Origin of the sequence: Cupriavidus sp. SW-Y-13 (assembly GCF_009793345.1) — a bacterium.
GTDB lineage: Bacteria > Pseudomonadota > Gammaproteobacteria > Burkholderiales > Burkholderiaceae > Cupriavidus.
On sequence record NZ_WHLX01000002.1, the window covers coordinates 2,242,669 to 2,300,339 of the forward strand.

At 64.0% G+C, this 57,671-nt stretch carries 47 protein-coding genes and 1 tRNA gene (1 of these 48 running past the window's edge); 19 read left to right on the plus strand and 29 right to left on the minus strand.

Annotated elements, in window-relative coordinates; genetic code table 11:
• The 5 genes in view from GA566_RS25555 to GA566_RS25575 are tightly spaced (at most 46 nt apart) and all read right to left on the minus strand, a layout consistent with a single transcriptional unit that may run on beyond the window.
• On the minus strand, positions 1-96 hold the 5' portion of the coding sequence (locus GA566_RS25555; RefSeq protein ID WP_237380654.1) for a tripartite tricarboxylate transporter substrate binding protein. It extends 888 nt beyond the left edge of the window; only the first 96 of its 984 coding nucleotides appear in the window; the start codon lies at positions 94-96; its stop codon lies beyond the left edge, outside the window.
• 46 nt (positions 97-142) lie between these two features.
• Positions 143-946: an enoyl-CoA hydratase/isomerase family protein gene (locus tag GA566_RS25560; RefSeq protein ID WP_160474384.1), complete on the minus strand. Its 804-nt coding sequence runs from the start codon at positions 944-946 to the stop codon at positions 143-145.
• 9 nt (positions 947-955) lie between these two features.
• On the minus strand, positions 956-1,720 hold the full coding sequence (locus GA566_RS25565) for an SDR family NAD(P)-dependent oxidoreductase (RefSeq protein WP_160474385.1): 765 nt from the start codon (positions 1,718-1,720) through the stop codon (positions 956-958).
• Between the two features lies 1 nt (position 1,721).
• Positions 1,722-2,867, minus strand: a complete 1,146-nt coding sequence (locus GA566_RS25570; protein ID WP_160474386.1) for a thiolase family protein — start codon at positions 2,865-2,867, stop codon at positions 1,722-1,724.
• Positions 2,868-2,881: 14 nt separating this feature from the next.
• Entirely contained in the window at positions 2,882-3,235 is a 354-nt protein-coding gene (locus tag GA566_RS25575) for a Zn-ribbon domain-containing OB-fold protein (protein ID WP_137925900.1), read from the minus strand.
• Between the two features lie 264 nt (positions 3,236-3,499).
• Between GA566_RS25575 and GA566_RS25580 the strand changes: the two genes are divergently transcribed.
• A complete protein-coding gene (locus GA566_RS25580) occupies positions 3,500-5,062 on the plus strand; it encodes a phage integrase family protein (RefSeq protein ID WP_160474387.1) in 1,563 nt (520 codons plus the stop codon).
• A gap of 1 nt (position 5,063) precedes the next feature.
• Here the strand turns inward: GA566_RS25580 and GA566_RS25585 are convergent, their stop codons facing one another.
• Together GA566_RS25585 and GA566_RS25590 are read right to left on the minus strand one after the other, a co-directional pair.
• Positions 5,064-6,080, minus strand: coding sequence for a ParB/RepB/Spo0J family partition protein (locus GA566_RS25585; RefSeq protein ID WP_160474388.1), 1,017 nt, complete (start codon positions 6,078-6,080; stop codon positions 5,064-5,066).
• Between the two features lie 4 nt (positions 6,081-6,084).
• Positions 6,085-6,741, minus strand: coding sequence for an AAA family ATPase (locus tag GA566_RS25590; RefSeq protein ID WP_137925897.1), 657 nt, complete (start codon positions 6,739-6,741; stop codon positions 6,085-6,087).
• Positions 6,742-7,155: 414 nt separating this feature from the next.
• Here GA566_RS25590 and GA566_RS25595 point away from each other — a divergent pair, with 414 nt between their 5' ends.
• Positions 7,156-7,359: a cold-shock protein gene (locus GA566_RS25595; RefSeq protein ID WP_006159056.1), complete on the plus strand. Its 204-nt coding sequence runs from the start codon at positions 7,156-7,158 to the stop codon at positions 7,357-7,359.
• A 108-nt stretch (positions 7,360-7,467) separates the two neighbouring features.
• On the opposite strand, the gene GA566_RS25600 is transcribed toward GA566_RS25595, so the two are convergent.
• Together GA566_RS25600 and GA566_RS25605 are read right to left on the minus strand one after the other, a co-directional pair.
• Positions 7,468-8,562 (minus strand): replication protein RepA, encoded by a 1,095-nt coding sequence (locus GA566_RS25600; protein ID WP_137925896.1) that lies wholly within the window; start codon positions 8,560-8,562, stop codon positions 7,468-7,470.
• Positions 8,563-10,197: 1,635 nt separating this feature from the next.
• Positions 10,198-10,401 (minus strand): cold-shock protein, encoded by a 204-nt coding sequence (locus GA566_RS25605; protein WP_092139416.1) that lies wholly within the window; start codon positions 10,399-10,401, stop codon positions 10,198-10,200.
• A gap of 303 nt (positions 10,402-10,704) precedes the next feature.
• On the opposite strand from GA566_RS25605, the gene GA566_RS25610 reads away from it, so the two are divergent.
• Together GA566_RS25610 and GA566_RS25615 are read left to right on the plus strand one after the other, a co-directional pair.
• Positions 10,705-12,033 carry an NCS2 family permease gene (locus GA566_RS25610; protein WP_160474389.1) on the plus strand — a complete coding sequence of 443 codons (1,329 nt, stop codon included), beginning with the start codon at positions 10,705-10,707 and terminating at the stop codon, positions 12,031-12,033.
• 958 nt (positions 12,034-12,991) lie between these two features.
• Positions 12,992-14,368: a sigma-54 dependent transcriptional regulator gene (locus GA566_RS25615; protein WP_137925893.1), complete on the plus strand. Its 1,377-nt coding sequence runs from the start codon at positions 12,992-12,994 to the stop codon at positions 14,366-14,368.
• A gap of 161 nt (positions 14,369-14,529) precedes the next feature.
• Here GA566_RS25615 and GA566_RS25620 read toward each other — a convergent pair whose 3' ends face one another.
• Positions 14,530-14,862 (minus strand): hypothetical protein, encoded by a 333-nt coding sequence (locus GA566_RS25620; protein ID WP_137925892.1) that lies wholly within the window; start codon positions 14,860-14,862, stop codon positions 14,530-14,532.
• An 851-nt stretch (positions 14,863-15,713) separates the two neighbouring features.
• A complete protein-coding gene (locus GA566_RS33005; protein WP_202126868.1) occupies positions 15,714-15,917 on the minus strand; it encodes a hypothetical protein in 204 nt (67 codons plus the stop codon).
• A 228-nt stretch (positions 15,918-16,145) separates the two neighbouring features.
• Between GA566_RS33005 and GA566_RS25625 the strand changes: the two genes are divergently transcribed.
• The 5 genes from GA566_RS25625 to GA566_RS25645 all read left to right on the plus strand — a co-directional run bounded on the left by GA566_RS25625 (position 16,146) and on the right by GA566_RS25645 (position 22,477).
• Positions 16,146-17,141, plus strand: a complete 996-nt coding sequence (locus GA566_RS25625; RefSeq protein ID WP_137925890.1) for a YihY/virulence factor BrkB family protein — start codon at positions 16,146-16,148, stop codon at positions 17,139-17,141.
• 128 nt (positions 17,142-17,269) lie between these two features.
• Positions 17,270-18,862 (plus strand): peptide chain release factor 3, encoded by a 1,593-nt coding sequence (locus GA566_RS25630; protein ID WP_160474390.1) that lies wholly within the window; start codon positions 17,270-17,272, stop codon positions 18,860-18,862.
• A 153-nt stretch (positions 18,863-19,015) separates the two neighbouring features.
• The gene (locus GA566_RS25635) at positions 19,016-20,299 is read left to right on the plus strand and encodes an MFS transporter (protein ID WP_160474391.1); all 1,284 of its coding nucleotides are present in this window, start codon (positions 19,016-19,018) and stop codon (positions 20,297-20,299) included.
• Between the two features lie 235 nt (positions 20,300-20,534).
• Positions 20,535-21,341 (plus strand): DUF3800 domain-containing protein, encoded by an 807-nt coding sequence (locus GA566_RS25640; protein WP_237380656.1) that lies wholly within the window; start codon positions 20,535-20,537, stop codon positions 21,339-21,341.
• A gap of 227 nt (positions 21,342-21,568) precedes the next feature.
• Positions 21,569-22,477: a mechanosensitive ion channel family protein gene (locus tag GA566_RS25645; RefSeq protein WP_160474393.1), complete on the plus strand. Its 909-nt coding sequence runs from the start codon at positions 21,569-21,571 to the stop codon at positions 22,475-22,477.
• 135 nt (positions 22,478-22,612) lie between these two features.
• Here GA566_RS25645 and GA566_RS25650 read toward each other — a convergent pair whose 3' ends face one another.
• Positions 22,613-23,743, minus strand: a complete 1,131-nt coding sequence (locus tag GA566_RS25650) for an IS481 family transposase (RefSeq protein ID WP_160473112.1) — start codon at positions 23,741-23,743, stop codon at positions 22,613-22,615.
• A 125-nt stretch (positions 23,744-23,868) separates the two neighbouring features.
• Positions 23,869-25,695, minus strand: coding sequence for a phosphogluconate dehydratase (gene edd / locus GA566_RS25655; protein ID WP_160474394.1), 1,827 nt, complete (start codon positions 25,693-25,695; stop codon positions 23,869-23,871).
• Between the two features lie 265 nt (positions 25,696-25,960).
• Here edd and zwf point away from each other — a divergent pair, with 265 nt between their 5' ends.
• From zwf to GA566_RS25680, 5 genes are read left to right on the plus strand one after another with little or no spacing between them, the layout of a single operon-like run.
• Positions 25,961-27,409: a glucose-6-phosphate dehydrogenase gene (zwf, locus tag GA566_RS25660; protein WP_160474395.1), complete on the plus strand. Its 1,449-nt coding sequence runs from the start codon at positions 25,961-25,963 to the stop codon at positions 27,407-27,409.
• Positions 27,410-27,448: 39 nt separating this feature from the next.
• The gene (pgl, locus tag GA566_RS25665) at positions 27,449-28,138 is read left to right on the plus strand and encodes a 6-phosphogluconolactonase (protein WP_160474396.1); all 690 of its coding nucleotides are present in this window, start codon (positions 27,449-27,451) and stop codon (positions 28,136-28,138) included.
• Positions 28,135-29,133, plus strand: coding sequence for a glucokinase (locus tag GA566_RS25670; RefSeq protein ID WP_160474397.1), 999 nt, complete (start codon positions 28,135-28,137; stop codon positions 29,131-29,133). The genes pgl and GA566_RS25670 overlap by 4 nt, the downstream gene beginning before the upstream one ends.
• 16 nt (positions 29,134-29,149) lie before the next feature.
• On the plus strand, positions 29,150-29,860 hold the full coding sequence (locus GA566_RS25675; protein WP_160474398.1) for a response regulator transcription factor: 711 nt from the start codon (positions 29,150-29,152) through the stop codon (positions 29,858-29,860).
• Positions 29,860-31,194 carry an ATP-binding protein gene (locus GA566_RS25680; protein ID WP_160474399.1) on the plus strand — a complete coding sequence of 445 codons (1,335 nt, stop codon included), beginning with the start codon at positions 29,860-29,862 and terminating at the stop codon, positions 31,192-31,194. Before GA566_RS25675 ends, GA566_RS25680 begins: the two co-directional genes overlap by 1 nt.
• Before the next feature lie 183 nt (positions 31,195-31,377).
• Here the strand turns inward: GA566_RS25680 and GA566_RS25685 are convergent, their stop codons facing one another.
• Complete coding sequence (locus GA566_RS25685; protein WP_160474400.1) at positions 31,378-32,313, minus strand: 2-hydroxyacid dehydrogenase; 936 nt, start codon at positions 32,311-32,313, stop codon at positions 31,378-31,380.
• Positions 32,314-32,725: 412 nt separating this feature from the next.
• Between GA566_RS25685 and GA566_RS25690 the strand changes: the two genes are divergently transcribed.
• A complete protein-coding gene (locus GA566_RS25690) occupies positions 32,726-34,459 on the plus strand; it encodes an OPT/YSL family transporter (protein WP_160474401.1) in 1,734 nt (577 codons plus the stop codon).
• 52 nt (positions 34,460-34,511) lie between these two features.
• On the opposite strand, the gene GA566_RS25695 is transcribed toward GA566_RS25690, so the two are convergent.
• On the minus strand, positions 34,512-34,706 hold the full coding sequence (locus GA566_RS25695; protein WP_137925878.1) for a DUF1059 domain-containing protein: 195 nt from the start codon (positions 34,704-34,706) through the stop codon (positions 34,512-34,514).
• A 118-nt stretch (positions 34,707-34,824) separates the two neighbouring features.
• Here GA566_RS25695 and GA566_RS25700 point away from each other — a divergent pair, with 118 nt between their 5' ends.
• A complete protein-coding gene (locus tag GA566_RS25700) occupies positions 34,825-35,481 on the plus strand; it encodes a DsbA family oxidoreductase (RefSeq protein WP_137925877.1) in 657 nt (218 codons plus the stop codon).
• Positions 35,482-35,508: 27 nt separating this feature from the next.
• Here the strand turns inward: GA566_RS25700 and GA566_RS25705 are convergent, their stop codons facing one another.
• Both GA566_RS25705 and fumC read right to left on the minus strand, forming a co-directional pair.
• Complete coding sequence (locus GA566_RS25705; protein ID WP_160474402.1) at positions 35,509-36,585, minus strand: porin; 1,077 nt, start codon at positions 36,583-36,585, stop codon at positions 35,509-35,511.
• A gap of 478 nt (positions 36,586-37,063) precedes the next feature.
• Positions 37,064-38,467, minus strand: a complete 1,404-nt coding sequence (fumC, locus tag GA566_RS25710) for a class II fumarate hydratase (protein ID WP_160474403.1) — start codon at positions 38,465-38,467, stop codon at positions 37,064-37,066.
• A 252-nt stretch (positions 38,468-38,719) separates the two neighbouring features.
• On the opposite strand from fumC, the gene GA566_RS25715 reads away from it, so the two are divergent.
• Positions 38,720-39,091 carry a hypothetical protein gene (locus GA566_RS25715; RefSeq protein WP_130393972.1) on the plus strand — a complete coding sequence of 124 codons (372 nt, stop codon included), beginning with the start codon at positions 38,720-38,722 and terminating at the stop codon, positions 39,089-39,091.
• 150 nt (positions 39,092-39,241) lie between these two features.
• On the opposite strand, the gene GA566_RS25720 is transcribed toward GA566_RS25715, so the two are convergent.
• On the minus strand, positions 39,242-41,242 hold the full coding sequence (locus GA566_RS25720; RefSeq protein ID WP_160474404.1) for a diguanylate cyclase domain-containing protein: 2,001 nt from the start codon (positions 41,240-41,242) through the stop codon (positions 39,242-39,244).
• Positions 41,243-41,622: 380 nt separating this feature from the next.
• Here GA566_RS25720 and GA566_RS25725 point away from each other — a divergent pair, with 380 nt between their 5' ends.
• Positions 41,623-43,572 (plus strand): putative bifunctional diguanylate cyclase/phosphodiesterase, encoded by a 1,950-nt coding sequence (locus tag GA566_RS25725; RefSeq protein ID WP_370459353.1) that lies wholly within the window; start codon positions 41,623-41,625, stop codon positions 43,570-43,572.
• Positions 43,573-43,694: 122 nt separating this feature from the next.
• Here GA566_RS25725 and GA566_RS25730 read toward each other — a convergent pair whose 3' ends face one another.
• Entirely contained in the window at positions 43,695-44,060 is a 366-nt protein-coding gene (locus GA566_RS25730; protein ID WP_137927024.1) for a PadR family transcriptional regulator, read from the minus strand.
• A gap of 544 nt (positions 44,061-44,604) precedes the next feature.
• On the opposite strand from GA566_RS25730, the gene GA566_RS25735 reads away from it, so the two are divergent.
• Complete coding sequence (locus tag GA566_RS25735) at positions 44,605-45,516, plus strand: DMT family transporter (RefSeq protein ID WP_160474405.1); 912 nt, start codon at positions 44,605-44,607, stop codon at positions 45,514-45,516.
• Between the two features lie 6 nt (positions 45,517-45,522).
• On the opposite strand, the gene GA566_RS25740 is transcribed toward GA566_RS25735, so the two are convergent.
• The 10 genes from GA566_RS25740 to fdnG form a co-directional block, all read right to left on the minus strand.
• Positions 45,523-45,900 carry a hypothetical protein gene (locus GA566_RS25740; protein WP_160474406.1) on the minus strand — a complete coding sequence of 126 codons (378 nt, stop codon included), beginning with the start codon at positions 45,898-45,900 and terminating at the stop codon, positions 45,523-45,525.
• A gap of 119 nt (positions 45,901-46,019) precedes the next feature.
• Positions 46,020-46,463: a ferric iron uptake transcriptional regulator gene (gene fur, locus GA566_RS25745; RefSeq protein WP_137927021.1), complete on the minus strand. Its 444-nt coding sequence runs from the start codon at positions 46,461-46,463 to the stop codon at positions 46,020-46,022.
• 549 nt (positions 46,464-47,012) lie between these two features.
• Positions 47,013-48,128 (minus strand): transglutaminase family protein, encoded by a 1,116-nt coding sequence (locus GA566_RS25750; RefSeq protein WP_160474407.1) that lies wholly within the window; start codon positions 48,126-48,128, stop codon positions 47,013-47,015.
• Positions 48,129-48,342: 214 nt separating this feature from the next.
• Positions 48,343-48,438: transfer RNA gene (locus tag GA566_RS25755), tRNA-Sec, on the minus strand.
• A 9-nt stretch (positions 48,439-48,447) separates the two neighbouring features.
• A complete protein-coding gene (selB, locus tag GA566_RS25760; RefSeq protein WP_160474408.1) occupies positions 48,448-50,355 on the minus strand; it encodes a selenocysteine-specific translation elongation factor in 1,908 nt (635 codons plus the stop codon).
• A complete protein-coding gene (gene selA / locus GA566_RS25765) occupies positions 50,352-51,791 on the minus strand; it encodes an L-seryl-tRNA(Sec) selenium transferase (protein WP_237380659.1) in 1,440 nt (479 codons plus the stop codon). Before selA ends, selB begins: the two co-directional genes overlap by 4 nt.
• Positions 51,781-52,722, minus strand: coding sequence for a formate dehydrogenase accessory protein FdhE (gene fdhE / locus GA566_RS25770; protein ID WP_160474409.1), 942 nt, complete (start codon positions 52,720-52,722; stop codon positions 51,781-51,783). Before fdhE ends, selA begins: the two co-directional genes overlap by 11 nt.
• A 44-nt stretch (positions 52,723-52,766) precedes the next feature.
• Positions 52,767-53,411, minus strand: a complete 645-nt coding sequence (locus GA566_RS25775) for a formate dehydrogenase subunit gamma (protein ID WP_137927017.1) — start codon at positions 53,409-53,411, stop codon at positions 52,767-52,769.
• Complete coding sequence (fdxH, locus tag GA566_RS25780; RefSeq protein WP_137927016.1) at positions 53,398-54,375, minus strand: formate dehydrogenase subunit beta; 978 nt, start codon at positions 54,373-54,375, stop codon at positions 53,398-53,400. The genes GA566_RS25775 and fdxH overlap by 14 nt, the downstream gene beginning before the upstream one ends.
• Positions 54,376-54,385: 10 nt before the next feature.
• Positions 54,386-57,451: a formate dehydrogenase-N subunit alpha gene (fdnG, locus tag GA566_RS25785; RefSeq protein ID WP_160474410.1), complete on the minus strand. Its 3,066-nt coding sequence runs from the start codon at positions 57,449-57,451 to the stop codon at positions 54,386-54,388.
• Positions 57,452-57,671: the final 220 nt, after the last annotated feature.

Genomic DNA, 57,671 nt, shown 5'->3' on the forward strand with positions numbered 1-57,671 from the left:
CGAGGGAAACGGCGCCTGCGCGGAAGCCGTGGCCGTGGCGCCGACGGCGATCATCGTCAGAACGGTGCGCGTCAGCTTTCGCATGAATGGGTGCATGGTTGTCTCCTTGATATTGGTATCGGTATGGGTGTGTTCTTGTGGCCTAGCGGCCAACGAAGCGGGGTGTTCGTTTTTCTGCAAACGCCTTGCGTCCTTCGATCCGGTCATCGGTGTCGCGCAGCGCGCCCCAATAAAGTTCGGTCAGTTCCTGCGCGTCGGCGTCGGACAGGTGCGCGGTCTGGCGCGAGAGCTTCTTTACCGCTTGCACTGCTAGTGGCGCGTTGTCGGCAATCCTGTGTGCAAGGGCGAGCGTGCGATCGAGCAAGGCATCGGGCGCCACGGTTTCCGATACCAGTCCGATCCGTGCAGCGGCTTCCGCATCGATACGATCCCCTGTCAGCACCATCTGCATCGCGTACGCGGATGGCACCGCTTTCAACAGTCGATGCAGACCGGATACGGCGGGGATCGACCCCACGCGCACCTCGGGCAGTCCGAAGCTGGCTTGCGTCGATGCGATGCGCAACTCGCATTGCAGCGCGATCTCCAGACCCGCACCGAGGCAGTGTCCGTTGATCGCTGCGATCAACGGCTTTGCACACTGCAAGCCGCTCAGATCCATCAACCGGATATACAAGCCACGTTCGGCGGCGACGTCCGGTGCGTGGAACATCGCCTCCGCATAGCTGGCTGGCGATACCTGCGTGCCCTTCAGATCGGCGCCCGCGCAGAACGCACGCGTACCGCTGCCGGTGAGCACGGCGACGTGGATGTCGGCGCGGTCCCTGATTTCGCACAGGTGCTGGCGTAGCTGATGCAACGTGGGGATGTCGAGCGCGTTGAGCGCGTCGGGCCGGTCTATCGTCATTAGCGCGACGTGACCTTCGATGTGCAGATGTACGGTCATCGCATCCCCCTACACGCTAGGCGACGACAGGCTGCGGCCACCGCAGACATACAGCGTCTGGCCCGTGACGTACGACGCGCCGGGACTCGCGAAGAAACGCACCGCGTTGGCGATATCGTCCGCCGTGCCGATCCGCTGCGCCGGCACCGACTTCTGCAAACGCGTCTGCACCTCGGGCGCGAAGTTGCGGAACAACGGCGTGTCGACGATGCCCGGCGCCACGGCGTTCACGGTGATGCCCAGCGATGCGAACTCGATGGCCAGCGAGCGCGTCAGACTGACCACGCCGCCTTTTGCTGCCGAGTAGTTGGCCTGCCCGAATCCGCCGAGCCATGCGCGCGACGAGATGTTCACGATGCGCCCATAGCCGCGCTCCACCATGCCCGGCAACGCCGCGCGGCAGCACAGGAACTGCGAGCGCAGGTTGGTATCGACCACAAGATCCCAGTCCTCGTCGCGCATTTTCAGGAAACGCATGTCACGCACGACGCCCGCGTTGTTCACGAGGCAGTCGATGCGCCCCATCGTGCTGGTTACGTGCTCGAACGCGGCGTTGACCGCTGCGGACTCGGTCAGGTCCACCGTCACACCCATGGCGCGATGGCCCGCGTGAATCAATCCGGCGACGGCATCGGACAATGCCGCCGCGTCTCGGTCGAACAAGGCCACGGCCATGCCCTGGTCTGCCAGCGCGGTAGCGATGCCAAGCCCGACGCCGCGTGCGGCGCCCGTGACTACCGCTACCTGGCGCGTATCTGTGGAAGGTGTGTTCATCTCAGACTCCCAGCACATGCACCGACGATGCGGCATGGTCCACGCCGGCGATGCCGCCACCGGTGCATTGCGTCAGGCCGATCCGTGCATCGGCCACCTGCCGGCCATCGGCGCGTTCCTGCAACTGCCACATGATTTCCACCATCTGCGCGATGCCTGTGGCGCCGAGTGGGTGGCCCTTGGCGAGCAGGCCGCCGCTTGGATTGACAGGCACACGTCCACCGAGTCGCGTTGCACCCGAGCGCAGCAACGGCACCGCTTCGCCCGGAGCCGCCAGTCCCAATGCCTCGTAGTACAGCAGTTCGGCAATCGTGAAGGCGTCGTGCAGCTCCACGACATTTATATCCCTGGGACCGAGACCCGCCTGTTCATAGGCCTGCCGCGCAGCGCGTGCCGTGATCTCGGCATCGAGGATGTCGTCATCGGCACCTTCGCGAATGCCCGATACCACCACCGATGACAGCACGCGCACCGGGCGATATCCCTCGGGCCGTCGCGTGGTCATGATCGCCGCCGCCGCGCCATCCACCTGTGATGGGCAGCACTGCAGCAGCGTCAGCGGATCGGCAATCATGCGCGACGCAAGCACCTCCTCGACCGTGGTCTCGGTGCGTTGCTGCGCGTAGGGGTTCAGCGCGCCATGGCGGCGATTCTTCACCGCCACCGTGGCAAGGTCCACGGCGGTGGCATCCCGCTCGTGCAGGAACCGCGTGCCACGCATGGCGTAGACCGCCGGCAGCACCATGCCCGCCGAGGCGTAGAGATCGGTCATATCGTCGTTGCGCTGCATCGGGATCGTGCCGCCACCCAAGGCGGTCAGTTGTTCGATACCGAAGACGAGTACGGTCTTGTACTGCTGCGCCAGCAATGCATGGCGCGCAAGATGGACGCCCGTGGCGCCGCTCGCGCAGGCGTTCTCCACGTTGTAGACCGGAATGCCCTGCAGGCCGAGATCGCGCACGATCAATTGCCCCAGGATCATGCCGCCGAGCACGTTGGCGCAGTAGACCGCCTCGATATCGGCCAGTTCGATACCCGCATCCTTCACCGCGTCCAGAATGGCGCGCTGCGCCAGCTCCGGCGCCATGACGCCGGTATGTCGTCCGAACGTCGTCATCGCGCCGCCGGAAATGTAGATGTCCTGCATGATCTTGATCCTGTTCAGTCCTGCACTGCCTGGAACACGTAGCCGAAGGTGTCGCTGGACACGGGCACGTAGCGGGCGCCAATCGTCGGGCGGTCTTTGCCTTCGAGTCGGCCGAATACACGCAACGGACCATCGAAATCGACATAGCCCAACGCGTAGGGCGGGAGCCCGGTCTTCGGCGCGGGATGGATGACGGTGAAGCTGTAGACCGCGCCGCTGCCGTGCACGGGCACCGTGGCGTATTGCGACGCGAGCGGCGAGTGTTCCGCCACGGCGGGGAATCTCCACGCGCCGGTGGTGTGATGACGCGACGCTTGCAGCGCGGGCGGGGAGTCGGAACTCCAGAGGTTGGGGGTCGTGCTGGACACGAGAGTCTCCTTTGTCGAGGGGGTGCATGGCCGTGCGGTGACTGGATAGTGGTCGGTGGCCAGTGCGTCGACAAACGAGTTTTCGGGACGGATCGCTTGCGTTTCTCTCAACTGAAACTTTCGGCGAGGCCACGTCACCCTCGCCTTTCGTCCGAAAATAATTTACATTGCACTTTGGTTGGCAGATTGGCCCGGATCATTTCGGCACCTGCCGATTGTTGTTGCAATTCAATCACTTACCGACGAAAGGGGACGTGGCCAAACATGGCGGATGATCGCGATACGCTGGCGGCAACCAAGCTCACGCGCACCGAATTTGCGGTGGTGCGGGCCTATGCGCAGGGCATGCGGCCGGTGGATATCGCCAATCGGTATCTGGTGGATCCGGACGATGACGAGGATCTGACCGAACATCAGGCGATTCAGCGCATCCTGGCGCTGCGCGACCGGTTGGTGCAGTTTGCGCTGCAGCATGACCGTCCCGATATCGCAGAAATGTTCGAAGCGCTGCGCGGGCGCTCCGATACCGGGATGTCGCGCCGGGTAGAGGCGCTCTCGTCGATCGAGCAGCTTGGGCAAGGCCGACCGTTACCGACGCATCCGGTGACGCTCTGGTTCGGCCCCAGCCTGGCTCGCCGCATGGTGGCAGCGGAATTGCGTACCGTGGCGGATCTGGTTGCGCTGGCCAATCGCCGGGGCAGCAGTTGGTGGCGTCACGTGCCAAGGATTGGGCGCCATTCCGCGGAAACCATCGTCAGATGGCTGCGCGCCAACGACGACGGCGCTGGGATGCGGCTGCGGACTTTTGTGCGCTCGCCTGGGGATAATGCGCCTTTAAAGGCACTTATTGCTTGTCCATTGGGGCCTTCGATGGCGTATCCCGTACCCTTTGAATCGATGTTGCCAGCGCCGCCGTTCAGTCTGGAACTGGCATGGGTCGGCGACTGGCTGAACACGCATCAGTCACGCAACACGTGGCTGAGCTATCGACGCGAAGCGGAGCGGCTGCTGCTCTGGGCAGGGCGGAACGGACTGTCATTGCGAGACCTGAATGGTGAATCGCTTGCCTCGTATCACGCCTTTCTTGCAGACCCCCAGCCTTCGGCGTTCTGGTGCGGCCCCGCCAGTCCTCGCGACAAGATGCATTGGCGTCCATTCGAAGGACCGTTGCGGGCGAGTTCTTGTGCGGCATCGCTGCGGGTGGCGCGGGTGCTGCTCAAGGAAATTCGTCGCCGGGCTGGCGAACCTGCACGGTCCGGCATCGGGTCACTGGGAGAGGCAAGACACGCGCTGAACGTTTCAAATGCAACGCCGGGCGTGTCGGTTGCGAATACGTTGACCGTGTCGCTTCCCATCCCCGCATTCCTCGACTGGCTCGCTCGGGACAACCCAAATCCACAACAGCGCGCCGCGCTTGCCGCCGCATTGCTGATTGCACACCATGGAGTCCGGGTCGTGGAGTTGGCGGCGCTACGGTTGGGAGATGTGGAGGCGATTGGCGACAGCGGCCGGCTCTCGCTCTCGGCCAAAAGCGCCGCACGGCGGAAGCCTATGCTGCTGGAACCTGAGGCGTGGGAGGCACTGCGCAAACACTGGGCTGACCGAGGGCTGCCCGACTTTGGCGAGCGCGACTGGAATGCGGAAGTCGCACTGCTCGCGCCGACAGCGTTTCCAGACACCGTGCGCGGGAACGCCAAGCGTGGGCAGCACTTGGCGGGCTACTCGGCAAGCGGCCTCGATCGGCTCTTGCGTGCGAGTTGGAAACGCTTCGCCGCAGCGCACGGCGGTGTGCCGGCGGACTTCTCGCCCGGCCGGCTCAGGTTTTGAATTAAAGCAACGTCTTGTCCAGGCCGAAGCGGGCCTTCAGGACTTCCAGCAAGTCTTCCCGCGCGTTTCGGTCGGTGAGCTGCACATCCAGCATCACGCGGCCCGAATCCCATTCCTTGATCGTGCCAAGCAGTTGGCCAGACTCAGTACGGATCTTGTATTGGCGGCTGATTTCCTTGACCTTGCGCGACTTGCCTTCCTGCATCTGCTTCCGGATCGATTCCACCTCGCGGCTGGACAATCCGTCGTTCATGATCCGGCCCGCCAGTTCGCGCGTACGGTCCTCACCTGCGAGCTTGAAGTACAGCGTGAGTTCGTACCCGGCCGCGATGCCGATGGCGCTCGGCCGTTCACGCATCACGGCAATCACGGAGTCCGGCAGCTTCAACAGCGCCAGCGTCTTGTTCACCGTGCCGGCCGACATCCCTGTCAGCTCACAGATTTCGTCTTCCTTTTGAACCTTGCCCTCATCCAGCAGCTGACGCCATGCGATGGCATTATCCAGCGCCGATTGGTCGGAGCGCTGTTCGTTCAGCAGGAACGACAGACGGTAGAAGTCGAGATCGCTGAGATCATTCTCGACAAAGCATTCCATCTCGAGCTTGCCTGCTGACGCCAGGGCACGCTTGCGATAGTGACCGTCGATGAGGATGAAGTGTCCGGGTCGCGTCGGATCCGGCGCAGCAAGACCAGGCGTTTTTTGTCCGTGCGTGGCAATCGACGCCGCACGTTCCTGCACGACGGCAGGATCATAAATGCGACGGGCGTTGAAGGGATTGTCGTGCAACTGGGCGATGGGAATGCGCGCCAGCACGCGCCCTTCCATCGCTTGCACCTCACTTTCAGCGCTGAAAGTTTGCGCCGCCTGGCCCACGCGTTGTCCCTGCAACAGGCCGTTCGGATGGTCAGAGAGTGCGGCCTCGGCCCGTGCAAACCGATCGACGGCGTCGTTCCGCGTCTTTTCTGCCGCCATCCCGGCGAGCATGCCTGCCTTCAGGCTCTTCAATTTCGTAGTCATTCCATTACTCAATCAGGGACAGTATCTCGTCCACCATCATGTCCACTTCCTGGATGGCTTCGCGCGCGCCCGGTACGCCGTGTACGGTGCAGCCCATGGCCAGGCACTCGCGGAATGCCGAGCGCGAACCGACCATGGAGTTCAGAAGCGGCACCTCTGGATCGTCGCCAAGAATCTCGATGGCCTGACGCGCGATCGAGACGCGGCGCTGAACCATGTTGGCCGCCACCCGAATTTGCAGCGTTTCATTCTGTACCTGGGCATGCTGCGCCAGTGTCTTGGCAGCCACGGCTGCCCAAAGATCCGGCGGAGACGGTACGACCGGAATGATCGCCAAATCCGAAATCAGCAAGGCACTCGACGGCGCCGCCGAATGTACCGCAGGCGGGCAATCCACCACGATGTAGTCGTAGTCGTTCATGAACTTCCGAACCTCCCGGTGCATGGCACCGCCGGACGGAGCCAAACCAATCACCGAGGCGGGAAACGGCCGTTCATCGCTGGCTTGCGCTGCCCAGCGCGTGGCAGTGCCTTGCTCGTCCATATCGACAAGCAGGGACCGCGCGCCACGCAGCCCCAGCGTTCCAGCAAGGTGCATGCTGACGGTTGTCTTGCCGCAGCCGCCCTTCTGGTTGAAAACGGTGATAATTTTTGCCGGCACTTCGGTCTCACTTTCAGCGCTGAAAGCGCCGGATGATGATGTTCAGTTAGCCGAACTTTAGCGAAATCGACTTTGCGCCACAACCCATTTTTCTGAGCATTTGAATAAAACACTGTAAAACGGCGCCGGGCAATGGATACCCCTTAAGCAGGGCACGTGTCAGGCGCAGATTTCGCTACATCAACTGTGCGGGATTCTTCTTCTTGAAAAGCGGTAGAGAATCCGCCTAAAGTAAAGGTGGTGCGCATTACGCCGCACATGACACCGCAACACATTGTGGTTATGATGCCCGCTACAGTCGAGTCAAGTCGTGTTACCTCGTTGGCTTCCGTTCGGTATCTACGAGAACTCAGCGTGCTTGAACGGTTGTTTGCGTTGTGTGTAAAACGAACTTGCTTCGAAAGGAAATCTGTTATGGCAACCGGTACGGTCAAGTGGTTCAACGAGACCAAGGGTTTCGGCTTCATTACCCCCGATGATGGTGGCGCCGATCTGTTCGCTCACTTCTCCGAAATCCAGGGTTCCGGCTTCAAGACCCTGAAAGACGGCCAGCGAGTGACGTTCGAAGTGAAGCAGGGACCGAAGGGTCTGCAAGCCTCGGCGATCAAGCCGGCGTAAGCGGAACCACAGTGGCTGGTCAGGCGGGAGGTCTCCGGTCCGATCAGTGACGCAAAAAAGGCAAGCTCTCGCTTGCCTTTTTTGTTTGTGCAGCGCGGTTGGAAGCTGTCAGCCCAGCTTGCGCACGCTCGTGCGCGACGGCTGCAGAATGAGCGCCTTCGAGGAGTCAGCATCGACCTTGGCGCCCGGATAGACCACCAGCACATCCTTGAGCGCCTTGCGGAACAACGCACGGAACTTGCGCTCGCTCTCCGTCTCGGTCCCGAACTGCATTTGCAGCGCTTCCCACGGGATCTCCGTGCGGCGCTGGATGGTAAAGAACCGGTAGGTCAGCCACGAATAAACGTCCAGAGCAAATGGCGACTGCTTGAGTGCCTTCAGCGCGCGCATGTCGACCGGTACCGGACGATTCACCAGTTCGTTGAAAAACGGCTCAGACAGCACCACAAAGCTCTCGAACATCGAACCTTGGCCCGGCTGCATCGGGTCCCACCACGTCGACAACTGGTCGGCCAGCAGATAGCCCACGCGGTCGATCGACATCGGCTCGTGGTTGGGCGGCTGATTCGGCAATTGGATCGACTTGTTCTGCACGATGGCGATCGTCGCCGAGAACAAGCGGATCATCTGCTGGCGCACCAGCGTCATCGTGCCGCGCTTGCCACCCGTCGCCATCGGAATGCCGAGGTTGTACATGAACTCGGACAAGGAATTGCCAAGCGAAATGCGACGATCCTCCACCGTGCCGGTGAACTCGCCGCGCTTCTTCTTGGCCATGATTTCCTTGCCGATCCACGCCAGCATCAGCCGTGGATAGGATCCGTACGGATAGCCTAGCGAAACGGTTTCGGAAACCAGTTTCTGCTTGCCATTTGCCGCCTTTTCCGCGCGTTGCTGCGTGAAGTAGCCAGGCTGGATCATCAGCGAGATATTCCCGCTGGTGCGTGTCCACACAGGTGGCGCGCCCTTGGGCGCGCGATAGGGCAGCGTGACCTGCACACTGGCACGGCTAAGGAAGCCGACTTCGCCACTTTGCCACGCGTCCTCGCGTTCCATGGCCTGGGCTTCATCGAACAGGCGCTGGAATTTTTCGGACGGAACGATGGCGCTCTCGTTTCCAGGAACGATGATGCGCGACGGTTCGACGTCGGCGTCCAGCGTGGCACGTTCCGCTTCGGAGGCCATAGAGCGTTTGATCGGCATGTTGGTGATTTCGGATTACCCGCCTTTTTACGCGATCACGTATACGTTGTCACGCAGAAACGGGTACGTATACGCGATCAATGCCGATTCGCTGCGGTTGAGTGCGGTTGAGCCACGACTTCAGCGCCTGCTCTTGCGCAGGAGATCGCTTGGTGCATTCCTGCCGTCCGGGCTTTCAGCGTCTCGCTTGCCACAGGGGCTTCCTGGAAGCGGTCTGTTTCCTGGCCGGGTATCCGGCGACTGGCGAGATGACAGACACACGGTGGGCAGCCCGTCAGGGTTGTCCACGGTTGGCTGCTCATCCACTACAAGTAAACGATACCGATACGGGTTAACTACTCGTAAACCGTATACGGAGACAAAACAGCGTTGATTACAAACAGGTTTACATGCCTCTCCGTACCCGATTCTGCGCACTTTTGTACCTGTTTCTGCGAAGGGCCGAACCCGAATCTGCGACCGGGCGAACCCGTTTCAGCGTAAACAGCGAACCGGATTCTGCGGGGATAACCTGCTGATCCCACAGGGTTTTCCACAGCGGGATCGATAAAAAGCGTACCCGTTTCTGCGCCCCCGCGCTTGCCGCCCCTCCCGATCGTGTCTTGTGCCCGCTGTAGGGACGCTTATCCACGCAGAATCGGGTACGTTTTTGGCGCGCACGCTCTTGCCCACTGCGTTGGGATTGCGAAATCCGCACGCCTGGCGGCCCGATTCCGTACCCAATTCTGCGACAAAGGGCTTGGACGCTATTTTTCGACGGTGCGTACCCAATTCTGCGGCGTACCCGTTTCTGCGGATACCCGCATGGCGGGATCGGGAAAGCAAAAGCGTACCTGTTTCTGCGAGGCTGGTGCGCCTTCGCATTTGTCCGGGCGTACCCAATTCTGCGTGAAGCTGGATCGGGCGCCATGATGTATGGGCAACGTTGCCCGCGTATACATCGTCTGCGGCGAAAGCTACCGCCAACTAGCGGTGTGAAACCGAGCGGTCGCCATTTCCGCACCGTACCCGTTTCTGCGGACGGTATACGTATACCTGCTGCCCGGCAGGTGCCACGACATGTCTCCTGAAACACCCACCGTACCCGTTTCTGCGGACCAACGGCTGCCAAATGCGTACCTGTTTCTGCGCCGCACTTTCTGACATGTGGTCTTGAGGGTGGAAAGGCACCTGGCGTACCCGATTCTGCGTGGATAACCAGACTGCCTAAAAGTGAGGCGGGATAAGCGCAGCCTGCCACGGCGTATACGCGACAAAAAGCGGGCCGAGCGTACCCGTTTCTGCGCAGATGCGACACGACTCTGAAGCCGGGCTGGCGTACCCATTTCTGCGGCGATCAAAACGCGGAGGAGGGAGTGCGTACCCGTTTCTGCGAACTCGACGGACGCGAGGCGCGTGCGCCCGTGACACAGTCGCGAGCCGCGTCGAATCAGCCCCGTGCGTGGCGTGGATCAGACGAATAAAGGATGGAGCCCGTCACGCGGATCGGCGAGAGGCGATAGAGGTTGAGCCCGATCGGGCTCGTGCCCGAGGTGGAGGGATGCTGCGGAGAGGTGGGAAGGACGAAAAAAAACCCGCCATCTCCGGCGGGTTCTTCACAACCATCGGCACGCCATCAAGGCATGCCGGCGGTCATTACATCGGGGTGATGTTAGCGGCTTGCAGACCCTTCGGGCCGTTCTTGACTTCGAACGACACGCGTTGGTTTTCCTGCAGCGACTTGAAACCATCAGCGCGGACTTCCGAGAAGTGCGCGAACAGGTCATCACCACCTGCGTCCGGCTTGATGAAGCCGAAGCCCTTGGCGTCATTGAACCACTTGACGATACCGGTTTGCATGATATTGCTTTCCAAAAAATGTGAAAAAAGAAACCGATGGCACACACCACCGTACTGCCAACTCAAGGAAAGGACACCATGGACAACCGAAGTACCAGACGGTGGCTAACGAATGAACTGTTGCCTCGTCGCTTGAATCTGCGCCAGATTTATACGGGGGATTGACGCGCCCGTCAAGGCAGGGGTTTTCCCCAGCGGGGACTGCCCCGTCCCGGTGCGCTTGTGGGATCATCCCGCCTTTCCCAAATTTGCCAGGAGCGAGTTGCCTTGCCGCTCCGCCCTGGAAGCACCTGGAGATCACCCATGTCAACGCCCGCCGCCGCGCCGTCCGCCGGCCTGCTCGAGCGCATTTTTCGTCTGCGGGAGCACCAGACCGATGTCCGCACGGAAATCCTCGCGGGGGTCACTACATTCCTGACGATGGCCTACATCATCTTCGTCAATCCGAGCATCCTTGGGGACGCCGGCGTGCCGAAAGATGCCGTGTTTGTCGCCACGTGCCTGGCGGCCGCCATCGGCACGCTGATCATGGGTTTCTACGCAAACTATCCCATTGCGATGGCGCCGGGCATGGGTCTCAATGCCTACTTCGCCTATACCGTGGTCAAGGGCATGGGGCTGCCGTGGGAAGCCGCGCTCGGTGCGGTGTTTATCTCCGGCTGCCTGTTCCTGGTTGTGACGCTGTTCCGCGTGCGCGAGGCCATTGTCCGGGGCATTCCGCCAGCGATCCGCGGGGCGATCACGGCGGGTATCGGCCTGTTCCTGGCGATCATTGCCTTGCACAGCGCCGGCATCATCAAGGGCCACCCTGCCACGCTGGTCACCATTGGTGACTTGCATCAACCGCCGGCCGTGCTGGCCATCCTGGGGTTCTTCGTCATCGTGGCGCTTGACCGCCTCAAGGTGAAGGGCGCGATCCTGATCGGAATCCTGCTGACCACGGTGCTCAGCTTCGTCTTTGCTGGCAACCAGTTCCACGGTGTGGTCTCGGCACCGCCGTCGATCTCGCCCACGCTGTTCAAGCTCGACATCTCCGCCGCGTTATCCATCGGCATCCTCAACGTGGTGCTGGTCTTTTTCCTGGTCGAGCTGTTCGATGCAACGGGTACGCTGATGGGCGTCGCCAACCGGGCCGGCCTGCTCAAGGCCGGCAAGATGGACCGCCTGAACAAGGCGCTGATGGCGGACAGCACGGCCATCATGGCCGGTTCGCTGCTCGGCACGTCTTCCACCACCGCCTATATCGAGAGCGCGTCTGGCGTGCAGGCCGGTGGCCGTACTGGATTGACGGCGGTGACCGTGGCGGTGCTGTTCCTGGCCTGCCTGTTCATCGCCCCGCTGGCGGGTGCCGTGCCGGCATATGCCACGGCGCCCGCGCTGCTATACGTGTCGTGCCTGATGCTGCGTGAACTGTTGGAGATCGACTGGTCCGATGTCACCGAGGTGGTGCCCGCCGTGTTGACCGCGCTGGGGATGCCTTTCACCTATTCGGTAGCCAATGGCGTGGCATTCGGCTTCATCTCCTATGCACTGCTGAAACTGCTGACGGGCAGGGCGAAGGATGTGCCGCTCATGGCGTGGATCATCGCCGCGGTCTTCCTCTTCAAGTTCTACTACCTGCCAGGCCACTGATCGCGCGTATCCGGCACTGCAACAGCCCAGGAACGGTGCTTGACCACACAACGGGGGACCGCCTGGCGCCGTCCCCCGTTGTTTTTGGCAGAGCCGATAGAAGTGTTCAAAATGAAAACGATGACATTTTCGGCGCACCTCACCTGAACGCGTACCCGTTTCTGCGTCGGGTCACGCGAACGGCTGTTTCACGGCGTACCTGTTTCTGCGAGGAATGTGAGTGCTCATTTACCTAGTGGGCGCGGTAAAAAGGCGCTTTCACGTCTCATACAAAAGTATGAGACTTGGCTGAAAGCGAACATTCCGGGCTGGACAAAAGGGGTGAAATGCACTGAACTAGAACCGTGGCAAAAATTTGAGGGCGCGCAACGGCGCCCTTTCTTGACTCCGGGAAAAGGCGCCTGCCAGCTGGCCAGAGGTAGCGCGTTCCGCAGTCGGCCACGGTTGCCGGGACAGTACAAGGCAACCGGCCAAACGAGACCGTCAGGACAGGCGGCTTTCGCCACCACGGAAGAGAGCATGCGGATACACGCATGCCGACATCGTCTCTCCTATCGACTCGAATCGAGCAGGGACAGACCGAATAAAGACAGTTCGAATCCAGAACGAAGACAGTGGTAAACGCGAACGTGTAGTGCCGGGGGATGTTGTTCAACGGGGAACAGATCATGACCGCAGGAGAAATCCGGCGTCCCGCCATCGGGCCGATCCATCAATTCGCCAACCATTCGTTCCAGGCAGACTGGGCGGAGGTCGGTCACGTCCATGGCAAGCGGCGACTTGCATGTCGCGCTCGCGCCAGCGCACGACAATCACACAGTCCGTCCAGATCGTGAATCCCCAGACGTTGCGCGCGGAGCCATCCGCGCAGCCAGCGGAACCCGACCGGGCCGGGTGGCCCGCTGCCGCGCCTGCGGCAGGGCGTTCCGCAACCAACAAGAAGCCCAGGGAGAACGTCATGGACCGACTGTGCAAGGCGGCGACACGCTCCGCACAGATCGTGCTCGTGTCGCGGTACGAGGATTTTGGTTTCAATGCGAGCCAGTTTGGTTCGGGGTGGGAAATCCGCCGGGTTCAACAAGTCAGCGGCCTGGAGCGCGCGGTGCGAGGCAGCTCGCCCATGGCGGGCATACTCGACCTGCAATCGGCCTATAGCGATGCGGAGCTGACCCAGCTCGAACAGGGTCTGCAGCACCTGCATGTCATGTGGGTGGCTATCACGTCGACGGCCATGCTCGAGGATGAGCGCGTGCGGCGCCTGATCCGCGACTACTGCGTGGATTACGTACGCACGCCATTCTCGTTCGACGAACTGCTCTACACGCTCAAGCATGCGCACGGCATGGCCTGCCTGCATGGTGCGCGACTGCCGGAACCCCCTGCCGCAAAGGGGCCGATGATTGGCGAATGCCAGGCCATGCGCGTGATGTTCCGCTCGCTGGCCAAGGTGGCTCACAACGATGCGCCCGTATTCATTTCGGGGGAATCGGGCACGGGCAAGGAGCTTGCCGCCCAGGCCATTCATGAAGCGTCGAGCCGTCGCAAGGGGCCGTTCGTGGCCATCAACTGCGGCGCGATTCCATCGCATCTGGTGCAGTCCGAACTGTTCGGCTACGAGAAGGGTGCGTTCACGGGGGCCAATGCGCGCAAGATCGGCTGGATCGAGCAGGCGCAGGGCGGCACGCTGTTTCTCGACGAAATCGGCGACCTGCCGCTGGAGAGCCAGGTGGCCCTGCTGCGTTTCCTGCAGCAGGGCACCATCACCCGGCTTGGTGGACACCAGTCCATTCCCCTGGACCTGCGCATCATCTCCGCCACGCACGTGGATCTGGTGCTCGCGCAGGGCGACGGGCGCTTCCGTCCCGACCTGTTCCACCGGCTATGCGTGCTGACGCTGACAATTCCGCCTTTGCGCGATCGCGGCGAAGACATCCTGCTGCTGGCAAACGCTGTGCTTGCCGAGCATGGCCACGAAGCCCATCGCCGGATTCGCGGGTTCTCGTCGTGCGCCACACAGGGCATGATGCAGTACGGCTGGCCGGGCAATGTCCGCGAGCTGATCAACCGCGTGCGGCGTGCCATCGTGATGACCGACAACCGTAAGATCACGGCCGAGGATCTGCAACTGAACGGTGGCGTGGAAGTTCCGCGCAAGACGCTCGATGCGATACGCGAGGAAGCCGAGCGCGAGGCGATCCGCACGGTGATGGCCAGCCATGGCTTTCACGTCGTGCCGGCGGCGCGCGAACTCAACGTATCGCGCGTGACGCTGTACCGGCTCATGCACAAGCACAACATCCGCGTCGATCTTCAGGCTGCGGCAACGGGGGAATAACGCGGGCGGTCAACGCACCACGTGCAGGCGTGCAGGGGTGTAGTGCCAAGGGGGATCCGGCGACGTCCGCTCGCCGGATCCCCTTTGTCCTTCCGCCCGGACAGCGGCGGCAGGCTAACGCGGCTTGGCCCGCGTAAGAACTCCCAAACTGACTTTCAATGTCAGGTCATGCCGATCTTGCCGCGTCGTCCACGCGGCGGCGCACTCCCGTCCGGCGATGGCCTGCCCGGCACTACGTCATGCGGGTCCATCAGGTTGTCACGTGCCTGACGCTCGGCAGGCGCCGCAGCGGGTGGCGCAGCGCGGTCGTCCGGCTTGTACTGCATATCGCCCCAGGTCCAGCCGAACGCCCTCACATAGCTGTCATTGCTCACGGCCGCGTGGCTGTTCGGGTTGGCGTAGTCGGGGCGGTCGAACCATGCGTAGTTTCCGGCCAGCGCCGGGGCTGCCGCAGTCGAGAACAGTGCCATGGCGGCGGCAACTCTGGCGAACATGTGTGGCTCCCTCCCTTTTTATAAAAGGTGCCCGCCGGGGGACGGAGCACGTAAACCGGTTTAGGCCCGCACGCGCGAAAAAGCAACCGCCGGTTGCCGGGCCTGACGGAGATATGGCGGGCCGCCCGTCAATAAACGGGACACCCGTTGCGCTGCCGGCTGGCAGCGGTGGCCGCGCCTCGGTTGGCTGATGCACAGAACGACGCGGCAGGGCGTGCGGTCTGCCGTGGAGACGGCAACAGGGGCGGCGACAGCAACTCGCTGACAGTGGGGGCTGGGCCGGCAAGCCGATGGGCACGCCGACGCGCGTTCATTCGCGCTGGTGGATGACGCATGGCAGTGTGGTCTCCTGCGTTCTGTTCGAATCGTTATTGGACTCTGACTTCTCCCTGCACCGACTAGAGCGACAAGTGTGCCAATCGCCTGCAAACCATTGTTTGATAAGGCATTGGCGTGCGGCCTGGTGGAAAGCCGGGGCGAAATGGCGGGCTGCGGGCCGCAATCGGTTACGCCGATGCAACGACAAGCGGACGCTAGGTCGCGTCGGCTCGCTGACCGGCGTCCGATGCCTCTTCATTGGCCACACCCGTGCGGAACCCGGGAACGCGACGCGACGAAAGAGTCAGGCCCTCAAGTGGGACGCGACGCCTTTCACATGGCGGAAAACAGACATCGATGTCTGCAATGGCGCCCACATGGCTGAAAGTGACGGGAAAATGATCCCCATGCGTGCGCACGCGAGCGTGCCATGGGCGGGCGTGCATCTGGTTGCAACGCTGAAACCCGCACGGGTCCGCAGAAACGGGTACGCCCGGATGCCTCGGGGAACAGCGGCCGGCTGCTTTAGCCCATCAGCGAGGCGTGGCGGGGGCGCCGGAGGCCGCAGTGACGGGCGCGTTGGTGCCGGAAATCGGCTTGGGTCCCGGACCCGGTGCCGGGTTGCGTTCGCAGCCGGCCATCATCGTGGCCCCCGTGGAAAGGCAAAGTGCCAGCAGTGCCGAACGGGCGACCACAGCACGCGCGGCGATCAGGCGCCGCACAAGAACATTGCGCATGGGAGAAGCCTCCTGTCATCGGCATGTGTGCCTTGCTTAACTACTGTAGCAGTGCAAACGGCTGTTGCGCGACAAGCGATCTATGATGGACCTACACATCAGACGCTGGCCGACAGACAACCCCGGTTGCACCGGTCAGGCTGATGAACGTGGCAGATGCGCCACCTCCGCGTGGGCTTCATCCCAGTCAGTAGGAGCCCGGGCAAGTCAGGACAGGACCGAAAACGCATGCATTCCGACAACGCGCCCGACCATTCGCACGCAGTGCCCCCTAAGCCGCAGCGCGGCCGTTGGCTGCCCGATCGGCATACCGGGACGCGCACGGTGCGCGTGGTGTCGGCATCCATTACCGCGTGGTTCGATCACAGGGCGGCGAGCAAGGGCGCCGCCCTGTCCTTCTACATGCTGTTCTCGCTGGCGCCGATCCTGGTGCTGGTGATATCGATCGCCGGGCTGTTCTTCGGTGCCGAAGCCGCGCGTGGCGAGATCTTCGCGCAGCTCGATGGACTGGTCGGCCCCCAGGGCGCTGCGGCGATCCAGGAAATCCTGGCCGCCACGCATCGTGCAGGCGGCAGCGGCGTGGCCGCGTTGATCGCGATGGGCATTCTCGTGGTGGGCGCCACGAGCGCCTTTGCCGAACTCAAGAGCAGCCTGGACGATATCTGGCAGGCGCCGCCGCCCCAGGGCGCGGGCTGGCAGAAGCTGCTACGTGCGCGGATGGCCTCGTTCAGCATCGTGCTGGCGCTCGCATTCATGCTGCTGGTGTCGCTGGTGGTCAACGCGGCGCTGGCCGTGGTCAACCGGTTCTGGGGTCAGCTCTGGACGGCCTCATGGTTTGCGCCAGTGGCCGACGTGATCTCCACCGCGTTCTCGTTCGCCGTCGTCACCGCCCTGTTCGCCACCATCTTCAAGATGCTGCCCAACGTGCGGATCTCGTGGAAGGACGTGCTGATGGGCTCGATCATCACCGCGTTGCTCTTCTCCATCGGCAAGCGACTGATTGGCCTGTATCTGGGCAACAGCGCCGTGGCGTCATCGTACGGTGCGGCGGGGTCGGTCGTGGCGCTGATGCTGTGGGTGTACTACTCGGCGCAGATTTTCTTCTTCGGCGCGGAGCTGACCCGCCAGTACGCGTTGCAGTTCGGCAGCCTGCGCGGGCATGATCCGGCGCGCGAAAACCGTGGCGTGCCAACCAGCACCCCGGCAGGCGGCGCGAACCGGTAAAATAGCGCCCCATCCGAAGCCGGGAATCGTTCCCGGACCGCCATCGCGCCCCAGCCGTTCCGCCTCGCCGCTGCCTGCAGCCGGCGCCAGTGCTGGCTTCGGGGCGCTACTACCAGGTTCCTCTAGCCGTGAGTTCGCTCGTTTCCGAAATTGCGCGTCGCCGCACGTTTGCCATTATTTCCCACCCGGATGCGGGTAAGACCACGCTGACCGAGAAGCTGCTGTGGTTCGGCGGCGCCATCCAGGTGGCCGGCGAAGTGCGCGCGCGCAAGGCCGACCGCCACGCCACGTCCGACTGGATGGAGCTGGAGAAGCAGCGGGGCATTTCGGTGACCTCGTCGGTGATGCAGTTCCCGTACCAGCCGCGCGCCGATCTGCCGGAAAACATCGTGAACCTGCTCGACACCCCGGGCCACGAGGACTTCTCCGAAGACACGTACCGCACGCTGACGGCGGTGGACTCCGCGGTGATGGTGATCGACTCGGTCAATGGCGTGGAAGCGCAGACGATCAAGCTGCTGAACGTGTGCCGCCTGCGCGCCACGCCGATCCTGACGTTCATGAACAAGCTGGACCGCGAAGGCCGCTCGCCCATCGAACTGCTCGACGAAATCGAAGACGTGCTAAAGATCCAGTGCGCGCCGATGACGTGGCCAATCGGCATGGGCAAGGCGTTCCGTGGCGTGTACCACATGATCGACGACAAGGTGCAGCTGTTCGACCCGAAGGGGGAGAAGGGCACCTCGGCGCTGCTCGACGGCCTCGACAATTCCGAACTCGATCGCATCCTCGGCTCGCAGGCCGATGAACTGCGCATGGAGATCGAACTGGTGCGCGGCGCGTCGCACACGTTCGACCGCGAAGCCTTCCTGGCCGGCCGCCAGACGCCGGTGTATTTCGGTTCGGCCATCAACAACTTCGGTGTGCAGTCGCTGCTGGACGCGCTGTGCCAGCTCTCGCCGCCGCCGCTGGCGCGCCAGACCGAAACGCGCACCGTGGAGCCGCAGGAGGCCAAGTTCAGCGGCTTCGTGTTCAAGATCCAGGCCAACATGGACCCGCGCCACCGCGACCGCATCGCCTTTGTGCGCGTGTGCTCGGGCCGCTTCGACCGTGGCATGAAGCTGCTGCATGTGTCGCAGGGCAAAACCGTGGCCATCAACAACGCCATCACGTTCATGGCGCAGGACCGCAACACGACCGAGGAAGCCTTCGCGGGCGACATCATCGGCGTGCCCAACCATGGCACGATCCGCCTGGGCGATGTGTTCACCGAAGGCGAACCGCTGCGCTTCACGGGCATCCCGTCGTTCGCGCCGGAATTCTTCCGCCGCGCGCGGCTCAACAACCCGCTCAAGGTCAAGCAGTTGCAGAAGGGTTTGCAGCAGTTGGCCGAAGAGGGCGCCACGCAGATGTTCCGCCCGCTGGTCTCCAACGACCTCGTGCTGGGCGCCGTGGGCATGCTGCAGTTCGATGTGGTGGCGCACCGCCTTGAACATGAATATGGCGTCGATGCGATCTTCGAGTCGCACGAATGCGCGACTGCTCGCTGGCTCAAGGGCGACCCGGCCGAGATCGAAAAGCTGATCGACAAGGCCGGCCACAACGTGGCCCTCGACGGTGCGGGCGATCACGTCTACCTGGCGCCAAGCATGGTCAACCTGCGACTGACGCAGGAGCGTTTCCCGAACATCGAGTTCAGGGAGACGCGGGAAATCGCCTAATCCTGTTTGAACGCCTGCATCCACCGCGCCGGCGGGTAATGTGTCAATCACGATACAAAGCCAGTCGGCGCGTGTCCGGGTTCCCGGATAGAATCGGCGGTTTCGCCATGTACGCGGTTGCGTACATGGCACCTCCTCGCCGCCAACGCCCCCATGTCCTCCGCCCCCGCGCAGCCGGCCAATGAGCCGGACAACGTCTTTCGCGACCCCGCTTTCCGTCATTTCTGGTTTGCCCGGCTGTGTACCACCATCGGTTACCAAATCTTTACGGTTGCGGTGGGCTGGCAAATGTATGCGCTCACTAACGACGCGTTCATGCTGGGCATGGTGGGGCTGGTGCAATTCCTGCCGTCGATTGTCCTGCTGCTGATGTCGGGCCATGTGGCCGACCGGTTCGACCGCCGCATTATCGTCCGGACGTGCCAGATGCTGGAGGCGGTCATTGCGATAGCGATGGCGGTGGCCAGTTTCTCGGGCTGGATCACCAGCCAGTACATCTTCCTGTTCGTAGCCTTGATCGGCGGCTGCCGCGCGTTCGAAACGCCCACGCTGCAGGCGCTGCTGCCGAGCGTGGTCACGCCGCGCCAGTTGCCGCGCGCGGTGGCACTGGCCAGTTCGGCTGCGCAGGCGGCCATCATCATCGGCCCGGCACTGGGCGGGTTTGCCTATGTGGCCGGCCCCGGCGTGGTCTATTCGATCAGCGCGGTGTTGTTCGCGATTGCAGCGATCCTGGTGTTCACGCTGAAACTGCGCCAGGCACAGCAGAGGCTGACCACGCCGGTCAGTGTCAAGACGCTGTTTGCCGGGTTCGCCTACATCCGCAGCAATCAGGTGCTGCTGGGCGCCGTGTCGCTCGACCTGTTCGCGGTCCTGCTCGGCGGCGCCACGGCCCTGCTGCCGATCTACGCCAAGGACATCCTTCACACCGGCCCGTGGGGGCTGGGATTGCTGCGCTCGTCGCCAGCCATCGGCGCATTGGTCACGGCACTGTGGCTGGCCCGACATCCGCTGAACCGCCGCGTGGGCCGCGTGATGTTCAGCGCCGTGGCGATCTTCGGCGTGGCGACGATGGTATTTGGCGTATCGAAATGGCTGCCGCTGTCGATGGCCGCACTCGTGGTGCTGGGCGCCTCCGACATGATCAGCGTGGTGGTTCGCCAGACACTGGTACAGCTCGATACCCCCGACGACATGCGCGGCCGGGTGGGCGCGGTCAACTCGGTCTTCATCGGCGCTTCCAACCAGTTGGGCGAATTCGAGTCGGGGGTCACCGCCGCGCTGCTCGGCCCAGTCGGTGCGGTGCTGCTCGGCGGAATCGGTACGATCTGCGTGGTGGCCGCGTGGATCAAGCTGTTCCCGATGCTGACCAACCGGGATCGGCTGCATGACCATCAGGTGGAGGTTGTCAGCCAGGAGAAGGCGGCGCCTGCGCGCTGATGTTGCGGGGCAGCTACGACTTCCTGTGTTTGTGTGACATTGAGCGTACCCGTTTCTGCGTTGCATCAGCGTTTCGCAAGACTACCCAAATGGTCTGTTGTCGGGTCAGATCCGGCCAACTAAAATGCTTCGCAACGCATTCGGTTTTCTACCGGGTGCCCAGCCTCCGAGGCCCGCAACGCCCCGTTCGTTGCGGGCTTTCGTGTTTCTACAGCCCGGCAGGAGCGAAACTCAATTGCAGCACTACGTTGTTTATCTGGACGAGTTCGGACATATCGGGCCGTTTGTCGCGCGAGACCACGCCAAGTACAACGATAGCCCGGTATTTGGGCTGGCTGGATTCATGCTCCCGGCTGCGCAAGTGCGTGAGTTTGCCATTTACTTCTACAAGTTGAAGTGCCACTTGCTGGCTTGGGATCTGGAGCACAAGAATCCTCATGACCTTCCGGCCTGTCGCTGGGAAAAGAAGGGCTCTGCCTTGTTCACTGCGCGCAATGTGTTGACATACCAGTCATTGCGCCAGGCCACGTTCCGATTGCTGAATCGAATTGCCGCAGTTGGCGGGCATGTGGTCTACACCGGAGAGCACAAAGTATCGGACGCTGGCCTGCATTTCCCCGCAGAGATATTCAAGCGACAACTACTTTGTGCGGTCAGGCAAGTGGATGGGCACTGTGCGCAGACGAATGCCACATGCATGGTGCTGCTCGACCACCAGGATGCCGGCGACGAATGGCGAGAGCGCAATGTCGAAGCATGCACGGTCGCCATGTTTGAAGATGAGGATGGAAGGTGCCGCAGATTGATCGAGCCACCGCTGCAAGGCGAAAGCCATCTCTTCCAGACCCTTCAGTGCGCCGATTGGCTTTGCGGACTCATCGGACGCTTGAGCGCCCATGCTGCGGCGCCCGACGAGTACGCAGATTGGGCTGTATTTCACAAATACTTCCACGATCGTGTGCGGGCGGTGGCTCTGGACAGCAGTGGTATCCAGGAACACGCGCGAGTCATGACTTCCGAACCTGTTGTGGAGCTGGATTGAAGGAGGAGAAGCGACCGGCACAATCTGCGCAGGAGATGTAAAGACTTCACACTCGGTTGACGCGCTGTCGTTGAAAGCGGCGATAACGACATTCGATGGGCATCGCACGCGGTGTCTGTCCACGCTTGAGCCTACGCAGAAACGGGTACGCTTTTTCCCCTCCACCGGCCTCGGCTGGCACATCCTTCGCAAGTCTTGTCGGTTTTGCCATTTTCCGGAGCCGACGCATGGACTTGAATTTCATCGATCACGCCAAGCTGGAGGCCACCTGGGCCTATCTGGCCCAGTTCGCCGTCAGTCAGGGGTTGAATTGCCTGGCCGCGCTCGCGATTCTGCTGGCCGGCTGGTGGCTCTCCGGCCGGGCGGCACGCGCGTTGCACAACGGTTTGCAGCACACCCATGTGGATGACACGCTGCGCCCGATGCTGGCCAGCGTCGCGCAATGGGTCGTGCGGGTGTTGACCGTGGTGCTGGTGCTCTCCCAGTTTGGCGTGCAGACGGCCAGCATCATCGCCATGCTCGGCGCGGCAGGGTTGGCGATCGGGCTGGCGCTGCAAGGCACGCTGCAGAACATCGCGGCCGGGATCATGCTGGTCTTGCTGCGGCCGTTCCGGGTCGGGCAATACATCGACGCGCAAGGCGTGGCCGGGACCGTGCGCGAGACCGGGCTGTTCATGACGGAGCTGAAGACCTTCGACGGCGTTTGCCTGCGCGTTCCCAACGGCAAGATCTGGGGCAGTCCGATCATGAACTACAGCGAGAACCCCACGCGGCGGATGGACATCGAAGTCACCGTTACCTTCGACAGTCCGATACAGGCGGGGCTCGACGCCCTTCGCGCCATGCTCGACAGTGACAAGCGGTTGCTCGAATCCCCGGCGCGCGAGGTCATGGTGGTGCGCTACACCGACCGTGGCGTCACGCTCAATGCGCGCTACTGGACGTCGAACGATGACTTCTGGAGCGTGCAGTACGGGATGTTCGCCAAGCTGAAGCGGACGATGGAGGATGCGGGTTGTCGAATCGCGGTGCCGGTGCAGGAGGTTCGGGTGCCGGAGGTGGTCGATGCAGACAATGAGCGCGAAGGCGGAGATGGGTATCGCGACCGGATTCTGCTGTCGGGGAAGCCGAACTGAACGAGCTGAAACGTACGCAGAAACGGGTACGCTTTCTCTGCCGCTGACCTGCTCCCCTCTCCCGTAAGCGGTGTACAGACCGGAGACATGGGTAACAGGTGTTCGGAGACATGGGTAACACGTGATCTGCGCGTATCACAGTACGCGCAGGTCGAGTTCCCCTATCTCAAACCGGCTGAACCAGATGCCGAAGCAGCCGTCCTCCTTCTTTGGGCGTAGCGCGATGCGCTGTCCGATGAAAGCCTTGCCAATCTTCACGCGTCGTCTCCGCACTTCTATCCGCGCGTTGCTGCCCACTTTATAGACCAGGTCCGTCGACAGGTACTCCACTTCCGGCAGCGATTTGGGATAGGCGATGGTGCTGGCACGGTAGTGCTCGAGCGGCACCTCCATCTTCAGCGCCTCGTGCGGGCGCTGGCCGTTGTAGCGTTCGCGATAGTGATCAAATGCACGCTGGGCTTGCGCGTTATCGACAAAGCAGCGGTCCTGCAATAGCTCGACCTTGAGCGTGCGATGAAAGCGCTCGTCCTTGCCCTGTGTCTGAGGATGATATGGGCGCGAATGACTGACGGCGATGCCCAAGCGCATCAGCCACACCGTCAGCGCCGTATAGCCCAAGCCGTCCGCACCTCCGCCCCAGGGCGGTCCGTTGTCCATGGTCATGCGCTGTGGCAACCCATAGCGCTGGAATGTCGCGATCAGTCTTGGCTGGACCGTTTCGCCGCGCTCATCGCCACACGCAGCCAGGCACAGGCTAAAGCGCGAATGGTCATCGAGTACCGTCAGCGGATGGCAGTGCCCGTGGCGGTTGGGCACATGGCCTTTGAAGTCCATCTGCCACAGGTCGTTGGGCTGCGCATGCTCGAAGCGCCGGAGCGGCGCCTGCGCAGCGGCCATGCCTTCGCCCAGTCGGCCGTGGCGACGCAAAATCTCGTGAACGGTACTGGGCGCCGGCACCCAGGCCGTGCCCTCGTTGTGCAGCAATCGCGCCAGCTTGCGAGCGCCCCAATAGGGGTTCTCGTCGCGCAGCACAACGATCCGCTGCTCGATGTCCTCGTCGGTCCTGGCGGGACTCAGTTCCGGCCGACGGCTCTGGTCGGCGAGCCCATCCGGGCCTTGCCCGTCATACCGCTGCAGCCACTTGTACAGCGTCTTGGGCGAGATGCCGTAGCGCCTGGCCAACTCGCGACGATTCGCTCCCGGCTGGCTGGCCAGCACCATTAATTCCCTGCGTTGATCCATGAGTGACACTTCCTTCCACGGCATGGCAGGTCTCCCAAAAGACACTGCCAGCCAGTCTAGATGTGTTACCCATGTCTCCGAACAGGTGTTACCTATGTGTCCGGGCTATACAAGCGGGAGAGGGGAGACAGACGTTGGGAGAGCGCTAGTCATTCCTCCTCCCCAAACAACGAACAAGCCCCCGTTTCCGCCGTTCCCACATGCTTGCGGAACCCCCCAAACAGATCGCGCCCCACGCCATGGCGGTTCGGCGTCAGGTCAGGTTTATCGGCGTCGCGCGCAGAGAGTTCGGCGTCAGACACCTTCACCGTCAGCACACCAGCCGGGGCATCCACGCGCACGATATCTCCCGTGCGAACGCGCCCGATGGCACCCCCCGTCAGCGCCTCGGGGCAAACATGGATGGCTGCCGGCACCTTGCCCGAGGCACCCGACATGCGTCCATCGGTGACCAGCGCCACATGGAAGCCGCGATCCTGCAGCAGCGTCAGCGTCGGCGTGAGCTTGTGGAGTTCGGGCATGCCGCATGACGCCGGGCCCTGCCACGGCAGCACGGCGATAAAGTCCCGTTCGAGTTCGCCGCGCTTGAATGCCGCCAGCACGTCGTCCTGATGATGGAACACGATGGCAGGGGCTTCCACCACCTGATGCTCGGGCTTGACCGCAGAGGTCTTGATCACGCAGCGGCCCAGGTTGCCGTCGAGCACCTTGATGCCGCCATCGGGGGCAAACGCATTGCCGGGCGTGCGCACGATGGTGTCGTCCAGCGGCTGCGTCGGGCCATCGGTCCAATCCAGCTTGCCGTCGCGTAGGGTGGGTTCGCGTGTGTAGTCGCGCAGGCCACGGCCGACGATGGTGTTCACGTCGTCATGAAGCAGCCCTTCGGCCAACAGGCCCTGGATGACGATGGAGAGCCCGCCCGCCGCTTGAAACTGGTTCACGTCGGCCTTGCCGTTCGGATACACGCGCGCCAGCAGCGGTACGGCGGCGGAGAGTTCGTCGAAATCGTCCCAGGTCAGCTGGATACCGGCCACGCGCGCCATGGCGATCAGGTGCAGCGTATGGTTGGTGGAGCCGCCCGTGGCCACGAGTCCGACGATGCCGTTGACGAACGCGCGTTCATCGAGCACCTCACCAATCGGCATGTAGCGCTCGCCACCATGCACGAGTTTCAGCGCCTGCCGCGCCGATTCGCGCGTCAGCGCCTCGCGCAGCGGCGTGCCGGGATTGATGAACGCGGTGCCTGGCAGATGCAGGCCCATGATTTCCATCAGCATCTGGTTGGAGTTGGCCGTGCCATAGAACGTGCAGGTGCCGGGACCGTGATACGACTTGGTTTCCGCTTCGAGCAAGCCGTGCCGGTCGATCTTGCCTTCCGCGTAAAGCTGGCGGATGTGCGCCTTTTCCTCGTTGCCGATACCCGTGGTCATGGGCCCGGCCGGCACGAACACCGCAGGCAGATGGCCGAACGACAGCGCACCCATCACCAGCCCGGGCACGATCTTGTCGCACACGCCGAGGTACAGCACGCCATCGAACATCTGGTGGGACAGCGCCACGGCAGTGGCCATGGCAATCACATCGCGCGAGAACAGTGAGAGGTCCATACCGTCCTGGCCCTGCGTCACGCCATCGCACATGGCCGGGGTGCCGCCCGCGAACTGCGCGGTGCCGCCAGCTTCGAGCGCGGCTTCCTTGAGCCATTGCGGATACGACTGCAGCGGCTGGTGGGCCGAGAGCATGTCGTTGTAGGCCGATACGATGGCGAGGTTGGGCCGCTCCTGCGCCTTGAGCCGGATCTTGGCGTCGTCAGGCATCGCGGCCACGGCGTGGGCCAGGTTGGTACATGAGAGATTGCTGCGCTCGACCTTCTGGCCAGCCATGGCGCGGGTGCGGTCGAGATAAGCCTGCCGGGTCGGGGCACTGCGGGCCACGATGCGGGCCGTGACCCGTTCAAGGACGGGGTGTCGGGGCATGGGGATCTCCTGTGGGGGCGCTTCTCAGCGTAGCCGAAAACGGCGGACGCCACCGTCATGCAACTTTCATGCGCGCCGTCACACAATCCAAAGTGCACGCAGAAACGGGTACGCTCTGGCCCCCGATACTGCCTGGCAGCCTCGTCGCGCGCACAAGCGCGGGCGAGTGACGTAACATGGCCGGAGCATTTGGCTGGAACCAAAGCGCCGCCCGGCGAGACTCATAGTGCCGGGGGCAAACCCCCGCAAGGAGCCCAGGGTGAGCATGCCCGATTTCGACATGGTGCTGTTTGGCGGCACCGGTGACCTGGCGCGGCGCAAGCTGCTGCCGGCCCTTTTTGATGCGCACCGCTGCGGTGTGCTGCATCCTTCGGCACGTATCCTCGCCACGGGAAGCCACGAGCAGACCACCGAACAATACAAGGCCACGCTGGAAGACACGGTGCGGCCCGGCCTGGAACATGCCCCGCCTGATGCCTGGGCCTCGTTCCTCGACCGTATCTGCTACGTGCAGGCCGATGCCCGCCAGCCGGGCCATTTCGATGCGCTGGCCGAGAAGGTGCTGGCCCGCAAGCCCGAAGTGGTGGTCTGCTACCTGGCCACCGCTCCCCACATCTTTGTCCCGATCTGCGAACAACTGGCGCGTACAGGCCTGAACACGCCGAATGTGCGCGTGGTGCTGGAAAAGCCGCTCGGGCATGACCTGGAATCGTCCGAGGCCATCAACGCGGCCGTCGCGCAGTTCTTCGCCGAGGACCAGATCTACCGGATCGACCACTACCTGGGCAAGGAATCGGTCCAGAACCTGATGGCGATCCGCTTCGGCAATGCGCTGTTCGAGCCGCTCTGGCGCCGCGAGTGGGTGCAGGACGTGCAGATCACCATCGCCGAGGAACTGGGTGTGGAGAAGCGCGGCGACTTCTACGACCAGACCGGCGCGCTGCGCGACATGGTGCAGAACCACCTGCTCCAGATGCTGTGCATGGTGGCGATGGAGCCGCCGGCGAGCCTCAGCGAAGACGCCATCCGCGACGAGAAGATCAAGATCCTCAAGGCGCTCAAGCCGATCCAGCCGCAGGACGTGGCCGAGAAGACCGTGCGCGGCCAGTATCGCGCCGGCGCCATCGGCGGCAAGCCGGTGGTGGGCTACAACGAGGAACAGGGCATCGCCCCGGACAGCCGCACCGAGACGTTTGTCGCGGTCAAGGCCGAGATCGCCAACTGGCGCTGGGAAGGCGTGCCGTTCTACCTGCGCACGGGCAAGCGGATGCAGTCGCGCGTGGCCGAGATCGTGGTGCATTTCCGCGATGTGCCGCACGCAATCTTCCCCAAGCCGCTGGGACTGTCGCCGCAGAACCGGCTGGTGATCCAGTTGCAGCCCGAGGAAAGTATCAAGCTGTACTTCCTGGTCAAGCAGCCCGGCGACACGCTGGAACTGACACCCACTTCGCTCGATCTCGACTTCGCCACCTCGTTCAAGAAGCGCCGCGCCGGTGCCTATGAGCGCCTGTTGCTGGACGTGATTCGCGGCCGGCTCGGTTTGTTCGTGCGTCGCGACGAGCAGGTGCAGGCGTGGCGCTGGGTGGAGCCGATCATCGACACCTGGGAACAGAGCACGGTGCCGCCCAAGCCGTACACAGCAGGCACCTGGGGCCCGGCTGCTTCGTCCGCGCTGATGTCGCGCGACAACGCGCTGTGGCACGAGGAAGTCTGACGCGTCGCTGAACACCCAAACCCACCCACAGGAGCCTCCATGCGCCAGTTCGAACATGCCACCGTGATGGACCAGGCCGAATCGCTGGCGATGTCGATCGGCCACGCGTTGGAACTCGTGATCAAGGCCAAGGGCTGGGCGGTGCTGGCGGTGTCGGGAGGCAAGTCGCCGCTGCCGATGTTCGAGCGGCTGCGCTATCGCCCGATCCGCTGGGATGCAGTGACCGTGACGCTCGTGGATGAGCGCGCCGTGCCGCCCGATCACGCCGACAGCAACGGCGCGATGGTGCGCAATCATCTGCTGCGCGAAGGGGCGGGTGTGGCGGGCTGGGCGCCGCTGATTCGCGACGAGGCAGAAGCCGCCGATCCGCAGCGCGCCGTCGCGCGCCTCAACGCGCCATTCCATCAGCCGGACGTAGTCGTGCTCGGCATGGGCGAGGACGGCCACACGGCTTCCCTGTTCCCGGAATCGCCCGAGTTGCAGGCGGCGCTGTCCGATCCGCAGCCGGGCTACGTGGTCACGCATCCCGGCACGGCGCCCCACGCGCGCGTGACGCTGAACCTCGCGGCACTGCTCGCCGCCGAGCGTACCTTCCTGGCCGTCTCCGGCGACAAGAAAAATGCCGTGCTCGAACGCGCGCTGGCGGCGCCCACGCCGGCGCTGCCGGTCAGCGTGGTGCTGGCGCGCCATCGGCGCGGTGTCGATATTTTCCGAACCGAGAACACATGACCCACGGATACCCGCGCCTGCTGGCCGATGTCGGCGGCACCAACGTGCGTTTTGCGCTGGAGACCGCGCACATGCAGATCGGCGAGGTCACGGCCTACAAGGTGGCCGATTACCCGTCGCTCGAAGCCGCCATGCGCCGGTATCTGGAGACGCTGGCCGCAAACAACCAGCCGCGCCACGCGGCCATCGGCCTCGCCAATCCGGTGACCGGCGATCACGTCAAGCTGACCAATCACAACTGGGCGTTCTCGATCGACGCGATGCGCGACGCGCTGGGCCTGCACACGCTGGTGGCGATCAACGATTTCACATCGCTCGCGCTGGCGCTGCCATGGCTGCCTGCCGAGGGACTGGTGCAGGTGCGCGAGGGCACGCCCGTTGCCACAGCGCCTCGCGCGCTGATCGGTCCCGGCACTGGGCTGGGCGTCTCGGGCCTCGTCCCGGCACCCGGCGGCGGTGCGGTGGCGCTGGCAGGCGAGGGCGGCCATATCGAGGTGATGCCCGATACCGACGACGAATGGATTGCCTGGCGTGCCGCCCATGCGCAACTGGGCCGGGTGTCCGCCGAGCGCCTGTTGTCGGGTATGGGCCTCTCCCACATCCACGCCGCCCTGTCCGCAGAAACGGGTACGCTTTTGTCCGAACCGCTGACTCCGGCACAGGTCACCGAGGGTGCGCTGAAGCAGGGCGATCCCCTGTGCCGCCGCGCGTTCGACGCGTTTTGCGGCCTGCTGGGCTCGGTGGCCGCCGACGTGGCGCTGGTGCTTGGCGCGCGCGGCGGGGTGTATATCGGCGGGGGCATCGTGCCGCGCTTCGTCGATGCATTCCGCGCATCGCCCTTCAATGCCCGCTTCACGGACAAGGGCCGCATGGGCAAGTATCTGGCCGAGGTCCCCGTGTACGTGATCACGGCCGACTATCCCGCGCTGCCCGGGCTGGCGCGAGCGCTGGCCGACCGGCTCGAAGGCGATATGCGCCACGCCGCCCGCTCCTGAGACATCGAAGATCAACATGCGTGTATTGCTGGTGGAAGACGACGCCATGATCGGCGAGAGCGTGAAGGTGGCGCTGCGCCAGGAGGGCTTTACGGTGGATTGGGTGCGCGATGGCGACGCAGGACTCGATGCCGCCACGGACCAGCACGGCCCGCGCGCCGATGGTGGCTATGACATCGTGCTCCTTGACCTGGGTTTGCCGCGCCGTTCGGGCCTTGATGTGCTCAAGGCCCTGCGCGCACGCAACTTGCGCACACCGGTGCTGATCGTCACCGCCCGCGATGCCGTGGCGGACCGTGTGGCCGGACTCAATGCCGGCGCCGATGACTACGTGATCAAGCCGTTCGACCTGCAGGAACTGGTGGCGCGCATGCACGCGATGGCCCGCCGCGCCGAGGGCCGCGCGGAGCCGGAACTGCGCTATGGCGACATCGTGCTGAGTCCATCGACCCGCGAGGCAACGCTGGCAGGCGTGCCGGTGCGGTTATCCGCCCGGGAATACGCGCTGCTCTCTGCCCTGATGGCGCGGCCCGGCAAGGTGTGGTCCGTGGCGCAGTTGCAGGAGCGGCTATATGGATGGGATGACGAGGTGGGCAGCAATACCGTCGAGGTGTATATCCACGCGCTGCGCCGCAAGTTTGGCGCCGCAGTGATCCGCAATATCCGTGGCGTGGGCTACCTGATGCCGCAACTTGACGGCGGGGCGCCGGAACAGGCGGCGGACTGATGCGCTCGATTCAACGAACCCTGCTCTGGTGGCTGGCCGCCGGACTGGTCGCCGGCATCGCCGTGGCCACGGCACTGATCTACGGCCAGGCGCGGCAGGAAGCCAACGCGCTGTTCGACTACCAGATGAAGCAGGTGGCCGCCGCGCTGCCGAGCCAGTTCTCGGTGCCGGTAATGCCGCCGTTCGGCGCCAGCGATGGCGCGTCCGCCGACCTGCTCCATGCCGATGAAGACGTGGTCATCCATATCTGGGATGGCTCGGGACGCAGCCTTTACCTGTCTCACGCGCAACCGGTGCTGCCGGCGCGCGCGGAGCTGGGCTTCTCCGATGCGCGGACCGAATCGGGCGAATGGCGCATCTACAGCGTGCAGCTGGGGCCGGCCGTCGTGCAGATCGCCCAGCCGCAGAGCGCACGCCGGACGCTGGCCGCGCACATGGCGCTGCGCACCGTGGCGCCACTGCTGCTGTTGCTGCCGCTGCTGGCGTGGCTGATCTGGCTGGCCGTGGGGCGCGGTTTGCGGCCCCTGCGCGAGATTGCCACGGAAGTACGCGCGCGCGATGCCAATACACTGGCACCGCTGGCCGTGCGCGACATGCCCGATGAAATCGCGCCGCTCTCTGCTGCGCTGAACCAGTTGCTGGCACGGCTGGCGCACGCCATCGACACGCAGCGCGCCTTCGTGGCCGACGCCGCCCACGCGCTGCGGACCCCGCTGACCGCGCTGCAGCTTCAGGCCCAACTGGTGGAGCGCGCAGACAGTCCGGAGGGAAGGCAGGCAGCCGTGGGCCAGTTGAGGCAGGGGCTGGAGCGATTGACTCACCTCGTGGCCCAATTGCTGACGCTGGCGCGGCAGGAACCCGGCGCTGCACCGCCGCCGCACGAACCCGTCAATCTGCGCACGCTGGCGGGCGAGGTGGTGGCGCATATGTCGCAGGCCGCCATCGATCGCGATATCGACCTGGGGCTGGAGGAGTCGGGCGCCCAAGGTCCGGTGACGATCCGCGGCGATGCCGACGCGCTGCGCATCCTGCTGACCAACCTCATCGACAACGCGCTGCACTACATTCCGAGAGGCGGGCGCGTGGATGTGCAGGTGGCCCATACCGCTGAAGGGATCGAACTGACGGTCACGGACAACGGCCCAGGGATTCCGGCTGCTGAACGAGCGAGGGTGTTCGACCGGTTTTATCGCGTACCCGATGCGCCGACTGGGGGCAGCGGACTAGGTCTGGCGATCGTGGCCGAGGTGGCGCAGTCGCATGGGGCTCGGGTGGCGCTGGAGGATGCGGCGCCGGGGCTGCGGGTGAGGGTGGTGTTTCCGGTGGTGGGGTAGGCTTTCGCCTCCCGCTCGGTTTTGCTCCCCTCTCCCGCGAGCGGGAGAGGGGTTGGGGGAGAGGGCCCGCAGTTCAAATTGCCATATGTCGGCAAGCAGAACCTCCAGCCCTCTCCCCCACCCCTCTCCCACTTGCGCGGGAGAGGGGAGCGCATAGCGACGGATATCGCTATGCGTGAGGAATCACCCCACCGGCGCCACCAGCGCCTCCCCTGCAAAATGCCGCCGCGCGTTTTCCATAAACTGGTTCACCGACGCCAGCACCGCCTCCGGCGACCAGCCTCCCACATGCGGGGTTAGCACGACGTTCGGGCAATCGAACAATTCGACCGGCGGGGCCGGTTCGCTTTCATAGACGTCGAGCCCCGCACCGCCAACCTCCCCAGCACGCAGCGCATCGGCCAGCGCCTTCGTATCCACCACGCTGCCGCGCGCGATGTTCACAAGGTAGCCCGATGGTCCCAGCGCGCGCAGCACAGCGGTATCCACCATGTGCCGCGTCTCGGCGCCGCCCGGCGTAGCCACCACCAGATAGTCCGCCCACTCGGCCAGCGCCATGACATCGGCAAAGTACTGGAAGGGCACGTCCGCGCGCGGACGGCGGTTGTGATAGCCGATCTCCAGGTCGAAGCCTTCGCCTCGCTTGGCAATGCGGCGGCCAATCGTGCCGAGACCGATGATGCCAAGCCGCTTGCCTGAGACATTGGGCGGCAGCGCGATCGAACTGCGCCAGACGCCGTCGCGCGTGGCGCGGTCGAGCGTGGGCACGCGGCGCACGGTGGCCAGCAGCAGCGCCATGGCGTGATCGGCCACGCAGCTGTCGTTGGTGCCAGCGCCGTTGCCTACGGCGATCCCGCGCGCCTGGCAGGCGCCGATAGGAATGTTCTCGTAGCCGGCGCCGAGCGCGCAGACCAGGCCCAGTTCCGGCATGGCGTCGAGTTCTTCGGCCGTGATGCCGGTGGTGCCATTGGTCAGCAAGGCACGAAACGTCTTGCCGCGCGCGGCGATTTCGGTGGCGCGTCCTTCGGGTGTCGGGGCGTAAGCGACTTCGTATTGTTCGGAGACCAGGGTGAGGTGGTCGGGTTCGAGCTGGATCAGGACAAGCAGGGCGGGCTTCATGCGTGACAGCGAGAGGAGAGAGATCTTGTAGTGGATGCCGGCCGGGCCGACGCAACATTCTATGCCTGCGTCCCACAGGCTGCCTGCGCCGGGATCGTCGTTTCGGGCGATTGCCGCGCGTCGGCAGCGTACGCAGAAACGGGTACGCTTTGCGATGTTTCGCTGGGTAGATCACGCAGAAATGGGTACGCTTTGGGCGTTGTCGCGAGACACGAGTCACGCAATTTGTACCGCTGGCCCTCTCCCCCGCCCCTCTCCCGCCTGCGGGAGAGGGGAGACAACAATTGGGATTTCGTATGCTCTCGGGTTGCTCCCCTCTCCCGCACAGCGGGAGAGGGGCTGGGGGAGAGGGCCAGCCGCACAAACTTCGACCACGCCGATCCAAAGCACGCCGACCTCAGCAACCCCACCCATGCAACTCCCCCGCCCCGACACCTGGCAATACCACCTCCTCCTCGGCGCAGCCGGCATGCTCGTGCTTGGACCCCTGGGTGGTATTGCCGCGGCCTACATGAACTTCTCGCTCGGCTTCTTCGTCGGCGGACAGGTTCTCGCAGGCATCCTCGGCTCGGCCGTGACGGCGGGATACGGTGCATCGGGTAGGCACGGCGCCAACTACATCCAGACCGCCGCCGCATCCGTGGCGGGCATGGGTGGCATGGCCGTGGTCATCCAGGCCATGGGCTGGATGGGGATGGCCGAGCCGCCGTTGTGGCAGTTGATCGGCTACATGCTCTGCATCGGCATGTATGGCGTGGGCGTGGGCATGTTGTACACGCCGCTGCTGGTGGACCGGATGCAACTGACCTTTCCTTCCGGCCTTGCCGTTGCCAACATCCTGCGCGCGCTGACAGACCCGGTGCTGTTGCGCCGCTCGATTGCGCGGCTCGCCAGCGGCATGGGGCTGGGTGTGGTGGCGAGCGTTGGCGCATCGCGTATCGCGTGGCTTGGTGCGATCGATCTGTCGGCTTCCACGTTTGGGGCAGGGATGATCGTCGGCGCGCGCATTGGTGTGGCGGCGTTGGTTGGCGGCCTGGTGGGCTGGGCGCTGACACCGTATTTCGTATCGATTGGCTGGCTCGCGCCCGGCGACCCCTATCGCAAGATCACGTTCCTGTTCGCGCTCGGCATGATCATGGGCGCGGCGTTGGTCGACGTGCTGCTGTTGCTGGTCCGTGCATGGCAGCGCTCCCGTCAGGCTCGCCCCGAAGCCGCACTCACGCCCCAACGCTGGATTATTGCGTGGGTGGTGGCCTGGGGGCTGGCCGTGGTGGTGGCTGGCGTGGCGTGGTTCGGGCAGCCGGTGGGCTACCAGTTGATGGCGGTGCTGCTGGTGCTGGTGTTCGCGCTGGTCAACGGTATCTCGGTGGGCATGGTCGACCAGAACCCGATCTCGTCGGCCTTTGTGTTGACGGTGATCCTGATGGCTGCCGTGGGTTTGCGCGAACCGCATATCGGCCTGATCGCCGCGACGGTGCTGCTCGTCTCCACGGCGGAAGCGTGCGACATGCAGCAAGACCGCTCAACCGGCTGGCGGCTGGGGACAAACCGCATGGTCCAGTTCGGCTATCAGGTCGCCGGTATCGTGGCAGGCGCGGTGCTGGCCGTGCTGCTGGCGCGACTGTTCATGGAGGCGTACCCGGTATTGCGCCTCGATCAGACCGTACTGTCCGCCGACCAGCAACCCGCGCGCTGGACTTCGGCCATGACATACAAGATTGTTGGCGCGCTGCGCAGCGTGACCGAGGATCGGCCCTATCAGCGGCTGGCGGTGTGGATCGGTGTCGGCATCGGACTGGCAACGGAGATCCTGCGCAAGGTGATCCGCGCTTCGGATCGCTATCGCGCCTTCGTGGAACGCAGCCGGCGCGGCAAGGTAGCTGACTTCGTGCTCGATGCCGTGGTGCTGCCGTCGCCGTATGCATCCTCATTCGGCGGATTCGTGAACCTGCCTGCGGCGGCGTGGATGGCGGCGGGCGGTGTGGTGGCGAGTCTCGCGGAAAGCCGCACCCGGCCGGCATCGAAAGATGCAACGTTGCCGGAAGACATGAGTACCGCGTCGCTGATCGGCGGTGGTCTGATTGCCGGCGATGCGCTGGCGGCGCTGGGATTCGGTATTGCGGGCTTGCTGGCGGTGATGCACTGAGCGGCGCGGGGCGCGCTCCGGTGTCCCCGCGCGTCATGCTGAAGCCAGCAACCTACGCTGGCGGCGCACCGTCGTGGAAACACGCCTTGAGCTGTGTGCGCAGTTCGGGCGAGTCCTGATGCTCGTGGACCTGCACGGCATGCTGCACGGCGGCTTCGAGCAACTCTGCCTCGCTGTCCGCGCTCAGCGCGACCGTGCATTGTTTTTCACTGGGGAATTCGCGGCAATCGATGTATTTGCGTCCCATGGGAGTCTCCCGGCGCGAATGGATGGTCACGCCAGATCCAGTATAGGAGGCGCGTGCCCTGCAGGATTCGACAAATCCGGCTACCCTGTCGCCACTTTCGAAGCTGGAAAAACAAGTCATGACCCAATCACTCAAGATCGATGTGGTATCGGATATTGCATGCCCGTGGTGCGCCGTAGGCATCGCGTCGCTGATGGTGGCACTGGATCGTCTCAAGGACGAGGTCGATGCCGAGATCGTGTTGCATCCGTTTGAACTGAATCCGCAGATGGGGCCGGAAGGCGAAGCCATCGTCGACTACCTGGGCAAGAAGTACGGCCGTACGCCGGCGCAGATTGCCGAGAGCCAGGCCATGATCCGCGAGCGCGGCGCCGCTGTGGGTTTCACGTTCGGTGCGCGTGACTTCGTCTACAACACGTTCGATGCACACCGGCTCTTGCAGTGGGCCGCCACGGAAGGCAAGCAGTTGCCGTTGAAACTGGCGCTGCTGCAGGCGTATCACGGCGACGGCAAGGATCCGAGCAATCACGACGTGCTGGTGGAAGCCGCGCGCTCGGTGGGACTCGATGCCGAAGAGGCGCGCGACATCCTCGACAGCGACGAGTTTGCGCAGGATGTGCGTGATGAAGAACGCGAGTCGCAGGCCATGGGCATCCAGTCCGTGCCGTCGATCATCTTCAACAACCACTACCTGCTCTCGGGCGGTCAGCCACCCGAGGCCTTCGAGCAGGCAATCCGCGGCATCGTGGCCGAGCAGAGCGGCAAGACCGCCTGACCGCCACGCGACGGATCGATCGGCCGATCAGAACGTGTGACGCATGCCAGCCATCACGCCTACGCGCGTGCTCTGGCTGACATCGGTGACGGGGGTGCCGCCCCAGTACTCGGTCTCGCGTCCCACCGTGCCGCCGCGCGCGTGCACAAGATCGGCCTCCAGGTACACACTCGTGCGCTTGGAAAACGCGTAGTTGGCCACGAAGGCGACGCTATCCGCGTTGCCGCCGCCAAGATGAATCGGCACATCCTGGAACTGCGTGGTCACGCCCCCCGATTGCAGATATCGGTAGTAGGCGCCCGAGAGGTGTAGTGCCGGCGTGAGCTGGTATCCGAGTCCGGCAAAGACAATGTTGTAGTGCGCGTCGGTTGCCGATTCGCGCCGTCCCATGTGGCCCACGTATGCGCTGGCCTTGCCGAATGCGTACGAGCCGCCCACCGAGTAGTTGCGGATCGTGTTCGCCCCATCGTCGCTGCGCCGCTGGTCGTACGCTATGCCCAGCGCCAGCGGTCCACGGTCGTACTTCACGCCACCGCCGAGTGTGGTGCCACGGTGCATGCCGCCCGGCTGTTCGCCTGCACCGTAGTCCAGTTGCACCGAAAACGGCCCCATCTTGTGCTGGTAGACCACGCTGTTGTTGATGCGATAGTCCTGGAAGAAGATATCGCCGCCGATGTAGATCGGATCGGACCAGAAATTCCCCCAGCCCTGATCCAGCGGATTGAACGCCCAGCCGATGTTGTTCACCGCGTTGTACTGGCGCCCGAACGTCAGGCTACCCCAGTTTCCCGCCAATCCCACGAATGCCTGCCGCCCGAAGAGCGCGTTGTAGCCCACCGTGCCGGTGTCGCTGTTGAAGCCGTTTTCGAGTTGAAAAATGGCGCGATTGCCGCCGCCGAGATCCTCGGTGCCTTTCAGGCCGAAACGGCTGCCGACCATGCCGCCGGAGACCAGTCCAACCTGGTCGTGATGCTGGCCATCGATGTTCGAGGTGTACCGTACGGCCGAGCTGACGATGCCATACAGGGTGACGCCGGAGTCGGCGTAGGCGACGCAGGGCAAGATCCCGGCCGCAAGCAGCCAAAGGCTGGCTGAAGACTTCACGAATTGTCCTCCGGAATACGGACCGGCCCGCGCGTGTGCCGGCGGGCGGGTTCAGGCGAGTACCTGAGAGGTTTCCAGTCCCGTGCGGGAGTCTTTCGTCATAGCAATCACACGAAAGGCGCGCGGGGCGTTATCCGGGATGCACGCGGCAGAGCGGCGCAGAGCCTGGATCGAGGGTCGAAGCGGTTGGCGAATGCTGTGAGCGGGGCACAGGCAAGCCAGGAGCGAAGGCACGAAGCCTTGCGGGAACATCGGAATGTCCGCGGCACCTCTTCGACGAGGCCATGGCCGTACCCATCGCGACCTGCGGGAGGTCTGTGCGAGGTCTGTAATACGGCGCTGCCAGTGCTGCGGAAGGGGCGCATTTTACCGCATCGGGCCAAGCACTCCGTTCTGCGGCGACAAGCGCACAGGGATCGGGGCAAGAAAAAAGCTGCGTGGATACGCAGCTTTCTTCGTCAAGACCAGCCTTCCTGGCTCAGACTTCGATGGTCATCGCCTTGAAGTCGATCCACTGATCGAACTGCTCGTTTGTGACATGGCCGGAAGCAATCGCCGCCTCGCGCAGCGAGAGATTCTTCTTCACCGCGAGCTTGGCGATCTCGGCAGCCTTGTCGTAACCGATGTGCGGATTCAGCGCAGTCACGGTCATCAGCGAACGTTCCAGCAGTTCCTGGATGCGCGCGCGGTCGGGCTCCACGCCCTCCACCATGTGCTCGGCAAAGCTCGATGCCGCATCGGCCAGCAGCGTGACCGATTGCAGCAGGCTATAGACGATCACCGGCTTGTACGCGTTCAGTTCCAGCGTGCCCAGGCTGTTGGCCAGCGTGACCGTGGTGTGGTTGCCGATCACGCGGCAACAGACCATCGCCAATGCTTCGGCCTGGGTCGGGTTGACCTTGCCGGGCATGATCGACGAGCCGGGTTCGTTGGCTGGCAATTGAAGTTCGGCAAAGCCGGCGCGCGGACCCGAGCCCAGCAGCATGAAGTCACGTGCAATCTTCAGGAACGACGATGCGGTGGTGTTCAGCGCGCCCGACAGATCGGCCAGTGCATCGTGCGCGGCTTGCAGCGCAAAGCGGTTGGCGGCGGGCTCGAACGGCAGGCCGGTGTACGCGGCCAGCGCACGGGCAAAAGCCGGTGCAAAACCGTGCGGCGCGTTCAGGCCCGTGCCGACGGCAGTGCCGCCCTGCGCCACAGGCATCGCGCGCAGCATCGCCTGCTGCAGACGCGATTGCGCATCCGCTACCTGCGTCATGTAGCCGGAAAATTCCTGGCCCAGCGTCAGCGGCACCGCATCCTGCAAATGGGTACGGCCAACCTTGACGATGTCGGAGAACGCTTCGACCTTCTTTGCAAAGGTCTGCTGGAGTTTTTCGAGCGAGGGCAGCAGTTCCTGCTGGATGGCGCGCGTGGCAGCGATATGCATCGCCGTGGGAAAGCTGTCGTTGGACGACTGGCTGGCGTTGACGTGATCGTTGGGATGAACGGGTTTCTTGCTGCCCACCTCGCCGCCCAGCATCTGGATGGCGCGGTTGGAGATGACCTCGTTGAGGTTCATGTTGGTCTGCGTGCCCGACCCGGTCTGCCAGACCGACAGCGGGAACTCGGCAGGCCACTTGCCGGCGATGACTTCCTCGGCGGCACGCTCGATGGCATCGGCCACATCGGGCTTCAGCACGCCCAGCTCGCGGTTGGCCCGTGCCGCGCAGAGCTTGAGCACGGCGAACGCCTCGATCAACGATGGCGGCATCTTCTCGCTGCCGATACGAAAATTCTGACGCGACCTCTCGGTCTGTGCCCCCCAGAGATGATCGGCTGGGACGGCAACGTCTCCCAGGCTGTCTTTCTCGATACGGGTGGCGGACGGCTTCTCGGACATGGACGGACTCCTTCGGACAAGAGAGATCGGCAAAGACCGTAAGCATAGACCGCTGGTGCTACATGCGCCGCATGCCCCTGCCATCGGCATGTGCATGCCCGCAGTTCTGCCTCTACAATGGGCCGTCACTGCAACGGGTCCCCGTGCGCCGGGTAGTTTGTGCCGATTCATTCGCGCCGAAAGCTGCTTGCACGCAGAAGCGCGAAGAACGCAGCAGTTGACGTCAACACCAAGTCAGAAAGGAAACACATCATGGGTGAAGCGAAACGGCGCGGCACGCCCGAGGAACGGGCACAACAGGCACAGGCTCGCGTAGACGCACTGCGGCCCGCGCAACTGGTCTGCGGACACTGCAAGACGGCATTCACCAACTTCGACGCCATCCCGGCGCCGGACCTGCGCGGCATCGACGCCGTGTTCGGCGGCCAGTGCCCGAGCTGTGGCAACGATGTGGTGGTGTTCAGGGGCGAATCGAAGGCCGTGGCCGAAGCCATGCTGGCCTACGAACGCATGATGGGCGAGAGCGCGAAGCTCGGTTACCAGTCAGCCGACGGCCGGCACGTGGCATTCGACGCCGATGCGCCGCAGGCATCGGATGCTTCCGAGGAATCGACGAGGCATTGATGGGGTGGTTTCGGCGCTGAAAGTTCAGTGTTTGACGTTGCTCCTCCCGATGTTTTGCTCCCCTCTCCCTCTGGGAGAGGGGCAGGGGGAAAGGGCAAGCGCATCAAGTCCTGACCAACTTTGCCAAGGACGGACCGCCGGCCCTCTCCCCTAACCCCTCTCCCGCTCGCGGGAGAGGGGAATCAAATTCTCCGGCCCCATTTCAAACCGTCCCCTTCCCATTGCCTTGGCCCGATACAGCAACACATCGGCCATGCGCATCAAGGCATCCTCGCCCATCGACTCGCCGCAGTAGAGCGCCACACCGATGCTCACATCCACATCGGCCAGGATACCGTCGAAGTAGAACCGTCGACCCACCGATTCCAGAATGGCTTCGGCCACGCGCTGGGCGGCTTCCGGCGAGCCGATGTCCGGGAGGATGACCGCGAACTCATCGCCGCCCAGGCGGGCCACGTGGTCCTGTTCGCGCACGCAGCGTCGCAGCCGTAGCGCAAAGGCCTGCAACAGCATGTCGCCGGTGGCGTGTCCAAAGGCATCATTCACGGCCTTGAAGCGGTCCATGTCCAGATAGAGCAATGCCATCAGGCGATGCTCGGCGCGGCTGAGCGCCATGGCGTCCTGCAGCAGGGTCTCGAAGGCGCTGCGATTCTGAAGCTGTGTCAGGTGGTCGGTGCGAGAGATGTGCGAGAGACGCAGCGTTTCCAGCTTGCGCTGCGTGATGTCCTGCACGTGGATGTGCACGCCCACCACCTGGGTGCCGTCCTCGTTCCATTCGGGCCGGTAGCTGGTTTCCATCCAGTGGTGGGTCGGAAACAGGTACTCGCCTTCGAAACTCACCACGCCGCCTGCGAGCGCCTGCAGCAGATAGGGCCGCGCGCGCTGGTAGCGCTCCTCGCCCAGCAGTTCGCGCACCGTCATGCCGCGCACCTGGTCTACGGGAATGCCGAAGGCCCGTTCGTAGGCCAGGTTGTTGAAGAGGTAGCGCTCGTCGGTGTCGATGAAGGCGAGCAGCGCGGGGAACGTATCGGTGACTGCACGAAGACGGCGCTCGCTGCGCGAGAGTTGCCGGCCGCGTTCGCGAACATCGCGCATCAGGCGGATGAAGGCGCGTGTCACGTCGCCAATCTCGTCACGCTGAGGCCGTTGCGGCAGGCGCTCGAAAGCATCGACGTCGCCGGTGCTGTCGCGCACCACGTGGTGCAGGCGCGAGAGCGGCTCCAGCAATCGGCGTACGGCCAGCCAGATCAACAGCGCCACCACCGCCAGCACAATGCCGGACATCATCAGGAATCGCTGCTGCATCTGGCGCAGCGGCGTGTACGCCTCTTGCGCGGGCAGCACCGCCACCAGTTCCCAGCCCGTGGTGGCCATCAATCGCCGTGCGATCACGGGACGCGTAGGCGTCAGGAATTCGAATGCGGAGGCTTTGCCGGTCAGGCCGCAGTTGTCGCCGAACGGCTTGGCCGGCTGCTGCGCTTGCGCGGGCTCGGGATGCTGGATATAGACGGGCTGTGCGCCCGCCGAAACCAGGCAGTAGAAGCCGGTGATGCCCAGCCGGTTATGGCCGATCTCGACGAGAAAATTCGGCTTGTCGAGGTTGAGCCAGCCCCCCACCAATCCCATGAATGCACCGGACTCCGCCAGCACAGGCACCACCACGAGCACGCCGCGCGAGTTGTCCGTGCGCGCGCGCAGCGGCGCGGCCACCACCACGTTGCGGGTGCGCTCGGCTTCGCGGAAATACTGACGGTCGCTGACATCGGCGGGCAGCCCATCCATGGTCAGCAACGTGCCGTGCGCATCGGCCACCATCACGGCGTTGAGGGCGGCGGGTACGGGCACTGTCCGTGCCACGGCCTCGCGCAGACGCTGGCGCACCAGATCGGGCCGTGTGTGGGACGCATTGGCCAGGATGCCGCGCAATTGCGGAGCCAGGTGGGCAAGCGTGACGATGCGATCCTCCATGGCCGTATCGAGCTGGTCGGTCGACAGCTTGACGATGGAGTCCTGCTGATTCTGGAGCGCTTCTTCGAGATCGCGGTGGGCGTAGTAGAGCGAGCCCATGACAATGCCGCCACCGAGCACGGCGGCAAGCACCGTGGTGATCAGCGCGAGTCGCGCCTTGAGCGATGGCAAGAACCTGGGCATGCGAAAGAAGGGAACGGGCGCCCGCGTCATGAAGATCGGGCGCCGGTGCTACGTCGGACGCCATCGTAAGCTATCACGGCTCACCCGTTTGAGGCATTCGCGACAAACGAGCCTCCACGCGCTGACTCCGTGCGATTTGCGCGACACTTGCACCCCGCCGGCGCGGCTGGATAGCCCTGCACAGGAACGCCAAGTGCCGTGGCCGTGGCATGGCCGAAGCCGCGAAGTGTGTGTCCCGCCACTGTCCGGGGTGACCGCACTGTTCCGGGCGTAAGGGGGCAGGTTATAGTGCGCCCAACTTGCCAGCCGGGGCGCCCCTTTTCCATGCCGTTCGAAGGCTGGCGCAAGCGTCTTTCCCCCCTTTTCGCGTCGCCAGATTCATGACCTTGCCATCGCTGTCTCCCACCATGCTTGCGCTGCTCGATGCAGCGGGTGGGGCGTTGGTGATGGCCATAGCGCTGGTCGCGGTATGGCTCGGACTCCGCGTAACGAGGAGCCGCCGCGAGGCCCGGCAGCAACGCGAAATGGCCGAACAGGCCAGCCATGCCGAAGCCGTGAACCTGCGTGCGAATCTGGCGCGGGCCGAGCGCAGCGCTGCCACGGCCAGCATGCGCTACGCGCGGCTGCTCGATCAGGCGCCCTTCTGCGTGATTACTTTCGACGCCACGGGCATGATTACGGGCATCAACCGGGCCGGCCAGCGGATGCTCTGGTACGGCGAGCCGGAACTGGTGGGCCGCATGCCCTATGACAGTCTGCATGACGCCGACGAAGTGGCCGCCCATGCGCGTGTGCTCTCCGGGGAGATCGGCACGCCCGTCCTGCCCGGGCTTCCGGCATTGATCGCCAAACCCCGTCTCGGCGTACCCGATGAACGCGAGTGGGTGTACCTGCGCAAGGGCGGCTCGCGCCTGCCCGTGCACCTCACGCTGACGGCGATGACCGATGGCAGCGCCGATACCGGGTTCCTGGCCATCGCGCACGACCTGACCGAGCGCCGGCGCGTGGACGAATACATCCGCCATCTGGCCCAGCACGACGCACTGACGGGTTTGCCCAACCGCACCGAACTGCACGCCCGCACAGAAGCAGTACTGGCCGAGGCGCGCCGGCAGGGCGCTCGCGTGGCGCTGCTGCTGCTCGATCTGGATCACTTCAAGCACATCAACGAGACACTGGGGCACCCCGTTGGCGATGACGTGCTGCGCACGATCGCGGACCGCATTCGCGGCGCAGTGCGTCCGCGCGATGTGGTGGCGCGCATGGGCGGCGACGAATTCGCGGTGGTACTCGGCGGGTTGCGCCACGACAGCGAGGCGGAACTGGCGGCGGCCAAGATCCTGGCGCGGGTCTCGGAAGAGTTGCAACTGGCGGGGCAGTCGCTGCGCGTGACGCCGTCATTGGGCATGGCGATTTTCCCGGACGACGGCAGCACGCTGACCGAACTGCTCAAATCCGCCGATTCGGCGATGTACGCAGCCAAGCGCAGCGGCCGCGCGCAACTTCGGCGCTTTGCCAGCGAGATGGCCGAGGCCACGCTGGCTCGTTTCACCATCGAGGCACTGCTGCGCCGCGCGCTGGCCGAGCAGGAGTTCAGGCTGCGCTACCAGCCCATCGTCGATGTCGGTACGCTGTCCGTGGTGGGGGTCGAGGCGCTCATTGCGTGGGAAACGGCCGAGCGCGGCACGATGCAGCCCTCGGAATTCATCCCGATTGCGGAGCAATGCGGCCTGATCGGCGCACTCGGTGAATGGACACTGGCCACAGCCTGCCGCGAGATCCAGCAATTGCGCCGCGAGCTGGGGCGCGACATCGACGTAGCGGTGAATATCTCGCCGCTGCAACTGCGCGAAGCCAATTTCCCCGATGTGGTGGCGCGTTGCCTCCAGGCAGCGGACCTGCCGGCCGGTAGCCTGACCATCGAGGTCACCGAAGGGATTCTGGTCGATGGCGGCGATATCACCGTCGAGACGTTCCGTCGCGTGCGCCAGCTTGGCGTCGGGGTGTCCATCGACGATTTCGGCACGGGCTATTCGGGGCTGGGCTACCTGACCCGCCTGCCCATCAGCAAGCTCAAGATCGACAAGTCATTTGTCGATGACCTGGCTGCGCCCGGCCATGACCGGGCCGTGGCGGCGGCCATCATCGCGCTGGGCCACCAGTTGCACCTGCAGGTGGTGGCCGAGGGCGTGGAGTCCCGGGCCCAGCTCGAATTCCTGCGCGGCGAGGGCTGCGACGCGGTCCAGGGCTACCTGTTCAGCCACCCCGTCAGCCTGGACGCGCTGCGCCAGATCCTGCTCGGCGGCAAGGGCTTTGCGCACGCTGCTTGATACGCAGAAACGGGTACGCTTTTCCTCGCCCGCGTTGTTCGTCCTCCCCAGAAAAAACAAAAACCCGGCCAACACGAGTGTGTCAGCCGGGTTTCCGCGAGCGGGGGCGCTCAGTATGCGGTTCAGGAATTCGTGGCGACGGCGGGGGTATTTCCCATCAGGCCGGCGGAAAGGGACGGCATTTCATCGTCCGAGACCGAAGGGTTGTGCAGCCTGCGATACAGCTCGTCGATGCGGCTGCGGCTGCTGGCCAGCTCTTCGCGGCCTTGCTCGGTCAACTGGTAGACCCGGCCGATGCCGTCACGCAGCACGCTTTCGAGGTAACCCTCCATCTGCAGGGCACGCAACAAGGGGCGTACGGTGCCAATATCCACCTGGAATCCGTACTCCATGAGCATTTCAGCGAGCATGGCCACGGTGGCTGGCACCTCCATGGCAAATTGCATGACGTAGACGCGGGCTAACAAGCCAAGGAACTGTCGTTTCATGAGGCAGGCAACGCAAAACCGGGGCAATAGGTTGACGCGGGAATGCAACGTGCGCGAAACGTCCTACCCCAGGGACGCGCCGCAGTCGCTACGATACGTGGTTTTACGATTTCGCGACGCCAGAAAAAAAAGAAGCCGCCAGTTGCCTGGCGGCTTGTCGGGAATGCGTCGGAGGGGTCAATTAACTCTGGCGCAGAACAGAGTTTAATGGAATCTAATACGCGATGTCACGTGGTGTGGTATTGCCCCCTCCATCGGTGGGGTAGGACCGTAAGCCACTCGAAAGCGAAATCGCGGCAAAAATGCCACATAAGTGGGTTTTGCCCCATATCCGGGCATGTTCGGCGGCCAACTCGAACACGTGTTCGTCATTGGCGCCGTTGGCAGATGTCCGGAAACAGCGCGCTTCGCGGCCCGGATTGCAGTGAAATCGTATCGGCTCGGGCATTACCCAATTGCCGGAATACAGGACGGATTCTCGTTTCTGTCGTTCGGCTGCAACAGTATTCCTTGTTGTCTCATCATCATTGCGCCCCCTGAACCCATGCAACCCATCCAATTGATTCGCCTGCTGTCGCTCTCTGCTATCTGGGGCGCCAGCTTTCTGTTCATCCGGATCGCGGCACCCGTGCTCGGGCCGCTGCCGACCGCCTTCTTCCGCGTGTTGATCGGCGCCGTGACGCTGGCGGCGTGCCTGCCGTTCCTGGGCGTGCGGTGGGACATGAAGGGCAAGTGGCGGGCGGTGATCGTGCTCGGCATCATCAATTCCGGGATTCCCTTCGTGATGTACGCCGTGGCGGCGCTATGGCTGCCAGCGGGCTACTCCGCGATCTTCAATGCGATGACGCCGCTGATGGGTGTGGTGATCGGGGCACTGTTCTTTGCGGAAAAACTGACGCGCGCCAAGGCGGCGGGCGTGCTGATCGGCCTGGCGGGGGTGGCCGTGCTGACCCGCACGGGACCGGTGGTGTTTTCGCACGATGTCCTGCTCGGCGCGCTGGCCTGCCTGGTGGCCACCTCTTGCTATGGGTTGGCGGGATTCCTGACGCGCCGCTGGATCACGGCACAGGGCGGTCTCGACAACCGGCTGGTGGCAGCCGGCAGCCTGATCGGCGCCGCGTTGTTCCTGCTGCCGTTCAGTGTGGCGGCGCTGATCCGCGAGAACACCCTGCCGGCCACCGGGCCGGGCCTGTGGGCCGCCATGCTCGGCCTGGGCATGTTCTGCACGGCCATCGCCTACGTGCTGTATTTCAAGTTGATCGCCGAACTGGGCCCGGTGCGCTCGCTGACGGTAACGTTCCTGATTCCGCCGTTCGGCATTGTCTGGGGGTGGATGTTCCTGGGCGAAACGCTGTCGTGGGCCCACGCAGGCGGCATGTTGCTGATCGGCGTGGCGGTCTGGCTGGTGCTCAGGCCGTCCGCGCCGGCGGTGGCACCGGCTGCGGCCCGGTCATAAGGCCAATCAGCGGTTCCACGGACCGCGGTCGTGCTCGTAACGATGCGCGGCGTGGTAGTCGCGATCGTGGAATCGCCGGTACTCGTGGCGATCGTACCAGCGCCGGCCGTCCCAGTAGCGTTCGCCATGCCAGCCGATTACCACAGCCGGTGCAGGCGCCACGATGACCGGCGGGCCGGGGCGATACACGACGGGCGGCGGAGGCGGCGGGGCAACGTACACCGGCTGGGGCGCCACATAGACGGGCGCCGGCGCCACATAGACCGGCGCCACGGGCACGCCGAGGTTGACGTCGACATCGACACGGGCCATCGCGGCAGTGGATACGGCCAGCGTGGCAGTGCCGGCAAGGATCAGGGAAAGGTAGAGGGGGCGCTTGCTCATGGTATTCACCAAGGGTGAGAGGTCATGTCTCCACTCTACCGATGTGGCGTATTACCGTTTGCACGCGTTTGTAACCGCACATGGCGTTTCTGTAAGAAACGTGCGCGTTACCTGGAGGGCTATCCTGCTTGCCCTTGCTGGCACACCGGGCACAGCCCATAGAGCACCAGCATGTGCTCTCTCAACACGAAGTCGTTCTGTGCAGCCACCTGTTTCTGGCGCGCCTCGATCCCTTCATCCTTGAACTCCTCGACCACGCCGCAACCCACGCAGATCAGGTGGTCGTGATGGCCGCCTTCGTTGAGTTCGAAAACTGCGTGATCGGACTCGAAGCTGTGGCGCAGCAGGATATTGGCCTGCACCAGCTGGTTCAACACGCGGTAGACCGTGGAAAGACCGGCATCGACCTCGTGATCGAGCAGTATCCGGTAGACATCTTCCGCGCTCAGGTGCCGGCGGTTGCTGGTGCGAAACGCTTCCAGCACGTGCATGCGCGGCGACGTGGCCTTCAGGCCAGCGCGCTTGAGAGGGACGGCATCGGAATTCACGGTGGACGTAGTCATGCGGCAGCTCGCGCCGGAACGGGCGCTCGGTTGGTACTCCAAATCGGTGGATCCGGGGCAGGGGCGCTGCGCCAACGCATTCGGTTGGCGGCCCATCTGCCGGGGCTTGACGGAATCAGGCGGGAGTCGCTCGGGCCGGCCCATACTGGATCGCCCCGGACGGCGCGCTGTGCCTGCACGGCGCGCGGAATAAAAAGGTGGCCTGGCTTGTCGCAGGATGACGCGATCGGGAAAACGGGGTCTGGATGTTTTCCCGATCTTCCTGCGACTGGCTACTACCAAACGCTCCGTGTGTCGGAGCGGTCCCCACAAAAGACGGTATCGAACATTGTTGGTGATGGCTGACTTACGCTGCATCCACTACCCAACAACCCTCTGCAATCTGTTCCTGTCCGGTTTCGGCAGTGCCGTGCGTCAGACAGTGAATGGATAGTAAATGGGAATCGATCTCATTTCAAGGGGAATCTTGTTAATTTTTTTGGGCGCGCAGGGATGGTTGGCTCCCCTCTGCCGCTTGTGTACCGCGAAGTGGTAGAGGGGAGCGCGGGGTCAAGCGACCCGGCGCGACGTGATGCGATACCCGGAGGCCGCTGGATCCAGGCTATCGAGCATGCCTGCCACGGTTCTCGTCTGCGGATACATCAGGAAAGGCACCGTGCCACCGCCCGGCAGGCGCACGTCGTGGCCGTGGTTGTAGGCCACCCAATTGCCTTCCCACGCGCCGAACAGCATCGCGCGGGCGGCGCGTACCTTGGCGTCCGTCATCGGTAGTCCGCCCGGGACTTCTTCGAGCGCCACCTTGCGGACATCGGCAGGGTCAGCAGGAATCCAGCCGACGCCGGCCGCGTAGAACTCGGACCGGCAATGCTGCGCCTTGGAGATATCGCCTGCCTTGCCCAGCGCCTGGAAACCGAGCGCGGAGTTATCCACGCGCACCCCATAGGCATCGCGCGCCGGAATGCCGGCGGCGCGGGCCAATGCCACGAACAGCCCGTTGATGTCCGCACACTTGCCATTCATGATGCCGCCGGTCTTCAGCATGGTGACCACGTCGCCGGTGCCGCAGCCACGTACGGCGGCGTCACGGCAGGTGTGGTCCACCACCCACTGGTAGATGGCCTGCGCCTTGGTCATGTCATCGGTCATGCCGGCCGTGATCATCAGCGCGGTCTTCCGCACGATGCCGTCGGTGGGCATCAACTGCGTAGGGCGCAAGTACTCCTGCAGCGCAGCCGGGGATTCGCGCGTAGCGCGGGCCGAAGGGGCTGCGCCGAGATCCACGTCGCGGTCGCGCAGTGCCACGGTGTTGACCATGCGAGCGGTCAGGGGTGCGCCGGGGGTGGGACGGGGCCAGTCGATGACAACCATGCCCACATCGTAGGGGCCGGCACGCGTGACACGGGCTTGGCCGCCCGGCGCGATCCACTCGCTCGACAGGGTCCGCTGGTAGTCACCGAGCCGCGCGGCGGTGACCGGCAACCAGACGGTGGCGGCCCCGGGGGATTCGGGCAGCATGACCTCGGTAGTCATCTCGTAGACGCGCCAGCCCTCGGATGCGGGCGTCGCATCCTTCGAAGCCGTTGCGGAAAATGCCGGCGCCATGCCGCCGGCGCCGATGGAAACCGGAATTGCGGCACCAAGCCGCAGGAAATTGCGTCTGTCCATGTTGCTCCCCTGGGTGTGTTGTTCGGGACCCGAAACCTGCCCAATCGCTGCTCGATAAGCTGCTCATGCATGGTAGGTGACAGGCGCCGAAAACGGAACGTGGGAAACACAGTGGTGAGCGGTTGGCTCCCTCTCCCATGAAGTGGGAGAGGGGAGAAAACCAGAGGGGAGAAAACCAGAGGGGAGAAAACCAGAGGGGCGAAAACCAGAATATTGGCGGAAAGCAGCAGGAGTCGAACCTACCTGGGAACGTCTGGCGCCCCCAACCGGGTTTGAAGCCCGGCCGCATCACCGGATGCGGATGCCTTCCTCTTGATCGTCAGACTTGCCTCGGCATGGGCCGCCATTCGCTGTCGGGCCGCACCATCCGGGCATTTGCCACGCGGCGAGTGTATCCCGCACGGTCGAAGAACTCCAGAATCTGGATGGTGCGTTTGCGGCCCAGGCCCGTTGCATCGCGATACGCAATCACTTCCACGCGGCCGTGCGAAGCCAGTGTGCCGAACATCCGGGCGAGCGTTTCAATGGCGTCGTTGTCGTAGAACAGATCGCGCACTACCTGATGCACCGTGCCTTGCCGCGCGAGCTTGCGCAGTAGCTGGCGCACCTGTTCTTCGGGAACATCGAGCGCCGTGGCATGGTCGCGTACCCATGGCGGATCGAACGCGCCCGCCACGACGCGCGGCATCACGCGCGAGGCCAATGCTTGTTCCGCATCGGAGAACACGATGGACTGCCCCGGCAGGCGCAGCCATCCGCCATGCCGCTCGATGGCGCCTTCGCGCAACAGCATGTCGAGCAGGCCAGACCACAGCGCATCGGGCACCGGCGTACCGGCGAATGCCACGCGGCGCAACGATCCGGCAGCGAGGCCGGGTTCATCGGGCATGCGCGCGTGGAAGGACGCCAACGTGTCGAGCAGGCGTGTGCGCTGCGCCGTGAGGAAGGACGGAAGGATCAGCGTGTCATCGACGCGCGCGATGCCATCCGCTAGTTCCCATTCGCCGGCTGCAAGACCAGTCAGCTGCACTAGCCGCTTCTCGTCAATGCCGTGCGGCGCATGGTCGAGCAGTGCGAGCAATCCCGCGCCTTCGGTGACACGCTGCACCGCGTGCAACCAGGCCAGCCGTGGCGCAGAGCGGCGATGCCGTTCCGGTGCGACGTTGTCGAGCACGATGCCGCCGCCAATTGTCTGCGTGGCCTGCGCATTGCGCACGATAAAGCGGTCTCCCGCCAGCGCGCAGACCGGCGATACAAAGACCAGTTGCGCGAGCGCCGTAGCGCCAGCAGTCAGCGTTTCGCCCTCCAGCAGCACCACATTGGCGATGCGGTGCGCCGCACCAAGATGCACATGCAGCGGTGTCCAGTGACCGAGCCGTGCGCCCGTACCGGGTTGCAGCGAGAGTTGCACATCGAGCCGTGTCACCGGCGCCATCAGTACCGGATCGACGATCCAGTCACCGCGCCGGATCTCGCTTTTGTCGACGCCCGCGAGATTCAACGCGCAGCGTTGCCCGGCCACACCGCTGCTGGCTTCGCGCTGCTGCGCATGAATGCTACGCACGCGCACCGGCAATCCGGCGGGCGCGACTTCCATGACATCGCCCACATCGACGCGGCCGTTGAGGACGGTGCCTGTCACCACTGTGCCGTGTCCGGCGAGCGTGAAAACACGATCGACGGCGAGCCGGAACTTGCCACGCGCATTGCGTATCGGCATATGTTGCGCGGCGTCGTGCAACCATGCGCGCAGCGCGGCAACGCCTTCGTCTTCCGGATCGGTGGCGTTGACGGCGAAGAGCGTGGCACCTGCGTAGGGTGTGGAGGAGAGCAATGCGTCGATGTCCGCGCGCACCGTGACCAGGCGTGCCGCATCGGCACGGTCGGCCTTGGTCAGCGCCACCACGACGCGCGTGACGCCCAGCCGCTCGACGATGCCGATATGCTCGCGTGTCTGCGGCATGACGCCATCGTCTGCCGCGATGACCAGTAGCGCGAGGTCGATGCCGCTGGCACCAGCAGCCATCGTATGGATCAGCTTCTCATGGCCTGGCACATCGATATAGCCGAGCACATCGCCATTGGGCAGCGGCGTGTAGGCATAGCCGAGTTCGATGGAGATGCCGCGCGCTTTCTCTTCCTTGAGCCGGTCGGTGTCGACGCCGGTCAACGCGCGCACCAGCGTGGTCTTGCCATGGTCGATATGGCCGGCGGTGCCAACGATCATCGGCGCAGCGCCTCGGCGATGGTCGGCCATTGCGCGGCGAAGTCCGCTTCGTCGCCGGGTTCCAGGCAGCGCAGGTCCAGCCACAACGCGTGCTCGGCAATGCGTCCGATCACGGGACGCGCCACGCTGCGCAGCGCCGCTTCCAACTGTTGCAGCTTGCGGCCACTGCGCTTGCCCTCTTCGCGTGTACCGATCACCAGCCCATAGCTCTGCAACTGCCCACCCGGCAATGCACCGCTGCCGATCTGGCTGACCATGGGTACGGCGGATACCTGCCATGCATCGCCCAGCGCAGTCTGCACCGCTGGCGATAAACGCTCGGCCATCGCTGCCATCTCGCCGGGCTGCCGTGTCAACAGCCGCAGCGTGGGTAATGCCTGCGCCAGCGTGTCCGGATCGCGATAGCACTGCAATACCGGCTCCAGCGCCGCAAGCGTGAGCTTGCCCACGCGTAGCGCGCGCTTGAGCGGGTTCTTCTTGATCTTCGCGATCAGGTCCGCGCGACCCACGATCATGCCCGCTTGCGGACCGCCGAGCAGCTTGTCACCGCTGAATGTCACCAGATCGGCGCCGGCCTCGATGGTCTCGCGCACGGTGGTCTCGCGCGGCAGGCCCCAGCGCGTGAGGTCGCACAGCGTGCCGCTGCCAAGATCGACCACCACCGGAATGCCATGCGGTTGCGCGATGCGCACCACCTCGGCCACATCCACGCTGCGCGTGAAGCCGGTGATTTCGTAGTTGCTGCAATGCACCTTCATCAGCATTGCCGTGCGCGCACCGATGGCATTGGCGTAGTCGTGCGGATGCGTGCGGTTGGTGGTGCCGATCTCCACGAGCTTCGCGCCAGCGCGCTGCATGATGTCGGGAATGCGGAACGCGCCGCCGATCTCCACCAATTCACCACGCGACACCACCACCTCGCGCCGTGTGGCGAGCGTGTTCAGCATCAACAGCACGGCGGCGGCGTTGTTGTTGACGACGGTCGCGGCCTCCGCGCCAGTCAGCGAGCAGATCAGGTCGGCGATCAGATCATCGCGATCCCCACGGCCGCCGGTTTCGAGATCGAATTCGAGATTGGCCGGCGCGGTCATCGCGCGCATCACGGCTTGCACGGCGCTGTCCGGCAGCAACGCGCGGCCCAGGTTCGTGTGCAGCACCGTGCCGGTCAGGTTGAACACAGTGCGCAGGCGGGGTTGATGCTCGCGTGCGAGCTGCGCGGTCAGCGTATCCACCAGTGCAGACTCCGCAAGTGCCTGACGCGTGAGCGTGCCCGCGATGGCCTGCGCACGCAGCGTATCGAGCAGCCGGCGCAGCGTTGCCGTGGCCGGTGCGCGGCCATACTGCTCCAGTAGCGGTTGCAGTGCGGGCAGGTTGAGCAGCCGGTCTACCGAAGGAAGGTCGGCAGGGCGCGCTGGCATCGAGACGCTATCGTTCATCGGCAGCAACCTCGTCGTCATCGGCAAGCCATAGCAGCGGATTGCCGTTGGGGCGTCCGAAGCCGGCGGCACCCATCATCACGTCGAGTGCGAGAGAAGCGAGGTCATCGGCCAATGGCTCGGCCAATGGATCCTTCTCCATGTAGCTGATCTTGCGGTAGTGATGGCAGGGCTCGCAGGCCTCTGCCTTGAGTGCATCGCCCTGACCTTCCACGGCATAGTACGAGATGCCTTCCGTCGATTCACAGTGGCTGCACTTCACGCGCACCATGTGCCATTCCGTGGCGCAGTGGCCGCAGTGCAGGTAGCGCAGGCTCTGATAGCGGCCACCGATGCGAACGATGCTCGCCACGGGCGGCGTGCCGCATACCGGGCACACCGTGTGGACATCGAGCATCGGCACGTCCTTCTCGCGCAACTGGCTGGCCAGTACCGTGCGATCCAGTTGCAGTGCGGCGATCAGGAACGGCGCGAGCGTGGCTTCCACTTCGACATCGTTGTCGGTCGAAGCGACGCCCAGTAGCGCCTGCAGTTGCGCGCGGCGCGCGTCGGCGGACATCGACTGCAAGCGGGCTATCGGCGCGGCCAGTTCCGGCGCATCGGCATGGGCCGCGATGTGCGCGAACAGCGCATCGGCCCCGCGCAGCGAGATATCGGGCGCGTCGAGCAGCGGCATGCAATGCTCGGTGGCGCGTGCGATATCGGCGTGGGATGGCAAGGGAACGTCGAGCGACTGGGCCACCGCGTGCTGGGCGTCGGCCACGTGGGCCATCAACAGCAGGTACGGGCCAATGGCGCTGCCCGGCGCCAGTTGCCGCAGCCGTGCGGCCCGCGCGGCGAAGATCTCCGCGCGGTCAGGCAGACGCACGCGCGCAATGGCAACGTGGTCGATCGATTCGATTTCTGCCGGCTCCAGAATGCGCTGCACCATCGTTTCGTCCTTTGGCAAGCGCCCCGGAGTGACCGGCAGCGCTGCTATTTGTCGCCTGGCCGGAATGTCTCGCGGAACCAGGCGCGGTGATGTTTCCAAGCCCAGCCCGGCGTGACCGTGCCGCGCGTCATGGCCTGCACCGATCCCTTGACCCAGACCGCTGCATAGATGTGCACGATGATGCCGCATATCAGCAGGAATGCGCAAACCGCATGCACGACCGATGCCAGCCGGATGGCCCAGATCGGAAACAGGAAAGCGAAGTAGGCGCGCCACATGACGATGCCGCTGGCCAGCAACAGCACCAGGCACGCCACCATCACGAAGAACAGCAGCTTCTGCCCCGCGTTGTAGCGGCCCACCTCGGGCACGTTTTCCTCGCGGTTGTTCAGTACCTCGCGGCCATGGCGCAGCCATTCGCGGTCGGACCACGTCATCAGGTTGTGATGCCAGAACTTCACGGCCAGGATGGCGAAAGCCAGGAACATCACGATACCGATGAACGGATGCAGGATGCGCGTCCACGTGCCGCCGCCGAACAGGTTGCTCAACCAGTACATCGACGGGTGGAACAATGCGAGCCCGGACAGCGCCAGCAGGATGAACGTGAGCGCCACGATCCAGTGATTCGTGCGCTCTCCGGCGGAGTAGCGTCGGATGAACGCTTCGCGTTGCTTATCGATTCTCATCGCGGACCTCCTCGGGTGGCACGACTTCATCGGGTGTCCCGCGCGGCTTGGGGCTGTCGCGCCCGCTGCGCACGATCTCATCCTCGGCTGCTGCTTCGTCTTCCGGCCCCGTCTCGTTCGGACCCACGCGGATGTAATGGAAGAATCCGGCCACCGCCGCCAGCGCCATGCCGGCCACGGCCAGCGGCTTGGCGATGCCCTTCCACAGGCTCACCAGCGGACTGATGTGCGGGTCCGCGGGCAGGTTGTGATAGAGCGTGGGGTCGTCCGCGTGATGCAGCACGTACATCACGTGCGTGCCACCCACGCCGGGCGGATCGTAGAGACCGGCTTTCTGGAAGCCGCGCGATTTCAGGTCGACCACGCGTTCCTCGGCGTGCGCAATCATGTCGGTCTTGGTGCCGAACACGATGGCGCCCGTCGGGCATGTCTTCACGCAGGCAGGTTCCTGCCCCACGGCCACGCGGTCCGAGCACAGCGTGCATTTGTACGCCTTGTGATCGGTCTTGGAGATACGCGGAATGTTGAACGGGCAGCCCGTGATGCAGTAGCCGCAGCCGATGCAGTGTTCCTCGTGGAAATCGACGATGCCGTTGGCGTACTGCACGATGGCGCCCGGAGACGGGCACGCCTTCAGGCAGCCCGGGTCCTCGCAATGCATGCAGCCGTCCTTGCGGATCAGCCATTCCAGGTTGCCGCTGTTGGGGTTCTCGTACTCGGCGAACCGCATCAGCGTCCACGTATGCTCGTCGAGATCCGCCGGGTTGTCGTAGACGCCCACGTTGGTGCCCACCTCGCCGCGCAAATCGTTCCACTCCATGCACGCCGCCTGGCATGCCTTGCAGCCGATGCATTTCGTGGTGTCGATCAGCTTGGCCACGCTGCCGGTGGCGGGCTGGCGTGCGCTGGGCGATGGCGTGGTGGTGGCCGATCGCCGCACGATGTCGAGTGACTGTAGTGCCATGGTTCGCTCCCTATGCCCGTTCCACCTTCACCATGAACGACTTGAACTCCGGCGTCTGCGTATTGCCGTCGCCCACGTATGGCGTCAGTGTGTTGGCCAGGAACCCTGGCTTGGCGATGCCGGTGAAACCCCAGTGCAGCGGGATACCCACCATGTGCACCACCTTCCCGTCGATCTTGAATGGCTTGATCCGCTTGGTGACCAGCGCCACCGCCTTGATGTAGCCGCGCGTCGATGTCACCTTCACACGGTCTCCCGCCTTCACGCCCACCTGACTGGCAAGCTCCTCGCCAATCTCCACGAACTGTTCCGGCTGCAAAATGGCGTTGATGCGCGCGTGCTTGGTCCAGTAGTGGAAGTGCTCGGTCAGCCGGTACGTGGTGGCGATGACCGGATACGCATCGGCCTTGCCGAACTGTGCCCAGTCACCCTTGAACACGCGCGCGGCCGGATTGCTCACCGCTTGCGGCGACTTGTTGAGCGGGTTGTAGCCGAGCGGATTCTCGAACGGCTCGTAGTGCTCGGGGAACGGTCCCTCCACCAGGTTCTGCCGCGCAAAGAAGCGGCCCACGCCCTCGGCCTGCATGATGAACGGCCCCATGCCCTTGGCCGGATCTTCATCGAGCTTGAAGTCGGGCGTGTCGAAGCCGGTCCAGCTCTTGCCGTTCCATGCGATGAGCTTGCGCGCCGGGTTGAACGGCTTGCCCTCCGGATCGCACGATGCACGGTTGTAGAGCACGCGGCGATTCGCCGGCCACGACCACGCCCAGTTCAGCGTCTGGCCGATATTGGTCGGGTCGCTGTTGTCGCGCTTGGCCATCTGGTTGCCGGCCTGCGTCCACGATCCGCAATAGACCCAGCAGCCGCTGATGGTGCTGCCGTCGGCCTGCAACTCGCCAAAGCTGTTCAACTGCTCGCCGGCCTTGCGCACCACCTTGGTGGCGTCCTTGGGATCGACGAGATCCGTCAGCGCGCGACCGGACAGTTCCTTCGCCAGTTCTTCAGGCGTAGGCGATGCGGGCAGCGCATACGGCCACCACAGGTTGACGATCGGGTCCGGATACTTGCCGCCGTCCTTCACATACATCTGGCGGATCTTCAGGAACAGTTCGGCCATGATCTCGATGTCCGAACGTGCCTCGGCGGGCGGATCGGCACCTTGCCAGTGCCATTGCAGCCAGCGCGACGAATTCACGAGCGAGCCGTTTTCCTCGGCAAAACACGTCGTGGGAAGACGGAACACTTCGGTCTGGATCGTCTTCGGGTCCACATCGTTCGATTCGCCTGCGTTGCGCCAGAACTCGGAGGTCTCCGTTGCAAGCGGGTCCATCACTACCAGGAACTTCAGCTTGCTCAATCCCGCCAGCAGCTTGGCCTTGTTCGGCGCCGCCGCAAGCGGATTGAAGCCCTGCGCGAGGTAGCCCGTCATGCGGCCCGCGTTCATCAGCTCGAAGACCTGAAGCAGGTCATAAGGCTTGTCGAGCTTGGGCAGATATTCGAATGCCCAGTTATTCTCGACCGTGGCTGCCGAACCCCACCATGCCTTCATCAGGCTGACGTGGAATTTCTCCACGTTCTGCCAGTAGCTGAGCTGGTTCGGCCGCAGCGGCTTGAAGGCACGTGCCTCGATGTACTTGCGATAGTCCTGCTCGCTCTCGGCCGGCAGCGTCAGATAGCCCGGCAACAGGTTCGACATCAGGCCGATATCGGTCAGGCCCTGGATGTTCGAGTGCCCGCGCAGCGCGTTCATGCCGCCGCCCGCCACGCCGATATTGCCCAGCAGCAACTGCACCATGGCACCGGTGCGGATCATCTGCGAGCCGATGGAGTGCTGCGTCCAGCCGAGTGCGTACATCATCGTCATCGCGCGGTCGGGCGTGGCCGTGCTGGCCATCATCTCGCAGACCTTGAGGAACTTGTCCTGCGGCGTGCCACAGACGCGTTCCACCATCTCCGGTGTGTAGCGCGCGTAATGCTGCTTCATCAGGTTGTACACGCAACGCGGATGCTGCAGCGTCGGATCGGACTTCACATAGCCGTCCTCGCCGATCTCGTAATCCCAGCTCGCCTTGTTGTAGTAGCGCCGCTCGGCGTCATAGCCCGAGAACAGGCCGTTCTCGAAGTTGAAATCCTCGCGCACGATGAACGTGAAGTCCGTGTAGTTCTTCACGTAGGTGTGCTGGATCTTGTCCTGCTCCAGCAGCCAGCGGATCACGCCGCCCAGGAACACCACGTCGGTGCCCGTGCGGATTTGCACGTACAGGTCAGCAACGGACGCCGAGCGCGTGAAGCGCGGGTCCACCACGATCAGGCGCGCCTTGTTGTGCGCCTTGGCCTCGGTCACCCATTTGAAACCGCACGGGTGTGCCTCGGCTGCATTGCCGCCCATGATCAGGATTACGTCCGCGTTCTTGATGTCGACCCAATGGTTCGTCATCGCTCCACGGCCAAACGTCGGGGCAAGACCTGCCACCGTCGGGCCGTGTCAGACACGTGCCTGGTTATCGAACCCCAGCATGCCAAGACTGCGGATCGTCTTGTGCGTGATATATCCGGTTTCATTGCTGCTGGCCGACGCTGCCAGCATGCCCGTGGTCAGCCAGCGGTTGACCGTTTCACCCTTGTCGTTTTTCTCGACGAAGTTGGCGTCGCGGTCGGCCTTCATCAGCTTGGCAATACGATCGATGGCGTCTTCCCACGTGATGCGCTGCCACTTGTCCGAGCCCGGCGCGCGGTACTCGGGATATTGCAAGCGGTTGGGACTGTGGATGAAGTCGATCAGGCCCGCACCCTTGGGGCAAAGCGTGCCGCGATTCACCGGGTGGTCGGGGTCGCCCTCGATGTGGATGATGCTCGACTTGGCGTTCTTGGCCTTGTCGCCAAGGCTGTACATCAGCACGCCACATGCCACCGAGCAGTAGGGGCAGGTATTGCGGGTTTCCGTGGTGCGCGCCAGTTTATAGGCTCGCACTTCGGCCAGTGCCACATCGGGCGCGAACCCGATCAGCGCCAGGCTGGAACCCGCCAGCGAAGCCCCTGAAAACTTCAGGAACTGTCGGCGGTTCATCGTAACCATGGGGGACACCTCCTTGTACCGGATCGTGGTCCGGTCAATGGATTTATTGCGACGTTCTGGTGACGCGGGGACAGTCAGAAGAGTATAGGCAATAGTGGCGTTTTCGCTATGTGCGCTGCGGCGTTGTGGCCGGTTCATTCGTATGACGTCGCGATACGCAGGGATGAGTTCGTTGCCGTACCTTGGATTCTGCGAGTGTGCGGACTAACTTTTTGCCGGT

Coding starts and splice junctions, on each gene's coding strand:
- GA566_RS25675 (WP_160474398.1), top strand. CDS start 29,150: ATGCGTGTATTGCTGGTGGAAGACGACGCCATGATCGGCGAGAGCGTG.
- GA566_RS25750 (WP_160474407.1), bottom strand. CDS start 48,128: ATGGACAGACGCAATTTCCTGCGGCTTGGTGCCGCAATTCCGGTTTCC.
- GA566_RS25720 (WP_160474404.1), bottom strand. CDS start 41,242: ATGCCCAGGTTCTTGCCATCGCTCAAGGCGCGACTCGCGCTGATCACC.
- GA566_RS25585 (WP_160474388.1), bottom strand. CDS start 6,080: ATGACTACGAAATTGAAGAGCCTGAAGGCAGGCATGCTCGCCGGGATG.
- GA566_RS25560 (WP_160474384.1), bottom strand. CDS start 946: ATGACCGTACATCTGCACATCGAAGGTCACGTCGCGCTAATGACGATA.
- fdhE (WP_160474409.1), bottom strand. CDS start 52,722: ATGGTGCAGCGCATTCTGGAGCCGGCAGAAATCGAATCGATCGACCAC.
- GA566_RS25605 (WP_092139416.1), bottom strand. CDS start 10,401: ATGCAAACCGGTATCGTCAAGTGGTTCAATGACGCCAAGGGCTTCGGC.
- GA566_RS25695 (WP_137925878.1), bottom strand. CDS start 34,706: ATGGGACGCAAATACATCGATTGCCGCGAATTCCCCAGTGAAAAACAA.
- selA (WP_237380659.1), bottom strand. CDS start 51,791: ATGAACGATAGCGTCTCGATGCCAGCGCGCCCTGCCGACCTTCCTTCG.
- edd (WP_160474394.1), bottom strand. CDS start 25,695: ATGCCCCGACACCCCGTCCTTGAACGGGTCACGGCCCGCATCGTGGCC.
- fdxH (WP_137927016.1), bottom strand. CDS start 54,375: ATGGCACTACAGTCACTCGACATCGTGCGGCGATCGGCCACCACCACG.
- GA566_RS25620 (WP_137925892.1), bottom strand. CDS start 14,862: ATGTTCGCCAGAGTTGCCGCCGCCATGGCACTGTTCTCGACTGCGGCA.
- GA566_RS25775 (WP_137927017.1), bottom strand. CDS start 53,411: ATGAGAATCGATAAGCAACGCGAAGCGTTCATCCGACGCTACTCCGCC.
- GA566_RS25680 (WP_160474399.1), top strand. CDS start 29,860: ATGCGCTCGATTCAACGAACCCTGCTCTGGTGGCTGGCCGCCGGACTG.
- GA566_RS25740 (WP_160474406.1), bottom strand. CDS start 45,900: ATGAGCAAGCGCCCCCTCTACCTTTCCCTGATCCTTGCCGGCACTGCC.
- GA566_RS25635 (WP_160474391.1), top strand. CDS start 19,016: ATGTCCTCCGCCCCCGCGCAGCCGGCCAATGAGCCGGACAACGTCTTT.
- pgl (WP_160474396.1), top strand. CDS start 27,449: ATGCGCCAGTTCGAACATGCCACCGTGATGGACCAGGCCGAATCGCTG.
- GA566_RS25615 (WP_137925893.1), top strand. CDS start 12,992: ATGGACCGACTGTGCAAGGCGGCGACACGCTCCGCACAGATCGTGCTC.
- GA566_RS25700 (WP_137925877.1), top strand. CDS start 34,825: ATGACCCAATCACTCAAGATCGATGTGGTATCGGATATTGCATGCCCG.
- GA566_RS25570 (WP_160474386.1), bottom strand. CDS start 2,867: ATGCAGGACATCTACATTTCCGGCGGCGCGATGACGACGTTCGGACGA.
- GA566_RS25565 (WP_160474385.1), bottom strand. CDS start 1,720: ATGAACACACCTTCCACAGATACGCGCCAGGTAGCGGTAGTCACGGGC.
- GA566_RS25645 (WP_160474393.1), top strand. CDS start 21,569: ATGGACTTGAATTTCATCGATCACGCCAAGCTGGAGGCCACCTGGGCC.
- GA566_RS25600 (WP_137925896.1), bottom strand. CDS start 8,562: ATGCCGATCAAACGCTCTATGGCCTCCGAAGCGGAACGTGCCACGCTG.
- selB (WP_160474408.1), bottom strand. CDS start 50,355: ATGATCGTTGGCACCGCCGGCCATATCGACCATGGCAAGACCACGCTG.
- GA566_RS25685 (WP_160474400.1), bottom strand. CDS start 32,313: ATGAAGCCCGCCCTGCTTGTCCTGATCCAGCTCGAACCCGACCACCTC.
- zwf (WP_160474395.1), top strand. CDS start 25,961: ATGCCCGATTTCGACATGGTGCTGTTTGGCGGCACCGGTGACCTGGCG.
- GA566_RS33005 (WP_202126868.1), bottom strand. CDS start 15,917: ATGCGCAATGTTCTTGTGCGGCGCCTGATCGCCGCGCGTGCTGTGGTC.
- GA566_RS25610 (WP_160474389.1), top strand. CDS start 10,705: ATGTCAACGCCCGCCGCCGCGCCGTCCGCCGGCCTGCTCGAGCGCATT.
- GA566_RS25725 (WP_370459353.1), top strand. CDS start 41,623: ATGACCTTGCCATCGCTGTCTCCCACCATGCTTGCGCTGCTCGATGCA.
- GA566_RS25625 (WP_137925890.1), top strand. CDS start 16,146: ATGCATTCCGACAACGCGCCCGACCATTCGCACGCAGTGCCCCCTAAG.
- GA566_RS25580 (WP_160474387.1), top strand. CDS start 3,500: ATGGCGGATGATCGCGATACGCTGGCGGCAACCAAGCTCACGCGCACC.
- GA566_RS25735 (WP_160474405.1), top strand. CDS start 44,605: ATGCAACCCATCCAATTGATTCGCCTGCTGTCGCTCTCTGCTATCTGG.
- fur (WP_137927021.1), bottom strand. CDS start 46,463: ATGACTACGTCCACCGTGAATTCCGATGCCGTCCCTCTCAAGCGCGCT.
- GA566_RS25730 (WP_137927024.1), bottom strand. CDS start 44,060: ATGAAACGACAGTTCCTTGGCTTGTTAGCCCGCGTCTACGTCATGCAA.
- fumC (WP_160474403.1), bottom strand. CDS start 38,467: ATGTCCGAGAAGCCGTCCGCCACCCGTATCGAGAAAGACAGCCTGGGA.
- GA566_RS25690 (WP_160474401.1), top strand. CDS start 32,726: ATGCAACTCCCCCGCCCCGACACCTGGCAATACCACCTCCTCCTCGGC.
- GA566_RS25715 (WP_130393972.1), top strand. CDS start 38,720: ATGGGTGAAGCGAAACGGCGCGGCACGCCCGAGGAACGGGCACAACAG.
- GA566_RS25670 (WP_160474397.1), top strand. CDS start 28,135: ATGACCCACGGATACCCGCGCCTGCTGGCCGATGTCGGCGGCACCAAC.
- GA566_RS25595 (WP_006159056.1), top strand. CDS start 7,156: ATGGCAACCGGTACGGTCAAGTGGTTCAACGAGACCAAGGGTTTCGGC.
- GA566_RS25650 (WP_160473112.1), bottom strand. CDS start 23,743: ATGCCGTGGAAGGAAGTGTCACTCATGGATCAACGCAGGGAATTAATG.